General features: G+C 53.5%; 36 protein-coding genes, 1 pseudogene and 1 other annotated feature (1 of these 38 cut by a window edge). Of the genes and pseudogenes, 9 read left to right on the top strand and 28 right to left on the bottom strand.

What is annotated here, in order from left to right; all coding sequences use genetic code 11:
• Nucleotides 1-145 precede the first annotated feature (145 nt).
• Nucleotides 146-1,462, top strand: a pseudogene (locus tag B1748_RS12710) (IS1182 family transposase); the annotation flags it as partial.
• A 363-nt stretch (nucleotides 1,463-1,825) separates the two neighbouring features.
• Here the strand turns inward: B1748_RS12710 and B1748_RS12705 are convergent.
• Nucleotides 1,826-2,569, bottom strand: a complete 744-nt coding sequence (locus B1748_RS12705) for a MerR family transcriptional regulator (protein ID WP_087568279.1) — start codon at nucleotides 2,567-2,569, stop codon at nucleotides 1,826-1,828.
• 189 nt (nucleotides 2,570-2,758) lie between these two features.
• Here B1748_RS12705 and B1748_RS36830 point away from each other — a divergent pair, with 189 nt between their 5' ends.
• Nucleotides 2,759-3,058 carry a hypothetical protein gene (locus B1748_RS36830; protein ID WP_087568278.1) on the top strand — a complete coding sequence of 100 codons (300 nt, stop codon included), beginning with the start codon at nucleotides 2,759-2,761 and terminating at the stop codon, nucleotides 3,056-3,058.
• Nucleotides 3,059-3,557: 499 nt separating this feature from the next.
• On the opposite strand, the gene B1748_RS12695 is transcribed toward B1748_RS36830, so the two are convergent.
• Nucleotides 3,558-4,820 (bottom strand): glycosyltransferase family 4 protein, encoded by a 1,263-nt coding sequence (locus B1748_RS12695; protein ID WP_087568277.1) that lies wholly within the window; start codon nucleotides 4,818-4,820, stop codon nucleotides 3,558-3,560.
• Nucleotides 4,771-6,702, bottom strand: coding sequence for a CotS family spore coat protein (locus tag B1748_RS12690; protein WP_256975640.1), 1,932 nt, complete (start codon nucleotides 6,700-6,702; stop codon nucleotides 4,771-4,773). The genes B1748_RS12695 and B1748_RS12690 overlap by 50 nt, the downstream gene beginning before the upstream one ends.
• A 293-nt stretch (nucleotides 6,703-6,995) precedes the next feature.
• Here B1748_RS12690 and B1748_RS12685 point away from each other — a divergent pair, with 293 nt between their 5' ends.
• A complete protein-coding gene (locus B1748_RS12685; RefSeq protein ID WP_087568276.1) occupies nucleotides 6,996-8,084 on the top strand; it encodes a Gfo/Idh/MocA family protein in 1,089 nt (362 codons plus the stop codon).
• Nucleotides 8,085-8,188: 104 nt separating this feature from the next.
• Here B1748_RS12685 and B1748_RS12680 read toward each other — a convergent pair whose 3' ends face one another.
• The 10 genes from B1748_RS12680 to B1748_RS12635 form a co-directional block, all read right to left on the bottom strand.
• Entirely contained in the window at nucleotides 8,189-9,559 is a 1,371-nt protein-coding gene (locus tag B1748_RS12680; RefSeq protein WP_087568275.1) for an SH3 domain-containing protein, read from the bottom strand.
• A complete protein-coding gene (locus B1748_RS12675) occupies nucleotides 9,546-10,091 on the bottom strand; it encodes an RNA polymerase sigma factor (RefSeq protein ID WP_256975639.1) in 546 nt (181 codons plus the stop codon). Before B1748_RS12675 ends, B1748_RS12680 begins: the two co-directional genes overlap by 14 nt.
• 211 nt (nucleotides 10,092-10,302) lie before the next feature.
• Entirely contained in the window at nucleotides 10,303-11,397 is a 1,095-nt protein-coding gene (locus tag B1748_RS12670; protein WP_087568274.1) for an NAD(P)/FAD-dependent oxidoreductase, read from the bottom strand.
• Nucleotides 11,394-12,392, bottom strand: a complete 999-nt coding sequence (locus B1748_RS12665; protein ID WP_087568273.1) for an ABC transporter substrate-binding protein — start codon at nucleotides 12,390-12,392, stop codon at nucleotides 11,394-11,396. Before B1748_RS12665 ends, B1748_RS12670 begins: the two co-directional genes overlap by 4 nt.
• Nucleotides 12,393-12,501: 109 nt before the next feature.
• Complete coding sequence (locus B1748_RS12660) at nucleotides 12,502-14,181, bottom strand: helix-turn-helix domain-containing protein (RefSeq protein WP_087568272.1); 1,680 nt, start codon at nucleotides 14,179-14,181, stop codon at nucleotides 12,502-12,504.
• Between the two features lie 282 nt (nucleotides 14,182-14,463).
• A complete protein-coding gene (locus B1748_RS12655) occupies nucleotides 14,464-17,706 on the bottom strand; it encodes a DUF6259 domain-containing protein (protein ID WP_087568271.1) in 3,243 nt (1,080 codons plus the stop codon).
• A 41-nt stretch (nucleotides 17,707-17,747) separates the two neighbouring features.
• Nucleotides 17,748-19,448 carry an extracellular solute-binding protein gene (locus B1748_RS12650; protein WP_179215559.1) on the bottom strand — a complete coding sequence of 567 codons (1,701 nt, stop codon included), beginning with the start codon at nucleotides 19,446-19,448 and terminating at the stop codon, nucleotides 17,748-17,750.
• Nucleotides 19,449-19,545: 97 nt separating this feature from the next.
• Complete coding sequence (locus B1748_RS37810; RefSeq protein WP_087568269.1) at nucleotides 19,546-21,204, bottom strand: response regulator transcription factor; 1,659 nt, start codon at nucleotides 21,202-21,204, stop codon at nucleotides 19,546-19,548.
• The gene (locus B1748_RS12640) at nucleotides 21,204-22,955 is read right to left on the bottom strand and encodes a sensor histidine kinase (RefSeq protein WP_087568268.1); all 1,752 of its coding nucleotides are present in this window, start codon (nucleotides 22,953-22,955) and stop codon (nucleotides 21,204-21,206) included. Before B1748_RS12640 ends, B1748_RS37810 begins: the two co-directional genes overlap by 1 nt.
• Before the next feature lie 99 nt (nucleotides 22,956-23,054).
• Nucleotides 23,055-24,014: an alpha/beta fold hydrolase gene (locus tag B1748_RS12635; RefSeq protein WP_087568267.1), complete on the bottom strand. Its 960-nt coding sequence runs from the start codon at nucleotides 24,012-24,014 to the stop codon at nucleotides 23,055-23,057.
• A gap of 143 nt (nucleotides 24,015-24,157) precedes the next feature.
• On the opposite strand from B1748_RS12635, the gene B1748_RS12630 reads away from it, so the two are divergent.
• The 5 genes from B1748_RS12630 (at nucleotide 24,158) to B1748_RS12610 (ending at nucleotide 30,792) form a co-directional block, all read left to right on the top strand.
• A complete protein-coding gene (locus B1748_RS12630; protein WP_087568266.1) occupies nucleotides 24,158-25,030 on the top strand; it encodes an AraC family transcriptional regulator in 873 nt (290 codons plus the stop codon).
• 123 nt (nucleotides 25,031-25,153) lie between these two features.
• A complete protein-coding gene (locus B1748_RS12625; protein ID WP_087568265.1) occupies nucleotides 25,154-26,803 on the top strand; it encodes an extracellular solute-binding protein in 1,650 nt (549 codons plus the stop codon).
• Nucleotides 26,804-26,896: 93 nt separating this feature from the next.
• Nucleotides 26,897-27,808 carry an ABC transporter permease gene (locus B1748_RS12620; protein ID WP_087568294.1) on the top strand — a complete coding sequence of 304 codons (912 nt, stop codon included), beginning with the start codon at nucleotides 26,897-26,899 and terminating at the stop codon, nucleotides 27,806-27,808.
• Nucleotides 27,809-27,822: 14 nt separating this feature from the next.
• Nucleotides 27,823-28,704, top strand: a complete 882-nt coding sequence (locus B1748_RS12615; protein WP_306299323.1) for a carbohydrate ABC transporter permease — start codon at nucleotides 27,823-27,825, stop codon at nucleotides 28,702-28,704.
• A 30-nt stretch (nucleotides 28,705-28,734) separates the two neighbouring features.
• On the top strand, nucleotides 28,735-30,792 hold the full coding sequence (locus B1748_RS12610; protein WP_087568263.1) for a TIM-barrel domain-containing protein: 2,058 nt from the start codon (nucleotides 28,735-28,737) through the stop codon (nucleotides 30,790-30,792).
• A gap of 130 nt (nucleotides 30,793-30,922) precedes the next feature.
• Here the strand turns inward: B1748_RS12610 and B1748_RS12605 are convergent, their stop codons facing one another.
• The 6 genes from B1748_RS12605 to rlmN all read right to left on the bottom strand — a co-directional run bounded on the left by B1748_RS12605 (nucleotide 30,923) and on the right by rlmN (nucleotide 39,442).
• A complete protein-coding gene (locus tag B1748_RS12605; protein ID WP_087568262.1) occupies nucleotides 30,923-32,350 on the bottom strand; it encodes a glycoside hydrolase family 32 protein in 1,428 nt (475 codons plus the stop codon).
• Between the two features lie 116 nt (nucleotides 32,351-32,466).
• Nucleotides 32,467-32,895: a DUF1801 domain-containing protein gene (locus tag B1748_RS12600; RefSeq protein WP_087568261.1), complete on the bottom strand. Its 429-nt coding sequence runs from the start codon at nucleotides 32,893-32,895 to the stop codon at nucleotides 32,467-32,469.
• A gap of 267 nt (nucleotides 32,896-33,162) precedes the next feature.
• Nucleotides 33,163-34,335, bottom strand: coding sequence for an aminotransferase class I/II-fold pyridoxal phosphate-dependent enzyme (locus B1748_RS12595; RefSeq protein ID WP_306299322.1), 1,173 nt, complete (start codon nucleotides 34,333-34,335; stop codon nucleotides 33,163-33,165).
• Between the two features lie 56 nt (nucleotides 34,336-34,391).
• Nucleotides 34,392-34,631, bottom strand: a binding site (T-box leader).
• A gap of 190 nt (nucleotides 34,632-34,821) precedes the next feature.
• Nucleotides 34,822-36,171 carry an ABC transporter permease gene (locus B1748_RS12590; protein ID WP_087568259.1) on the bottom strand — a complete coding sequence of 450 codons (1,350 nt, stop codon included), beginning with the start codon at nucleotides 36,169-36,171 and terminating at the stop codon, nucleotides 34,822-34,824.
• On the bottom strand, nucleotides 36,168-36,914 hold the full coding sequence (locus B1748_RS12585) for an ABC transporter ATP-binding protein (protein WP_087568258.1): 747 nt from the start codon (nucleotides 36,912-36,914) through the stop codon (nucleotides 36,168-36,170). The genes B1748_RS12590 and B1748_RS12585 overlap by 4 nt, the downstream gene beginning before the upstream one ends.
• 1,466 nt (nucleotides 36,915-38,380) lie before the next feature.
• Nucleotides 38,381-39,442 carry a dual-specificity RNA methyltransferase RlmN gene (gene rlmN, locus B1748_RS12580; protein ID WP_087568257.1) on the bottom strand — a complete coding sequence of 354 codons (1,062 nt, stop codon included), beginning with the start codon at nucleotides 39,440-39,442 and terminating at the stop codon, nucleotides 38,381-38,383.
• A 210-nt stretch (nucleotides 39,443-39,652) separates the two neighbouring features.
• On the opposite strand from rlmN, the gene B1748_RS12575 reads away from it, so the two are divergent.
• Nucleotides 39,653-40,516, top strand: a complete 864-nt coding sequence (locus B1748_RS12575; RefSeq protein WP_087568256.1) for a pentapeptide repeat-containing protein — start codon at nucleotides 39,653-39,655, stop codon at nucleotides 40,514-40,516.
• A gap of 5 nt (nucleotides 40,517-40,521) precedes the next feature.
• On the opposite strand, the gene B1748_RS12570 is transcribed toward B1748_RS12575, so the two are convergent.
• The 9 genes from B1748_RS12570 to B1748_RS12530 all read right to left on the bottom strand — a co-directional run.
• Nucleotides 40,522-41,646: a TlpA family protein disulfide reductase gene (locus B1748_RS12570; protein ID WP_087568255.1), complete on the bottom strand. Its 1,125-nt coding sequence runs from the start codon at nucleotides 41,644-41,646 to the stop codon at nucleotides 40,522-40,524.
• A gap of 22 nt (nucleotides 41,647-41,668) precedes the next feature.
• Nucleotides 41,669-42,853 (bottom strand): S-layer homology domain-containing protein, encoded by a 1,185-nt coding sequence (locus B1748_RS12565; RefSeq protein WP_087568254.1) that lies wholly within the window; start codon nucleotides 42,851-42,853, stop codon nucleotides 41,669-41,671.
• 151 nt (nucleotides 42,854-43,004) lie between these two features.
• Entirely contained in the window at nucleotides 43,005-43,355 is a 351-nt protein-coding gene (locus tag B1748_RS12560) for an MmcQ/YjbR family DNA-binding protein (protein WP_087568253.1), read from the bottom strand.
• 96 nt (nucleotides 43,356-43,451) lie between these two features.
• Entirely contained in the window at nucleotides 43,452-44,195 is a 744-nt protein-coding gene (locus B1748_RS12555) for a Bax inhibitor-1/YccA family protein (protein ID WP_087568252.1), read from the bottom strand.
• A 375-nt stretch (nucleotides 44,196-44,570) separates the two neighbouring features.
• Nucleotides 44,571-45,440: a carbohydrate ABC transporter permease gene (locus tag B1748_RS12550; protein ID WP_087568251.1), complete on the bottom strand. Its 870-nt coding sequence runs from the start codon at nucleotides 45,438-45,440 to the stop codon at nucleotides 44,571-44,573.
• A 42-nt stretch (nucleotides 45,441-45,482) separates the two neighbouring features.
• Nucleotides 45,483-46,355 carry a carbohydrate ABC transporter permease gene (locus tag B1748_RS12545; RefSeq protein ID WP_087568250.1) on the bottom strand — a complete coding sequence of 291 codons (873 nt, stop codon included), beginning with the start codon at nucleotides 46,353-46,355 and terminating at the stop codon, nucleotides 45,483-45,485.
• A 38-nt stretch (nucleotides 46,356-46,393) separates the two neighbouring features.
• The gene (locus tag B1748_RS12540) at nucleotides 46,394-47,725 is read right to left on the bottom strand and encodes an extracellular solute-binding protein (RefSeq protein WP_087568249.1); all 1,332 of its coding nucleotides are present in this window, start codon (nucleotides 47,723-47,725) and stop codon (nucleotides 46,394-46,396) included.
• 441 nt (nucleotides 47,726-48,166) lie between these two features.
• A complete protein-coding gene (locus B1748_RS12535) occupies nucleotides 48,167-49,711 on the bottom strand; it encodes a response regulator transcription factor (RefSeq protein WP_087568248.1) in 1,545 nt (514 codons plus the stop codon).
• Nucleotides 49,708-51,316, bottom strand: the 3' portion of a protein-coding gene (locus tag B1748_RS12530) for a sensor histidine kinase (RefSeq protein WP_087568247.1). It continues 266 nt past the right edge of the window; only the last 1,609 of its 1,875 coding nucleotides appear in the window; its start codon lies off the right edge, out of view; the stop codon is at nucleotides 49,708-49,710. The genes B1748_RS12535 and B1748_RS12530 overlap by 4 nt, the downstream gene beginning before the upstream one ends.

Here is a 51,316-nt window from a genome sequence, read left to right as displayed (position 1 = left end):
TCAGACTGTTGAGAAACCCACCAATCTTTAAATCGTTCATCAAATTAACGCGTTAATTTGTTATAATATAGGTGATAAATTGTACTCGAAAGGTGTGGTTATCGTGCGGAACACCAATAAGTCAGACTCTTCAACCGATTATCAAATGGAACTGGTTTGTGTGGAACAATTGGTGCCTCAAGATCATCTTCTTCGAGTCATTCACGACCATGTCGATTTCTCCTTTATTACCGAGTTAACGCGTCCCTATTACACAGCAACAACGGGAAGACCACCTATCGATCCCATCGTCCTGTTCAAAATGATGCTCATTGGTTACCTCTTCAATATTCGTTCTGAGCGCCAATTAGAAAAAGAGATCTTTCCTAATGCGGCGTACCGCTGGTTTTTGGGACTGCGTTTCGTAGACAAGGTACCCGACCATTCAACGATCAGTTTTAACCGAAACAACCGTTTTGCGGGAACGAACCTGTTTCAGGAGATTTTTGAAGAAGTTGTGCGTTTAGCGATGCAACACCACATGGTGGCAGGCCGCGTACTCATTACCGATTCGACGCATGTTCGAGCCGATGCCAACAATAACGCCTATACCGTGCAGGTCATCGAGAAGACGCCTCACGAGTATCTGGAAGAACTTCATCAAGCCGTGAACGAGGATCGAGAACTTCACGAAAAAAAGCCTTTAGCTCCGAAAGAGGAGGTGGAAGTCACCAAACATAAAGTCAGTACAACAGATCCGGATTGTGGTTTTATGAATCGCCGCAATAAGCCAGAAGGGTTCCATTATCTCGACCATCGCACCGTGGATCACAAATTCAATATCATCACAGACGTTCATGTGACATCTGGCAACGTGAACGATTCCACCGTCTATCTCGAGCGACTGCAACGCCAAATCCAAACCTTTGGTTTTGATACAACATTAGAGGCCGTGTTACTGGACTCCGGCTATATGACGCCCTACATTTGCAAAAAAACATTGGAGATGAATATTTTCCCGGTCATCAACTATCGACAGGCAAGCAGCACACCGGGACTATTGGCAAAGAGTGACTTCATCTACGATTCGGAACAAGATGTTTACATTTGTCCAGCCCGACAACAACTGAGCTACTACACCACGAATCGTGCAGGTTACCGGGAATACGTTTCCGCCCCCAATAGTTGTGCTTCATGTCCGATGTTGCCACAGTGCACGCAGGCCGAAAATAAGCAACGTAAGATTCAGCGTCATATTTGGGAAGAGCATAAAGAACAAGTGATGATTAACCGCAAAAGCCCAGAAGGTGAAGCACTGTATAGACTTCGTGCCCAAACGATTGAGCGAAGCTTTGCAGATGCAAAAAATCTTCATGGCTATCGTCGAAGCAGGCTCCGCGGGATAAACAAAATGCGGGAGCAGTCTTTGATGACGGCAATTTCCCAAAATCTGAAGAAAATTGCACGGCATCTGGCTCGAAAGGAGGCGCACGTTGGCGGTCTACAACATGGACACGCGCTATTTTTACCAATTAACACCAAATGTCGTTCCGTAACTCAAACCCCTGCCGCATAAATGAGGTTATTCAACAGTCTGAGCTTTTCCCTTTATTTATAGATTAGGCATACCAATGGTCTCCACTCCCATAAGGTCGTGCAACCACACAATGTTACTATCGGAAGAATGCCCAAGGTGAACTGGCTTCGATGCCCTCGGGAAAGACCGCGGGTTCCATCTCGAAAAGGATAGGTCAAGCATGAGAAAACTTATGCTATCCTTTCATCCGAGAAGAGACAGCCGGGCTCCAAGAGCCTCGGCTACCTCTATTCTTCCGTTCGCCGCATTTTAGCCAAGCCGGCTGTCTGAGTAATATGCCATCGCGTCCCGCATGAACAGGGCGAGACCTTCTCCGAACTGGTCGATATTACGCGTGAATCGTGCGTCATCAACATACATCTGCCCGAGACCTTTGAACGCCTCCAGCGAATACGAGCCCATTTGGTTCAGCAGCGTGAACCATTGGCCGATCGCCTCTTGCGACGCCTCCGATGACGGATCGTCATGGCGGACGGACGCCAGCTTCCTGTACAATTCGTTCATCTCGTCTTGGAAAGCCTGCATTTTGCCATCCTGCTTCAGCTTCTCCATCTTCGCGTTCGATTCGTCGACGGCCTTGTCGCCCCAGCGCTCTCTTGCCTCTTGTTCGTATGGGTTGCTGCCGAAATCGAAGCCTTTGAATTTTTCTTCGTTTGTCATGGTTACCTCTCCCTTCGCGTGTCTGATCGTCTGCTCCACCGTTCGGAGCAATTGCTCCAGCTGGCTTCGCTTCTCGTTCAGCATCTCCCGATGCCGCTCCAGCGCTTCCAGCCGGTCGAACGATTTGCTTGTGACGATTTCCTTGATTTTTTTCAAAGAAAACCCAAGCTCCCGAAAAAATAAAATTTGTTGCAGAAGCTCAAGATTTCGCTCCGAATAGTCGCGATACCCCGCCTCCGTGGTCCCGTCGGGAACTAACAATCCGATCTCATCGTAATGATGCAGCGTGCGCACGCTGATCCCGGTCAGATCCGCAACCTCTTTTACCTTCATGGCGCTTCGGCCTCCTTTCAACCCTTACTCTAAAGTATCACGTAACGTGAGAGTCAATACGTTTTTTAATGCTTTCTTCTATTTCGAGAAAATCGACGAATAACCTGTCTCATTAACCCAATCCAACAGCCTTCGCCTCTTATACAATATACGGAGGGCCAATAATGTACCGGACGGAGGAGTGATAAGTTGTCCAGCTTAAAGAAACAAAGCAAAGAAGTGCTCCAGGAGAACACGGTGATCAGCATGAGTCTCGTTTACGAGGACGGCAGCAAGAAAGTAATGAATCTGGAGGGACAGGAGCTGTCCAGCAAAGCCGCCAAACGGCTGCTCGAATCGATCAAGTGGGACTCGGTCGCAGAAGTCACGTTCGAGGTCGATGAGGATGAGCGCGACGGCGAAGAAGGCGACGATGATGAGGACGACGATGTAGATTACGATTTGGATGATTATTTGGATGACGAAGAGGATGAAGAAGAGGACGATTAAGAGGACGATTAAGAGGAGGATTTAAGAGGAGGATTTAAGAGGAGGATTTAAGAGGAGGATTTAAGAGGAGGACTTATTCTACAACTATATCCTCTAGTCCTCAAAAATTTGCCCGTTCCGTTAGCGGAACGGGCTTTCGGCGTTGCTTCCCAAGAAGCGGAGTACTCAACGATGAACTTGATCGGAATACAGCATGCAGAGCAGCCCCAGCTGGCGCAATAGCCCGAAAAGGTCGGGCTACAAGGCCCAATAAAGGAACTCCGAGCGAAGCAATAGCGCGAAAAGGTCGGGCTATTGTGCCCTGAGCAGCCTAACGAGTGCCGTCCTTGGGCGGAGAGCCCTGCTGTCCGGGAAAAGCAAAAAAGACTGTTCCACTCCCTGCGGAGAGAATGCAGTCCTTTTTTTGACTGGCTTGATTACGAGCCTATAACTAGCCTTCAGCCTCGCCGTGCCCAAGTTGATTGCCTCTTATCGACAAAACATCTACCTCTAGGAGTGACTATAGAGACTCGTCACCCGTAGGATCCGCCCCGTCCATATCGTCGGCCTCTCCCTCTTCGGGAGCTCCTTGCTCGACCGCAGAATCGGATTCCTCGGTAACGAGCTCAACGGGCGCCTGTCTAGGGGTATTCCATACCTCCAAAATGTTGCCCGCAACGTGACTCCAGGTAAAGTTATCCTCCGTCAGCTTGCGGCCGTTAAGCCCCATCTGCCGGGATTCTCCCAAGTTGGACAGCATCGCGTTAATTTTTGTCGCGTATTCCGCCGGGTCCTCCGGATTCTGAACGATCACGCCGTTATTGCCGCGGATGATCTCCGGATTGCCGCCGCGCGCAGTCGTGATGAGCGGCAGACCCGCCGCCATCGCCTCGTAGTGAACCCTCGCAAGCGGCTCCTCCCAGATCGATGTGCAGACGAACATATCCGCCGCGCAGAACCACTTATGCACGTCGCTCGCTTGCACGTATCCCGTCGTCATAACGGGAAGCGGCGACGTCTCCGCCATTGCTCGAAGATAAGCGATATAATCGCTGATGCGGTCATCGCTGTACCAGGCCGCTCCCACGATGACAAGCACGGCATCAGAATGTTTGACCTGGGACATCGCGCGTACGAGTACATGCGGTCCTTTATTGCGCGACAACCGACCGACGAATAGAATAACTTTTTTGTTGCCAAGTCCGTGCTGGGCTCGAATATCCTCCCTGTCCCGAAGCGCCGCCCTCGACTGCTTCCACGGGGCGAATCTGCCCAGATCGACGCCGGAATAGATCGTGCGAATCTTGGACTCCGCTTGCGGATAGTCCTTGCAGATGGCGGCACCGATGTAGTTGCTGATCGTAATGATCGTATCGACCCGCTCCACGACGGCGTCGCCTTCCTCCTTGGCCAGCTTGTGCGGGTTAAACATGTCGTTATGCATGCTGAGCACGATTCGGGCATTCGGCATGATCTTCGAGATAGGCATGACGAGACGAGGCCGGTTAAAAATATGAACGAGATCGTAGGAAGTCCCGCCAGCCGCTAAATACGGGATCATATTGCTCATATAGGTTTCCAAAGCCCCGTTTGATTCGAAGCGCAAATAACGTACGCCGTCCACCCGCTCGTCGCTTGCCAGCTCGGGATCGTCCCTGCCAATGATCGTAATGTTGTGTTGCGCCTTCAGCAGTCCGACTGCACCGCCGATATACGTCTGAATGGCTCCGCCTCTAATATTCGGTACCGGCAGCTTCTCCGTGCAAATCATCAAAATGTTCAAGCCCAGTCCTCCTTGCCGACTTACTGTCACGGTACGCCGTGAGATACAGCTTCACGCCGACCTTCTTCTTTCCTTTGTTCCAAGCTGGCCTCGTACGGCCTCCGCCCGCCGCCTTCTTTAATCCTTCCTTGAGAGCCGCTCCCGGCTTCGAAGTCGAAGTAGAACGCTTAAGCGGCTTGCTCCCAGCGGCGGTACTCCTGGACTTCTGCCCGCTGCCCGCGCTCGGCTTGCCGGACTTCGGCTTTACTGCGGCAGGCTCCGTTCTGTATTTGTAGCGTTTCATGCGTTCTCGCTCTGGAGCCACGGCTTTTACCGGCTGGCGCAACGGCGATACGGCCTTTTCCGGCTTGCGTACTGCCAGCCCCTCTTGCGAAGCCAGTTGCTCGGACCGCTGAAGCTTGCGGAGCTCTTTCTTGGACAGCTTCTTTAACTCTTTTTTGGAGGACTTCTTTTCCTCTTTCTTGGATAGCTTCTTTAACTCTTTTTTGGACAGCTTCTTTAACTGTTTTTTGGAAAGCTTCTTTTCTTCTTTTTTGGCAAGTTTCTTTTCCTCTTTTTTGGACAGCTTGCGCGGTGTTTCTCCGCCCGGAATGATCTTCGCCTTCCCGTCCGGATTGAGGACAATACGAATGGCATCGCCCTTATCCTTGTCTTTGCGCTTGCGTTTGGAGCCAGGTATCTCCACGATCGGCGCCGCGCCTTCCTTGGCATAATCCTTGTAGCGGTACGGCCCGCTCGGCGCAGCCGTCACGTCCGGATAATCTCCGGCCGCATACTTCGTTTTGTCTTTCTCCAGCTCGCGCAGCACATCCCACTTGTTCGTCTCTGTAGCAACGACGCGGTCGAGAATGGCGTTCAACTCCGTGTTCATGAACTCGACGGGCGTAAACACAACCTCTTTGACGTGCTTATAGAATTCATTCGGGAACGCCATGTCGATCCAGAGCAGCTCGAATGTTTCTTGATCCAGCGGGTTCGCGGAGTGATACGCGTCGATGACTCCCCTGATCCACTCCAGATCCCAAGCGCCCATATCGTCCATGGTGCTGGTGATGATTTTGCGGAGATCCCGGATAGGGAGGTCGAAGGCGACCCCGTCAAGATCGATGACCCAGATGCCGCCGGGACCCATCTGTCCGTTGGACCAGCCGTAATCCTGGTGGGCCAGCCCCCAGTGAGCCTCGCCTTTCGCGACCATTCTTTTGTAAGCCGATTCCTGGAACCGCTTGAGGATGTCGCGCGCCTGCCCCTCGAACGTATCGAGCACGGACAATAGATGTCCGCTCGCTTCCGTATTGGGATAAGCATTGGCAATATGGCGGAACCAGCCAATTTTCGTCATGATCTTCTGGTACTGGCTCTCCCACTTGAAAATACGGGACGATTTGCCCGCCTCGGCAGGCGGCTCGTAACCCTTTGACCATTGATGAAACTCCCCGAGACCGTGGCACAATGTCCGCGCTCCCTCCAGATCGATCTTCATGACGGGCGTCAACGTATCGATCCAGTCCGTTACGATCCACAGCTTCCCTCCGGCTTCAACGGAATTGCGACCATCCTTGGTGAGAATAATCCCTGGCACTCTGGCGCCCTTGCTGACTACGTACTCCTGCGCGCCGACGCTGAACAGACTTCGCTGCGGCGTCCGATGCAGCACCTTCAGACTCCTTGGTCCGCGGTTTGTCTCGATCCGCCAGATGGCGCCGCCTTTGTCCGGCTTGGACGTTATCAGCGTCATTCCGCTGACGCTCATATCGTAAGATTTCATGACCTCATACGCGAGCTTCTCCACTTCGGGCGGCACGTATTGTTCCAAGTTAAAGGAACGCATCGATTCGTCCGAAGACAGATCATCCCAGGGCACAATTTGATATTGTTCCAACTGGCTACCTCCACTCTAGTCAAGCTAAATAAGCGATGTCCTCTTATCTATATGCGCTACTGCGGTCTATCGATTGGACATGAGTGGAGATGAAAGCGCCCTATTGCCTAAGTCTGGCCTATCGTTTGTATACGCAGGAGCAGAGCTCTATCAAATTTCGAGAGTGAACAGCGATGCCGATGTCGCAAACTTGCAGTAGGAGAGTGACGCAATCATCGACTACTTCGCCGCTCACCGTAATGATACGATGAGGGTAATGTCACGATTATCGAATAGGGAGATGAATGCAACACATGAGCAGAATCATTCGCATCGGCATCATCGGAAGCGGCGGCATCGCCGGAGGACATCTGCGGGCTTATCAGAATATGGAGAACGTCGAAATCGTAGGAGCTGCGGATATCGTGCCGGGGAGGGCTCGGCAATTCCTTGACGCCGCAGGCCTGACGGAAGCACAGGCATTTCAGGATCATCGCCGGCTGCTGGAGCTGGAGCTGGACGGCGTCAGCATCTGCACGCCGAACGTCTCCCACTACCAGACGACGCTCGACGCGCTCCGGGCAGGCAAGCATGTGCTGCTGGAGAAGCCGATGTCCGTCACGCTGGACGAGGCGATCGAGATGACGCAAGCATCGCAGGATACCGGCAACATGCTGACGATCGGCTTTCAGCCGCGTTACGACCCCAACATGAAGCTGATTCGTCAAGTCATTCAGGAGGGCAAGCTGGGCAAGGTGTATTACGTGGAGGTTGGCGGCGGACGCCGAAGAGGGATGCCCGGAGGCACCTTTATCCGAAAGGAGCTTGCCGGGGCGGGCGCAATGGCGGATATCGGCTGTTACTCGCTCGACTTCGCGCTGCAGGCGCTTGGTTCTCCCAAGCCGCTGACGGTGTCGGCGGTGACTTCGAACTATTTTGGCACCAATCCCGCGTACCATCCCGAAGCAAGCCGCTTCGACGTCGAGGATTTCGGCGCGGCCTTCATTCGCCTGGAGGGAGGCATGACGCTCCAGTTCAAAATCTCCTGGGCCATGCATATGGACACGCTCGGCGCATCCATGTTCCTCGGCACGGATGCGGGGCTTAAAGTAACGCCTGCCGGTCAAGGACCATGGTCGGGCGTATGGGACGGACAGGTCGGCAGCATGACGTTGTACCACGATCTGCTTGGCCAGCATACGCAGACTTCGCTTCCGCGCATCGAACATAACTTGAACGTGTTCGAGGAGAAGGTGAAGGACTTCGTCCGCGCCCTGCGCGACGGAAGCGCCGCTCCGATCCCGGCATCGGAGATTCTGTACAACCAAGCCATTATCGACGGCATCCTGCGCTCCTCGGCGGCAGGCAAGGAAGTCGATATCGAGCTGCCGAACTTGGGCTGACAGGGAGGAACGGCCATTCTCCTATTATATTGCAGAGAGAATGGCCGTCATCTTTCCCAGCGTATTAGATTATTTACAGCGAGGCACCGATTTGAATTTGCCTTCTACTGCATCGGCAGCCAAGCGACCTTCCAGATGCCTGCTTTGTTGCGCAGTAGTTGGAACCCCCGCACATCCTCCACGGTCCCGCCGAACGTTGGCCTTATCGTAATCGTCGCTTGACCTGACTCGACCTCCTCTCCCAACCGATAACCCATCATGAGCCTATCCCACAACCGCCACGTCCGCTGCGCAAGGCCTGGATCATGCGAAATGTCGTTCATATAGGTTTCAAAGTCGGGAACCCCATGCCCCTCATCTTGAATCAACAAGGCGTAAACGGATTTCTCGTCCCTGTTCAACTGAGCCTGCACGTAATAACGAAAAATTTGGATCGGGGACAATCCCCTCAGCAGATTTTCATCGCGACTTGCCGCGTACCGCTCGTAACCCTTTATTTCCTCGGAGGTCATTAGCCAATTCTCCGTCATCGCCGACAACAGCAGCCTTCGCTTCTCGTTCTCCGCAATGAAAGGATTGGGCACAAAATCCCTCCCATCGACAAAGCCCGTAATGCCATCCTCGGATCTTATCCGATAACGCCCGTTTGCCATCTTCTCTTCGACAAACACGCTGTTAAACCATGGCACCTCGATCTCTCTGCCGCTTATATCCTTGATCACAGCTCCTTGCCTCAGAACGCCTTCCATTGCCATTGCCGGATCCCAATCCATTAATTCGCTCTTCCGCAGCCATAACTCCCCCCCGTAAGGCTGATCATAAGTTACGATATCGACGCCCACCCAGTCTTGGAACTCCTTTACGACTTTGACGACTTTGCCGGGGGCGACTTCAGGACCCGACGGCTCCATCTCCTCCGGATTCACGCTCATCGTCACCGCGCTCCCGGCAAACATCAAATAAGGTTCGACGGCATCGACCGGAGCCTCATCCTTCTCCTTCGTCAAATACCACGCATTCATCCATCCCGCATTGCCATCCTGGTTCACCTTGGCGTATCCGCCCGAAATATCCAGCACCTTTAGCGGAACGCCTGTCTTTACCGTGAAAACGGCCGCTTCCTTTGTATGAGGATTCGGCGCCGTATACAAACCCGTTTCCCCCTTCGCGTAAAAATCGCCGACCATGGGTTTCGGACCTTCCGTCGGCTGGGGAATGGCTTGCGGCGTTACCGTCGGCATGGTCATAGAAGGCTTCGTTCCGAACCAACCGACAGGCTGCAAGAAGAGAACGAGCGCCAGGACGGAAGCAACAGCCAGCCCGGACGCGGCATACATCCACATACCGCTCCGGCTTCTCCATCCGCCGTCCCGCGCCATACGCCCAATCTCCTTCATGCGTTCCTCCGTAAACGTGCGTTCGCGGAACGGCCCCGCCTTCATCCGTCCATACCAATCCGGCCTATGCTCGCTCATGGACGCCGCCTCCTTCCCACATCTCCGCGGCTTTGCGCCGCGCTCTCGACAACCTTGATTTCACCGTTCCGACCGGCAATCCCGTCAGCTCGGCCATCTCCTTGAGGCTCATCTCGTATTTGGCATCCAGTACGAGGAGCTCGCGGTATTTGGCCGGAAGGGCCATGACGGTCTCCCATATTTCGTCTGCCAGCTGGTTGCCCATCGCGACAGCCTCGGCGGAGGGCTCTCTCCCCGGCCGTTCGGGTTGCCCCACCGGAATGACGCGCCTTAGAAACGCGGATCGCCGATAATTAAACGCGCAGTTCCGCGTAATCGCGAACAGCCACGTCTGCATGGACGATTCGCCCCGGTATCGATTCGGGCTTCGGAACACCTTCAGAAACGTCTCCTGCGCAATATCGTCCGCCCAATCCTTCCTTTTGGTCAGGAAATACGCATAATTCCATACTTCCTGGCCGTGTTGCCGCATCAGCTCGTTCAGATCCTCAGGCGAAAATCGTTCGACGAACCTCCAGTAATCCTGCTCCATACCGACCACCTCTACCCAATTAGACACAGGATATCGTCGTTAGGTTCCACCAAAAACGTCAAAAAGTCGTTTTTTCACCAAAAGCTTATCTCCGCAAGATGAAACGGCTATCGCCGCCCTCCTGCGAAAACTCATACATGAGTGCTATTTGCAAAAAAACAGGCCCTCCGCCTTGGCGAGGACCTGCTTTAAAAGCTGGACATAACATCCGCTATTTCCGTTTTGATTCGTTAATCAGCGCTTTATTCTTTTCGTTAAAAACGCCGTTGTGAGAAGAGACATACGCCATAGTAGAAGCCTTGGGTTCGATGTGCAGCTTGGCGCCGTTAACAGCTAGAGCCGCATCCGTAAACGCTCCCGCGATCAGGTGAAGCTTGTTGGCATACGTCGCAGAGTCGCCAGCCGCGAAGATACCGGGGATGCTCGTAGCCATACGCTCGCCGGCGACGAACTGGCTCCATTCCATCTTAAGCCCCCACTCGGTCATCGGTCCTAGATTGGCGGGATGACCATGGTTAATGATCACGGCATCCACTTCCAATTTGACCTTCTCTTCCGTAGGCTCGCCTGCCGCATCCGCCTTCGCAAGCGTCACTTCCCGAATGCTGTCTCCATCGCCATGGAGCTGGGAGATGACGTAGGGATTCATGACCGTGATGTCGGATTCCATAATGTGGCGGACGTTTTTCTCATGGCCCCCCAGCTTTTCGCGCCGATGGACCATCGTGATGCTGGCCGCAATGGATTCCAGCTCCATCGCCCAATCCACCGCCGTGTCGCTGCCTCCGGATAACAGCACCCGCTTGCCCCGAAAGCTCTCCAAGTTCATGACCGTATAATAAAGGTTCGTTATTTCGAACCGTTCGGCACCTTCTACCTCGAGCTTAGCCGGGCTAGGCACGCCATACCCTACCGCTAGAATGACCGTGCGCGTCCAATGCCGCTCGCCGCTCGTCGTCGTAAGCATCATTGTTCCGTCGTCCAAATGCTCCAAATACGCGATCTGCTGTCCTAACACGATATCAGGCTGGAACGTATTCGCTTGTTGAATCAGCTTCTCGATGAGCTCAGAGCAGCGTACGGGCGTGACGCCTCCGACGTCCCAGATCATTTTTTCCGGATAAATAAGCATTCTGCCTCCAAGCTCGTTCTGCGCTTCGATAAGCTTTGTTTTCATATCCCGCATACCGCTGTAGAAAGCCGCGTACAAGCCCGCAGGGCCACCGCCTATTATCGTTGTATCAAAGAGCTCGATGCGATCCCCTGTTATTGGGTCTACCGTCTGGCCGCTCTTAGCCGAACTCATGATTTCGCGCCTTCCGTCAGCAGTTTAACGGCTTCGTCCAGCGTCACTTGTACCGAAATAGGGTCGTAATTGAACCATATCTTTGCAGGAAGCTCATAGACCTTGCCATCCTTCACGGCGGACAGGTTTGACCAAATAGCGAGCTTCTGGGCCTCTTTATACGCCCGGTCGCCTTCTTCATCCGTAACCAGGACGAAGATGCGATCAGCCGAATAATCCGGAATATTTTCCAGAGAGATGTCCTCCGTGCTCGTAAAGTTCGGATTTTTGGCCACTTCCGCCTCAATGGCGGCCGGCATTCCGAGCTTCAGCCCCTCATAGAAGGCATGCCCTACGTCGCGTCCGCCATACACCCGGATGGAGCTGCCGAAGAATCGGATAACGGATACCGTCTCTCCCTCCGCGACATGCCCCTTCACAGCTTCTCTTGCAGCGATTGCCTTCTCTTCGTAGCCGCTAATATAGACTTCCGCCTCTTCTTTCTTGTCCAGCAGTTCGGCTACTGCGCGAAGCTTTGCCCATACATCGTCGGCGCTCCATGGAATGATGACCGTTGGCGCGATTTTGGAATAATCGACATAATCCACTTCATCGAAGTCGGTAGCAAGGATCAGATCCGGTTCCAGCGCTACGATGGCTTCCTTGTTGGGAGGGAATTGTCCAATATCCGCCGATCCCGACGTAAATTCGCTCAAATTCGGGCTTTGATCGGGCAGCAGTCGAGTAGACGTGCCCGCAGGCTTAATGCCAAGAGCGGCAAGTTCGCCTACATAATAGGTAGCCGCAATCCGCTCGGGCTGAGCTGGTATGGAGACATCTCCGTTTACGGTCGACACGACGCGCACTTCGGGTTTTGTTTCCGCCGAGGCAGTCGGACTTGGGCTTGCCGCCGATCCCGTCGCGGCCTTGTCTCCATTGGCCGGCGCATTGCCATTTCCTCCGCAGCCTCCTATAATCAACATCGCTGCTACAATGATGGACAAATACAACTTCATTTTCTTCTTCCCCCTGTTAGTCACTATGGATAATGATAATCATTATTATAGGGACGCGAGCAGCAGGCTGCTAGAGCGTATTATTAGAGGTTACTGGTCATATTGTTAACTACAATGAGCTTACACCTAAAATATCCGGAATTTTTTTCAACTGCGCTTCTATATAAATGGGATCGTAGTGTAGCCAGTCCCGATAATCCAGATAGATGAGACGATGGGATGACGCCACCTCGAATGATCGCCAATGTTCGTTGGTTTGCAGGAGATGGCTGTGTTGATCGCTGTCCGGCGACAGAATAACGACATTGACGTCGCCCGCGCATTCCGCCATTTGGCGCATCGAAATCTCCATGCTATGCAAGTTCGGCTCCCCGGTTAATTTGTTCTTTATTTGGGCGGGTGGCTCGAACCCCAGCATCTCGTAGAAAATACATCCCACATCACGTACCCCGTACAAATAACAACGGTTGTTCTCGAGCTTGAACACGCTGACCATCGTCCCGGGCGCGTACTTCCCGCTGATTTGCCGTCGCACCTCACCCGCAATGCCGTCAAGCCTCTTAATCAAAGCTTCCGCCGCTTGCTCCCGCAGAAGCAAAGAGCCGATCGCGCGCAGATGCCCCCGCCAATCCGTTCCCAGCCAAGGGATATAGATGACAGGCGCAACGCCTCTCCATCTGGCCCCCTTGTCCTCCGTATCGTACGTCAAAATAAGCTGTGGACGACTGTCGGAGAGCAGCTGTCGCTGTCCTTCGATGGAGAGCAGCGCCGGAAACCCATTGGTTTCTTTGCGAACGTCGGGCGATGGCGCATCCATTCCCTGTCCAAATCGGGCCGCGACCGGCATGACGCCCAGCGCCAGCAGATGATGCGTGTACGGATACTGCAGCGAGGCGATCCTCTCCGGTACGAAGGACGTACGGAACAGCGAAGGACCGACTCCCATTAATCCCTTAAAACGTTTACTCATGTACCAGGAGTCGCGAAATCCCGATGCAAGAGCCACTTCCGTCAGATCGCCTCTATTCTCCCTGCCCAGTAGAAGCAGCTCCGCTGCCCGATGCGCACGCAGACGCTCCAAATAGACGGAGGGCTGAACACCAATCATTTTTTTGAAAAGGATGGAGAAATAGGCGTCGGCCACGCCTGCCATGCGAGCGAGCTGCTCTCTCGTCAAAGGCTCCCCGTAGTGATCCTCCATATAATGCGCAACGCTCATAACGGATTGCTCCGTCGTCGGCTGCACAATGGAGGCGTTGCGGCGCATGCCCTCGCCATGCCACCACACCATCATTTGCTGCACGAGCATGTGGGCGACAAGGATCTGCTGCGGATTGTCCGCCTGCATATGCATGGCGTAATAGAGCCGTTCGGCCAGAGGCGCAAGCTCGTCGGCTTGAGCGGCAAAAACAATCTCGCCTTCCGGCAGCCAGGAGGCCCCCTCAGACGACATGTGACTTACGGCGCTTAAACTCGTCAGCACGTTTGCATTCTCATGGATTTCAAGCTCCAGAAACTCCATCCAATAAAGCTTCCACTCGCCTTTCGAAAGCTCCGGCTGCAAGACGATCCCCTCCGAAGCCGATCCCGCAGCGCCAACAAGCGCACTGCCTGGCACCAACCTCGTAAAGGCATCCCCTTCGGCGCTCGCGTGGACATGTCCCGAGCCGGCGATGCCCAACAGCATCCAGGGAAAACGCGACTGCAATTTCCGCTGAATGGGCTCGCGGCTGACAGTAAGATGTGTGATGGATCGAAATGCGTAGATCAGGTTCACGCTCGTGTCCATGTCCTCAGCTCCTTCTTCCTTGCCGCTTAGTGAATTTCCAAGTCCATTATACGCCCCCGAAAGCCGAAAATCCTAGCGTAAAAGGTGAAGGTCGAGGCTCCCCCTGCCTTGCCGGCGCCTTGCTCCACGCAAATAACGGCGAGCCGCAATCGCGGCCCGCCGTCCCCAGTTCGGTAATTCGGCCCGCTGGGCGAGCCGAAATGCTTAATCCTGTACTACGCGACTGTCTGGGGCAAGGCTTCAACGGTGGGCATCGGCCACTTCCTCATTCGTATTGACGAATTAGTCGGCAATTAGCTTCGGCTCGCCCCAGAATGCCCAGTCATAACCGTAGTCGCCCAAGGAGTCCGTAATCAAGGTCAGAACGACACTCTCACCTGCATAATCGGCCAAAGAAATATGGAACGGCTCCCAAGCCGCGCCCGGCATTATGTCTTCCGACCATACGATGTTCCCGTTTACCGCAATACGGAATCCGACGCCTCCGGAGTCGTCCGCTCCATCCTTGATCCCGGCAAACCCGGTGAGCGCCGAATCTGTACCGACGGGCAATCGTAGGGCGTATTCCACATGCGTCTGACCTCGCTGAGGCGGATGCGCGTCCAGTCCCTGCTTCGTAACATTGTTGACGGAGCCGGTTCCTGCAAACCCTCCGAAGGGAGCCTGCGCCAATCCTTCGATGCCATTGTCGAACCACAGACTTGTGTCGAATGGAGCGCTATCCAGCGAAAACGGAAGCACCGCCGGCGTCAAGGTGTCATAAATCAGATAGACCGTATCCGATGCCGGCGCCGTTATCGCGAATTTGCCGCTGCCCAGGTCGGAGAGCCCCGCTTGGCCTGACACCGATTTTATTTCCGCCACTGCCTGAGGGCTCACGATCTCCAGCTCTACCATTCGCGCTTGTTCGCCAGCCGGCTCCAGCACAACTCGGGGCTCCACCCATACGGCGGAATCATTATCAACGGTTGCTCCCGGATGCGTCTCCAGCCTGACGGTTACGGTCGTGCCGGCGAATGCAGACAGATCAAGCTCCATAGGGGCTGCAGTTGCGCTTCTGCTGAATTGCTCTTCGCTCAGAACGACGCGCGTCTCGGGTTCAGCCGTCTTTTCCCAAGCGAGAGCCTTAAACGTCACTCCGTCGCTGTGCAACACATTTTGCTCGGATCCGAGTTGTACGCCGACCCGGAAGCTTGCCGCCACATCGGCCGGAATGTCCACATCGAACTCCAGCCAGGTGTGGCCTTCTTGCCACTGTCCCATATAAGGCGGATGAGCCAGCATGCGATCTCCCCAATGCTGCACCGTGCCGCCTCCCGCAAATGCATAGGAAAAGCCGTTCGTGGAGGAGAAGGACGCATCGGTCTGATGGATGGTGTCATCGCCCATCGTTTCGCCTGCGCGGATCGGTCCGGAATAGTTCAGGAAGTTGATTTCGCTCCCCTGAAGCAGGTCCTCCATACGAATCACGGCATGGTTTGTCCGGAGCGCCAATCGCTTGAGGCTTACATTCTCCGGCCAGTCATAAATATGAAAAGCGTTCAAATCGCGAGGTTCGCTGTTGTACAGATACGTTTGACCGGGGTTTAGCCCGTACAGTCTCGTATCGTCATACAAACGCCAGCCCGGAATGGTTCCCGACAGTTCATAGGCTGCAGAACCGTATAAATAACGTACAATATTGGTCCCTTGCCACGGGAAACCCGATGAACGAACATGCAGTTTCTCGCCAAAAGAATCTCTCACATATTGCGCAGTCTTACCGTCCTCTGTACGGAAGGCAAACAGCGTACTGCCCGTCCAGCCTGTAAAGCTCGCTTCAGGCCTTGCATCCTGATACCAATTGGCCTCCGCGAACAACTGCTCCATGAGCGGAGTCGGATTCGCCACCTGCCCGTAGTTGGGTCTTGATAACATCGGAATAGCCCCCAGCCTGTTCTGAACCACTTTATGCCAGGCCATATAATACTCCTCCGTCATCGGATTGGCATGATCGGGATGTCCGTAAATCGTCGTATACGGCGCAAAGATGGCTGAGCTTGCAGGGACGACCTGATCGATCTTGCTGTTGTCCCAAGTGCCCGTACCGGAAAAGATGCCATACGCATGCCGTTGGGCAAAGGACTCGTAGCGCGTTGTAATTTCATTCAGGCTTTCTCCGCCCAATGCGATATGCGCCGGGAGCGCCTGCCGCAGCTCGCGATGCAGCGCGAGATTGCCTTGCATCATATTTTTGCCATCAATAAGACCGTTCGCGTCATTGTACATAAGCAGGGATTGGTCCAAATGAATGGCGTCGGGACCGACTTCATCCACCAGATCCGCCATCTTGTCCACAAACATCTCGCGCCAGGCTTCCGCCGCCGGATTGATGACGGCAAACGCAATCTGCTCCGAACCCGCCGAATACTCCCATTTCTTCGGCGTCAGCGTATAGGGGTCCTTGACCTGATAGGCTTGCAAGGCCGCATATGCCGGGTTGTCGAGCGACACGCCGAATATATTTACATACAGCATAACCTTGAAACCAAGCGCCTGCGCCGCTTGCACCTTATCTGCTATATCTCCCTTGGGCTCGTAATTCGGGAAGTTGACGTCATAGGGGTCCTCGCGCCATCCGGGCACCACCAACAAAGTCTGATCCGCTTTTACCTTCTGGGCCAACTGATCCAGCAGATCCGGATCTTCCAGATCGGTCAGCACAGTAAAGCGAATATCGTCGGCCCATTCCGGCTCCAGCGCGGAAAGCTCGGACAAACGGAAGGTTTGATCCGCCCACTCGCGGTACATCAGCGCTCCGTTGGTCCAATCCCCGGCATAAGCTTTCAGCCGCCAGTCGGTGGACACTGCCGTTTTGGTCTGCTGGAACGGCGCCGGTGTATGCGTTTCCAATCCGATATAGAAATAGCCATTCTCATGTTTGACATGCAAGGTTTTGAAAAACATGGCATCGTCATTGGCATGCACAAGCATGCCTCCGCCCTCGCCTTGAATCAACAGCATTTGCGCTTCCCAGACATCCGGATAGGCAAATTGGCGGAACCCGTAAGCGGCATCGGGAGATTCCGCCGTCAAGCGAATGCCCCCAAGAACGGGAAGGATGAGATCATTGGTATCCGGCACGATTAATCCCCATTGGATGCCCGAAATTCCCTCCGCCGCGGACTCTGCATACTGGCTAATCGTCAGCGTTCCGTCATATTTGCGGGCCACCGTCGTCTCCAATTCGGCTTTCGCAGAGCCGTCGCCCCATTCGTGCTCAACAGTGGCATGCCCTTTTTTGCCCGTCACGACGGAGTCAGCGACGTTATTCCACAATCCATCGAGGGAAAGATGACGAATGCCGGTCAGCTCGCCGTTTTCACCATAAGCCAATTGGGCGTTTCCGTAAGTAAAATCAATGTTGCCCGTTGCGGAATTAAATCCGACACGCTGGCCTTCAGCCGCAGCCCTGCCCGGAGCCCATTGACACAGAAGCAATACAGCCAGGCCGGCCAGCCACATTTTTTTGCTTGCCGCTCTCATAACACGACCCCTTTCGCCTCTTGATCGGCCCTTCCTTCCTCTTATTGCTGAGCCGATAACCAATCATTAATTTCATGCAAGATCGTTTCCCCGCCAAGCTTATGCCAGTCTGAAACAAACACATCGAATTCATCGATGGATGCGGCGCCCATAATGATTTTTGCAAAAGTTTCCCTTTCCATCTTGTCAAGCGTTGCCCACTTGTCGATCATCGTTGGCGTCTGTCCGCCAAAAGCCGTCATGAGCAGACGATCGCCCGTATAATGATCCATCGTCGTCACAAATCCGAAATATTGATGCGCCACCGCCCAGCTATCGATGCTGCCGGTCTTCAAGTAGTTTACGGTAGGCCCGTATTTGTCGCTCTCCGTCAGCGTATCCCCAAGCAAGCTTTCATCCTCGTTTTCTATAGCGCGCCGCAGCAGCTCCAACGATTCCAGCACGCCTTCATTGGACACGCCGGATTGCACAAGGGACAAACGGGATGTATTGATTCGCTCGCCGTTCTCTTCCACCGTAATAAACTCGCCTTCGTCTCTCCGCGAACCGTGAACAACCTCCTCGTGCAAGTTGAGCATCTTGACGACTGCTTCGGGATGCGCAAAACCTTTGCGCACAACGATATAACCGCTTGCGGAAAAGCTTGCGCTGGCTCTGGTCGGCGTTCCGTCCACGGATGGAACCGGGTACGGCTTCCACTCCATGTCCGGATTTTTTTTTACGGCGTCGATAAACACATAGGGATTCCAGTTCGCGCCAAAAGCCATGCCAATTCGGTTAGCGGCGATGTCCTCCGCCACTTTATTGCTGTCTTTGACGCCGAAGTCGCGATCAAGCTGACCGTCCCTGTACATCTCGCGCAGCTTGGCCAGCGCATCCTTCATTTCCGGCTGAACCGAACCGTATACAATTTCTCCGGTTGCAGCTTTAAGCCATATTTGGGGATAAGCATGGTAAGCATTAAAAAAACCGGTCGTCGATACAATCGGACCGTACAAATAATTGCCGACCCCAAGTCCGTATGTATCCTGCTTCTGGTTTCCATCGGGGTCCCGTTCTGTAAATGCTTTGGCGATTTCGAGTACATCATCCAGCGTCTCCGGCTCGGGCAAACCCAGCTTATCCAGCCAATCCGTCCGCACCCACAGCAGATTCGACTCATAGATCGGAGCATTTACAACCGGAATGGCAAGCAGCTTGCCATTAAACGTCGCCGAAGCGAGCGCCGCTCCTCCATCGCCCATCTGCAGCTTCTTCGTATGATCGGAGGCGTATTTCTCGTAAGCGTCCGTCAGATCCTCCAATTGTCCGCCGTCTGCAAGCTGCTTGAGTTGACTCGATGATACCGAGAATACATCCGGCAAATCTCCGGAGGCAATCGCTACGTTCAGCCTGCGGTTGTATTCCCCTAATAACGCAGTCCAGTCATGCACAACCTGGATGCCAAGCAAGCTTTCATATTCCCGATACCAAATGTTGTTGTCGATGCTGTCGCCTTCCGGGTAAGTCCAGGTCTGATCAACCGAACGCGCAACACGAACCTTGACCGGCGGATCGTATTTCTCGAAGGGGTTGGCACTGACAGCGGCCTCCTCGTCCACAGCGGATTGCTCCTCCTTCGTCGCGTTCCCTCTGTTCCCTATTGTGTTGCCTGTGTCAGTATTCGTCGCTTTGTCGCAGGCTGTCAGCAGCAGCGACACCGCGATGCAGGCTGCCAGCACGGAGAAACATTTTATATTCATTTCCATCACCTCTGACATGTGGATATACAGATGCGCGGCCCGTGCTGCCCGAATTTATTATAAAATTGTTTTGCCCGGCCGCTCTACTTGCCATTTTTCATTTTTCATTATCCTTTTTGGATACGCTTTGCCGTTCCCGATATTCCTGAGGCGTCAGTCCCGTAGCCTTCTTGAAAAAGCGGTAAAAGGAATGTTCCGTCATAAATCCAATCGATTTCGAAATATCCTGCACGATGACGTCCCCTTGCTCCAGCAGCTTCCGGGCTTTGGCCAATCTGACTGACGCGATAAAGTCGGTCAACGCTTCATTTGTGATTCGCCGGTAAAGCTTGGTCAAGTAATAGGGGTTGTAGCCCACAACTTCGCCGATTCGCGTCAATGACAAATCGCCTGCCAAATTATGCTCCACGTAAAGCCGAATATGTTTGACGAGGTCGTCTTCACTGTAGATATGGTCGTTGTGCTTCTGCTCGAACAGGCATTCGGCCAATTGCGACAAATAACTTAACGCTTCGTGCCAGGAACTGTGGGCATCATATTTAACCAATTTGGCCAAATCGATCATACGCCCGATTACTTTATGCAGCTCCCAACGATTCATGTAGGATAGAAACAGCGTTGCCGTGGAGTAGTAGATTTCCAGCTTCAACGTATCGTCCTGATTGGCAGCGGCAGGCAATGCCGCCAATTTATCGAATTCGATCATAAAATGCTCTTTCTGACCATTTTCCAAATAAGCCGCCATTGCCGGCAGCTTGCCAAGCTGACTGCGTACCTGATGGAATTGCACCTCTACCTTGTCCATCCTTGCGCGGCGGTCATCGAGCAATATTAATTCTTTGCCCATGCCAAGCCCTCGGCCAAGCAATTGCGTCAAAGCGCTGAACTGCTCCGCAACCTGATCCCATGGAAGAAATGACGCGCTTGCCGCCAGCGATACGCTAAGCTTAAGCGTCTGCCGACAGGAAATCTGTACGGTCTCCATCGTTCTGTGCATATGACGCAGTGCCGATTCAATGGAAATGTCGTTCTCTCCCGAAGGTTGCAATAACCATAGCAGTTTGTTTCTCTCGAATCTTACGGTCAGGCATCTGGCCGACGCCGTCCATAACTCCTCCGCTATGTTCTGGATCGCATACAACATCAGCTCCCGGTCGGATACGCCAAGCTTGTCGCGCCAGTCATCCACGCGCCCCATAACCAGCAGCACGTCTTGCCGGGCGTCAAGCGGGCACTCCCATTGCGCAAACTTGTCCGGCATGCCGCGAAGCGATTGCCTGTCTCCTTGCAAAACCTCAAGCAAATAATCATTGATCAAAAGCGGTCTTGCCATACGCATCTGGTTTTCCGCTCTCTGAATAAACGCTTTGGATTCCCCAGCCGCATACAATTGTGCGGAAGCCTTCTCTACAGCGCGAAGGATGGCGTCCGGCCCCTCCATCTTGAGCAGATACTCGACTCCGCCATTGCGCATGACCTGCTGAATATATTGAAATTCATCGTAACCGCTCAGAAAAATGATTTTACACCAGGGCCATTGCCTGACTATTTCTTTCTGAAGCTCCAATCCATCCAAACCAGGCATACGAATGTCGGACAACACGATATCAAACTTCATTCTCTCCAGCATTTCAAGCGCTTCTTGTCCCGAATAAACGCCAAAAGCCTCGATTTCAAGCTCGTCCGACTGCCTGAACAGATCCAGCAGACTTTCTACAATGAGCCGTTCATTATCGACAATAAGCAATCTGATCATCACTCTTCACCTTCTTCTCTTCGAATCGTCAATCGCGCTTGAAACCCTCCAAGCTCGCTCCTCGAAACCTGCAAACCGCAATCCTCGCCGAATTTCAATTGCAGTCTGCGATGCACGTTCAATAGGCCTGTGGTCTCCATCGCTCGATCGGCGGCGGCAATTGCTTTGCGCATTTCTTCCAGCCGGCTGTCACCCAGCTCTTCTCCATTATCATCCACTTCGATCATGAGCCGATTTCCTTCGACTTCCCGGAAACGAAGAGTCAGAAGGCCGTCGGCTTGTTTGTTCTCCAGGCCGTACTGGTAGGCATTTTCGATTAAAGGCTGGACAATCAATCGCGGCACCATGACCGACTCCCAGGCAATGGGCACATCCTCCAGCTCGACGAGCACCGTGTCGGAGAATCTTATTTTTTGAATTTCCACATAAGCCCGGGCATGTTTCATTTCCGAAGCAAGCGTGACGTTCTCCGCGCCGCTCCTCGTAATAAACTGAAAGTAACTGCCGAGATGATGAAACATTTTATCCGCCAAATCATGTTCCCTCATCTGCACCAGACCCTGCAAAATAAAAAAGCTGTTATAAAAAAAATGCGGATTGATTTGCGATTGCAACTGCTTAAGCTCGGACTGCTGGGAACGAATCCGCTGCTCGTACACCTCGTGAATCAGCGATTGAATCTGGCCCAGCATCGCGTTGAACTGATTGTATACGTAATGAAATTCATCCCGGTTGACGTGATAGACTCTCACGCCGAGATCGCCTTTCTCGACTTTGCGGAATGATCCGATCAACCTTTTGATCGGTTTGTGTATCAGTTGATGAATCCAATAGGAGAACACAATGACAAGCAGCAAGGCGATCACCGATACAATCCCGATCCAGTTGCGATGTTCGCTGAGCGGCTGCATGACCGTCTTCGCCGGGGTAAACACAGCAAGCGTCGCCCCCAGCGCCGGTGAATACTCATGCGCCGTGAAATAGGCTACACCGCCGGAAACCATTTGAAGTTGCCCTCTTTGCGGCCATTCGTTGCCTTCATACGATCCCAGGCCGTCCGCCAGCAGCTCCAGCAGCTCGCTATCGGTATTTGTCGAAACCTGCCATCGTCCGCTGGCATCAATCCAGGCCACTCCTCCCTGCCCGCCCTCCGACATGCTGGACAACGTCCGAACGATCTCGGCACGCGACAATTCGATCTCCATCGCCAACACCGGGGCGCGATCCGCGTAGACGGAATCGGGATATGCGCCGCTCATCAGCAGCCGGCCCTGTATCCCGAATAACGCTGATCGCATTCGCTCCGAATCGGTAATCGCCTCCAGCTCACCTTCGGTAATCTGATAATCAAAGTTGTTGGCATTAATGCTTCTGTTCAACGCCGGTATATAGAGCGTGACATTTTCTACGAACGGACTTGAGCTTTTTAGCAAATAGAGCTTGTTTTTGATGGACAAAATGGCCTGCGTCCGCTCAAAGTCGTCCAGCCGCTCAGGCGTGTTGGCAAGCGACAGCAAATCGTCATCATTAAGATATTCCCACTTTAGACGAGTAAGCCGGGCGAGCTCCGTCTCCAGGGAAACCGTATAAAAGTGTACACGGGACGCCATGGAATCGGAAATTTGCGTCTGTACGATGTCTTGCCCGGAACGATTCATCATCAGGCTGGAAATGTAAATCGGCACAATAACCAGCAAAAAGGACAAAACCAGCTTTGGATAAATCGTAAGCGATTTCAAAAAATCAGGCATGCGGCACCTTCCCTCATACAACTTGACCCTGCATAGGCTAAAGCATACACCGCCTTGCTCCGAGAGGACAACAAAAAGAGAGGCCCTAAGCCTCCCCTATTACATTTCCAACAAAAACTGTATCGTTTTGTCTTCGAAAGCCGGCAATCTCTCGTGAACAAAGTCAGGATAAATCTCCATTCGTTTCTCGGAGCCAATGGCATTGTAAGCGGCAAATTGCGTCGACGGCGGACAGACGGTGTCCAGCAATCCGACTCCCATCATCACTTTGCCTCGAATACGCGGCGCAAGATGTCTCACATCGATATATCCAAGCTTCTCGAAAATTTCGGTTTCGCGCAAATGCTGGGGATCGTGATGGCGGAAAAACGTTCTCAGCTCTTCGTATGCATCCCGCGCCAGATCCATCTCCCACACTCTTCTGTAATCGCAGAGAAAAGGAACGCTGGGTGCGGCACGATTAACGCGGGGTTCCAGAGCCGCGCATGCCAGGGCAAGTCCTCCCCCTTGCGAACCGCCGATCGCAGCCACGCGTTCGGCGTCGACCTCGGGCATATTCATGACAATGCCGGCCAGCTGCGCCGTATCCAGAAAAATTTGGCGAAACAGCAGCCGATCGGGATGATCGTCCAGACCTCGTATAATATGACCTTTATGCGTCGTGCCTTTGATGCCGCCCGTATCCTCGGAATTTCCCCCTTGACCCCGGCAGTCCATTGCCACCACGGTAAAGCCCACTGACGCATAAATCAGCTTATCCGCCCAATCCGCCGAATGATGCGCATAACCATGGAATTGCAAGACTGCAGGATGCGGCTTCCGGGCATGAAGCGATCGTACCAGCTTCGCATGGATGCGTGCTCCTCCCGTCCCGTTAAAGTATAGATGGAAACACTCGGCATACGGAACCTGAAATTCGCTCCGGACAAGCTCGACTTGCGGATCTGTTTCTTGCATCGCTGTAAGCGCCCGTTCCCAATATTCGTCAAAATCGTCCGGACGCGGATTGCTCCCGGTGTATTGTTTCAATTGATCGAGCGGCATGTCGACCAGCGGCATGGGTATGCACCTCCAAAACAAATGATTGCGGATCGAAGCCCGACATATAGTACAATATTTGCATCAAATTTGATTTACATTGAATCTAAAACATTTCCGCTATCGTGACAATAGCAAAATATTGAACGGGAGGTAGTATTATTTTGCTTAAAACCAATTATGATTTTCGGTATAACGATCAGAACAACCCGTTGATGGCCATTCGATCGATCGGCTGGGAAAGCACGGCCAGCGAAACTTATCGCTGGGACGGCATGGCAAGGGACGACAAATTTGTGCTGTTCCAATATACCTTGGCTGGCGAAGGGCATCTGATCTATCATGGCCGTCATTACACGGTGCCGAAACATCACGGCTTCTTCCTGCACATCCCCGATTCGCATTGTTATTATTACAACTCTGCTTCCAAAACGCCATGGGAATATATATTTCTGGTCGCAAGCGGCACGCATGTTTTTCCGCTCTGGCATGATCTGATGGCAAAAGCGGGCCCCGTCGTCAGCTTCAAACCCCAGGCTCGTCCCATCTCCATGCTGTGGGATATGATGCAAACTGCCGGCGACAACGGATTAAGGGACAAATACGAAATCTCGCTTTCTTTATACGATTGGATTCTGTCCTGCTTGCGGCTAATGGACGGCATGCCCGACGCCGGCAAACCGCTCCCCGAATCCATTCAACGCGCCTTGCAGCTCATGGAGACTCAGTACCACCGCTTGCTTACCCTCGATGAAATTGCGGCAGCCGCCGGCGTTAACAAACATCATTGTTGCCGATTGTTCGCCAAACATATCGGCGCAACGCCGATTCATCAGTTGACGAAAATCCGTATCGCCGAAGCTTGCCGACTGCTGCGACAGACAGATGAAACCGTGGTCGCCATCGCGACATCCACCGGATTTGACAACAGCAGTTATTTCGGAAAAGTATTCCGCAAATTGGTCGGCGCGTCTCCTCAGCAGTTCAGGGAGCAAGACGGAAACCTCATCTCCGACAATCAATTATTCGTAAATTAGAACTTAAAAATATCCAAATTGGATAATCGAATGTTCAAATCGGACTCTAGCAGCGCGTTTCGCCAGTTGTTATTCTTGGCATGTCAAGGGATATCAAGAATAACTTAAGGGGGAAACAACGCTATGAAAAAACAGGCAGCAATCGTTTTGGGTTCGATTCTTCTGTTGATGTCGGCTTGCAGCTCACAGCCAAATTCAACCGCTCCGGAAACCGCCAGCCCGGGACCGTCAGAGTCCGACAGTGTCGCACCGGAGAAGAAGATTGATTTAAAGGTAGGACGTTATTCATTGCCTACATGGGGTTATCCGGAAGGAGACGACTTCGCCAATAATATCTGGTACCGACATTATGCCGACAAATTCGGTCTCAATGTTACGCATGAATGGACGTCCTTGCAAAGCGAGTATAACGAGAAGCTGAACATCGTCATCGCCTCCGGCTCCATTCCCGACATGCTGATGGAAATTTCAACCAATCAGCTGGAGACGTTGGTAGAAGCCGATATGGCGGCCGATTTGACCGATGTATTTAACGAACACGCCTCTGATTTGACCAAAGAAATTTTGTACGGAGATGGCGGCTTGGGCATGAATTCCGCTACCTTCGATGGCAAGCTTATGGCATTGCCTTATATGACCTCGGTGATTTACGAGCCCAGCTTGTTATGGGTACGGCAGGATTGGCTCGACAATCTGAATTTGCCGGTGCCTCAAACGATCGACGATGTAATGGCCGTGGCCATAGCCTTCAAAGAACAAGATCCGGACAAAAACGGCAAAAATGACACTGGCGGATTGGCATTCAGCAACTGGCTGTTCGACGGCATTACGTCCCTGACCGGATTCTTCAACGGTTATCACGCTTATCCCCAAACATGGCTAAAAGGCGATGACGGAAAAATCACGTACGGCAGCATTCAGCCGGAAATGAAAAATGCAATCGCAAAATTAAGCGAAATGTATAAAGCCGGACTGCTGGACCCTGAGTTCGGCATGAAGGACACGCCGAAAGTAGTGGAGGAAGTGACCGGCGGCAAATACGGCATCACCTACGGACGCAACTGGAATGTGTACATGTACGGCGCGGGCCTCGAAGGCCAGCCGGATATGATCTGGACGCCGCTTGTCGCCCCGAGCGCCGACGGCAAAGATGTGTTTGCCAATGTAGGCACCACTGTAGTCAGTTATTATGTCGTCAACAAAAACTACGAACATCCGGAAATCCTGATTCAATTGTTGAACGAATACAACGAAATGGCTTACGGTCCAAAACGCAATGATCCCGAAGTGAAAAAATTCTTTGCTTTCGAAGACGGGCAAACGATTGTAGAACAAGGTCACTTGTCGCTTGTTCGTACCCTGACGACCGATGAGGCTACCTTGAAGTCGTTGGAATACGTCATTGAGGCCATTGAAAAACGCGATCCTAGCAAACTGGACGAAGCGCTGACCGAAACGGGGAAATACGAGCCAAGCGTCGCTTATCTGGACGGCAAGGGCACCGGCTACATGGAGTACCATCAAGTCAAGGGCTTCCAGACGACGATCGAACATTACGGTACGGATCGGCTGATCCCGCAAGCCTATAGCGGAACTACGGACACCATGAGAGACAAGATGGGCATTCTGGGCGATTATGAGCGCGAAATGTTCACGAAACTAATTATGGGCGCGGAACCGATCGATGCATTCGACACTTTTGTTGCCGAGTGGAAAAAACAGGGCGGAGAGCAGATCCTGAATGAGATAAATGCCGTAGCAAAATCGAATTAACAGCAAAGCCAAGTCGGCCTTCTTCGTTGCAAGGAGGCCGGCTTTCGATGAAAGAGGTGACATCTTGTGAAAACATCGTCAGATACAGCGCGAATGCCTGTGCTCGCTCGTTTGAGGATGCGGTTTAAGCGCGAACTGCCGTATCATCTTTTTTTAATTCCGGGCATTATTTTGGCTATTTTATTTTGTTATATTCCCATGATCGGAATCGTAATGGCCTTTCAGAAATTCACCGTGTTTAAAGGGTGGTTTGACGCACCCTGGGTGGGATTGGCCAATTTCAAATATGTCATATCCATGCCCCGCTTCGGGCAAGTCATGTTTAATACGGTATACATTTCCGTACTGAAAATCATCTTCTCCTTGCTCGTGCCCATCATCGTGGCGTTGTTGCTGAACGAAATGCGAAGCCGCAAGATGAAGCGTGTCCTCCAGACGGCCATGTATTTGCCCCACTTTCTTTCCTGGATTATTTTGGGCGGCATTATTCTGGATATTCTCAGCCTCGAGGGCGTCGTTAACAGTATCATTAGCGCTTTCGGAGGACAGCCGATCGGCTTCCTGTCCAGCAACACTCTTTTTCCCGGCGTGCTGATTACGACGGAAGTGTGGAAAAGCTTCGGGTTTAATACGATTATTTATATGGCTGCCTTGACCTCTATCAACCCGGATTTGTACGAAGCGGCCGAGATCGATGGCGCCAGCCGGTGGAGGCAAATCTGGCATGTAACGTTGCCCGGCATTCGTCCCACCATCATTTTATTGGCCACCCTCAGCCTCGGCAACGTGCTGAACGCAGGGTTTGAACAAGTGTTTATTTTGCTGAATCCACTGGTCATGGACTCCGGCGATATATTGGATACGCTGGTCTACCGACTTGCCTTCAATCAGGCCCAATACAGCGTAGCTACGGCGGTAGGTCTATTTAAATCGATCGTATCCGGCGTGCTTATTGCGGTGTCCTATTATCTCGCCTATAAGCTTGCCGATTATCGCATTTTCTGAGCAGGAGGATCATGATGAACTATCGTATGGATGGCAAAAAAATATTCACCATTTTCAATTATCTATTTCTTATTGTATTGGGATTGATCTGTGTCGCGCCGCTGCTTAACACCTTGGCGATCTCTCTCAGTTCGGCGTCGGCGGTCGCTATGGGCGATGTGCTGTTTTTCCCGTCCAACTTCTCGCTCGACGCCTACGCCTTCATCGCTACCCGTTCGGAATTTTTAACCGCTTTAAATGTTTCCGTGATGCGTGTCATCGTGGGCAGCATTTTGCAAATGCTTGTCACTTTTATTTCGGCTTATCCGCTTTCCAGGGAAAACCGGGATTTCAGCATGCGTACCGTCTACGTCTGGTTTTTTATGTTTACGATCCTTTTCAGCGGGGGCATCGTTCCTTTGTACATGCAGGTGAAAACCTTGGGCATGCTGGACAGCATGATGGCGCTTGTCCTGCCAACAAGCCTGGCCGTCTTTAATATCGTTCTGATGATCAACTTTTTCAGAATTCTTCCGAGGGAGCTGGATGAGTCGTTTCGTATCGACGGGGCCGGACACTGGACCCTTTTATGGCGACTATACTTCCCCTTGTCCCTGCCTGCTTTCGCAACGATTTTGCTGCTTGCCATGGTAGGACACTGGAATAGCTGGTTCGATGGCATGTTATTTATGAATCAGACCGAGAACTACCCGATCGCCACCTACTTGCGATCGATTATCGTCAGCTTTGATTTCAGCAATGTACGGTCCGAAGACGCTGCGCTGCTGGCCAGCATTTCACCGCGTACGACCAAAAGCGCGCAAATCATATTGGCTACATTGCCGATTTTGTGCGTATATCCGTTTTTGCAGCGTTATTTCGTCACCGGTCTCGTTCTGGGCAGCGTCAAGGGATAGTCTAACATTCATGATGAAGGAGCAAGAAAAATGATAAAAATAGCCAGCGGGATTTATAAAATGACCTTCGGTACGCCCGAAGCCATTACGCCTGTTTCGGTACTGCAGCCCGGGACCCGCTTCGAGGCCATAAATGTTTTAAAGGATCATCCGCTTCCATTCCTGCAGGAAGACATTGTATTCGAGCCGCGCAAAGGTTCGGTTCTATTGGACATTCCTCTGGAGCCGAATGAAGAGGTTTACGGTCTCGGCTTGCAGCTCAAGTCGTTCAGGCAAAGCGGCAGCAAAAAGAAGCTGCGCACCAACTCCGATCCGGCAGCGGATTTGGGAGATTCCCACGCACCCGTCCCTTTCTATGTCAGCACTGCCGGCTACGGCGTTCTGATCGACACCGCCCGTTACGCTACCTTCTTCTGCGGAGGCTGCAAGCGAGTCGGCAGTCGGCAGGATGAGGAAGGCTTTAAGTCGGCCGGCACGGAGAAGGGGCACTGGGAAGTCAAAAAGGGGAGCGGCAATATGCTTGTCGACATCCCGGCGGCCGAAGGGGTCGACATCTATATTTTCTGCGGCGACGATATGAAGGACGCGGTCTCCCGTTACAATCTATTCAGCGGCGGCGGCGCATTGCCGCCCATGTGGGGACTTGGCGTTTTGTACCGGGCCGATTGGCATGCCAATCAAGAGGATGTGCTGAGGCTCGCCCGTCAAATCAGGGAGGATGACATGCCTTGCGACATCTTTGGTCTGGAGCCGGGCTGGCAAACAAACGCCTATTCCTGCACCTACGTTTGGGACAAAAGCCGATTCCCGGATGAACGGGCGCTAATCCGCGAATTAAATGAAATGGGTTTCCGGCTTAACTTGTGGGAGCATGCTTATGTGCATCCCGAAAGTCCGATTCATAACGAATTGAAGCCCTATTCGGGAGACAGCTATGTGTGGGACGGCCTGGTGCCGGATTTCACGCAACCGCAGGCCAGAGAAGCATTTGTCGGCATTCATCAATCGACCATCGATGCCGGGTTATCCGGCTTTAAGCTCGACGAATGCGACAATGGCGATTACATCGGCAACTGGGGATTTCCCGATTTTGCCCGGTTCCCGGGAGGAGCGGACGGCGAGCAGATGCACAGCCTGATGGGGCAGCTTTATCAGCAGACGATGCTGGACCCGTTCGTAGCCGCCGATCGCCGCACCTACGGGCAAGTGCGTGCCTCGCACGCGCTCGCGGCTCCTTATCCCTATGTCCTCTACAGCGATCTTTACGAGCATAAGGATTTTGTGCGGGGCATGGCGACGGCCGCATTCTCCGGACTGTTGTGGTCTCCGGAAGTCCGGCAAACCGCAACCAGAGAAGAACTTCTGCGCCGGATTGGCGCCGTCATCTTTTCGCCATTGGCCGTCCTTAACTGCTATATGATCCCTTCTCCTCCGTGGAAGCAATACGATCACGATAAAAACCATGCAGGCGAGTGGCTGGAGGACTGGCCGCAGTTGACGGAGCAATGCCGCCAGTTGCTGCAGCTCAGAATGCGTTTGATTCCCTACCTTTATGCGGCATTCGGCAAATACAATGTGCAGGGTGTCCCGCCCATTCGTCCCCTGGTGCTCGATTATCCCCATGATCGCGAGGTGTTCGATTGCTTCGATCAGTTTATGGTCGGAGACGATTTATTGGTTGCGCCTGTTGTCTACGGCAGCGGCGATATCCGCAACCTTTATTTGCCGGAAGGCCGCTGGTACGAATGGTCTGCAGGCCAATGGATCGATGGCGGCCAATGGATTACGCGCCAGGTGCCGGTAGATCAGGTGCCGATGTTTATTCGAAAAGGAGCGCTGATTCCTTGGGCGGCGCCTGTCTCAAACGTGGAGGATGGCGGCTTGCTGGAGCTGCATCCCGTATTATACGGTGCGGACGAGGGGAGCTGTTCCCTGCTATGCGACGATTCCACAAGCTATGCCTATCAGAGCGAAGGGTTAACCTTCGGTACAATCAACGTATCCGTAGACCGTACTGTCAGCGCAGATGCCGTCATCTCCAGACGATATACGATCGGGGACGTGACATTCGTCAAGGACGAGGCGTAAACGAATGGCGAATCGGAATACCGGATCGGATCGCCGGATCTGATTTCCGGATCACCTCATCCACGAAGCGGGCACCCTCACAAGTCTTGTAGACTTGCAGGGTGCCCGCTTCTAACATCTTTATGATTGATTACTCCATAACCGGCTCCAGCTGCCGGATGTCGAACCTGGCGCTGCCTTCGCTTACGAATATGCCCCATCCGCCGCTTTTAAAGTCGTACAGTCTCGTGCTCATGGCAACCTCTCCATTTACATAGACCACACATACTTCGCCCTCCAGATAAATCTGCAAGGTACACGGCTTCTCCGGCGCCAACTGCACGGGACGTTCCATGCCAACCGCATAGGGAACATCGCCCTTGCGCGGCCACTGATCCACAACAATTCGGCTTCTTGCCGGCTCAAGACGAATCATGTAGCCTTGCTCCAATGTTTCATCCGTCCGAAGAATAAATCCGCAGCTTTTCGTGTTGCTGTCAAACTCAATCTTGGCTTCCAGCTTGATCGCTCCTACCGGCAGCAGGCCGCCATAAGCGCAAGCAAAATGATCGGGAGCGTCAACCGTTGCAGAACCTTCGGCAAAAGCCCACTGCCCGAGAACCTTGCGCAAAGCAATGTCGCTCTCCAAGGAAAACATCCCGTCCACCGTGTCCGGAGCTTTCACCGTCAAAGCGCCGTCCGGCTGCTGCCGTATTTCGTGCACGACCAGATTGCCGCCCCATTGCCAGGTGCCGCCATCATGCTCCCCTTCCCGGGTCGGGTTCCACCCGAATGCGTATCGCCGCTCGCCGTCGCTCCACGTCTTGGCCGCATAAAACGCCCGCGTGTCCAACGCGTCGTTGTCCGGCGCCAGCCACGGCCCCTCCAGCGACCGGCTCATCCGGTAATGGGTTACCGTACGATCGGAGAAGGTCGAATAGATCAGATACCACCAATCTCCCATACGGAACAAATCGGGGCATTCGTGAGTGGTATACAGATACGGCGCCCAAAACGGATCGCGCACCTCCCAAGCCGTCAGATCCTTGGAGGCGCACAATGCGACACAGCCGCGGCGATTGGCCGGGCCTTCCTTGAGCCGGGCTGCAAGCAGCATCCAATATTCCCCCGCCTCCTCGTTCCAGAAAACAAAGGGATCTCGCCAATCGTGCACTTCGTAGCGATCCTCAGGCGCAAAAAAAGCATCCTCCGGCTTCTTCTCCCAGTGCAGCATATCATGGCTGACCGCATGCATGACCGCTTGCTGTTTCTTGCCTTGCGCCGGATAATGGAAGTTGTTGCCCGTATAGAAAATATGGTAAAGGTCGTCTACCTTCAGAATGCAGCCCGTATAAATATACAAATCCTGTTCCGACTCGCCGCCTCGCGGCAACACTTCGCCATACTCCTTATAATGAACAAAATCTTTGGTTCCGAGCAGGAACCACGGCGTGCCTTCGCCATACTCCTCCCTGTTGCGCCAGTCTTTTAAATACAGCAATCTGAATTCCCCATCCTCATAAAAGGGAATAACATCAGCGAGCCAGCCGTCCTCCGGCTTGTAGAATAGATTGTTCATTGTTCATCTTCACTCCCCCATATTGGCTTAAAGCCTATTATAAATAGGGGGGAACGGGCTATCTACTCGCCAATCTTCACTTTTGACTATCCGGTTTGGACCTGCTTTACTTCCGATCAACCCTCGGAGGGATAGGTTGCCTGCAAATAATCAACGGTAGCGACGATCAGCCGCTTTAGCACATCGAGATCGATATCGGCCAGCTTGTTGACGTAGACGCAAGCCGCCCCGGTCGTATGTTTGCCGAGCGCCTTCAGCAGCTCCTCGCGTTCCGGCTCGCATGCCGTCAAGTAGAGGCTGATCTTCGCCTTTCGCGGGGAGAAGCCGGCAAGCGGCGCATCCCCTTCGTGGCCGCTCGCGTATTTATAATGATAAGAGCCGAAGCCGATAATGCTGGGTCCCCACATCTTGGCTTCGTAACCCGTCGTCTCCGAAAACAATTCCAGCAGCCGGTAGGCATCCTCCCGCTTCTTGGGACTTTCGACCGCTTCAATGAATTCAATTACGCTATGTTCGGTTTCCTTCATCTTCGGCTCGTAAGCCATCTGCTTCATCTCCTCATCGCCGCTCTCAATGGAGTCGGCGTTTTACTATCTCATCTGCCAACGCGAGAATAAAGGGACCAGCCCGTTATGCTCTCTAGCCTTGCAACACGTCGTCTCATGCATTCAAAATAGCAAAAATAACGGCGAACCGCAATCGCGGCCCGCCGTTCCCAGTTCGGCAATTCTGCTCGGGGGGCGAGCCGAATTGCCTAACCCTGTACTACGCGACGGCCTGACGGGGGTTTCACTTGTCTGGTGCACGCTGCGCTACAGCGTTCTAAGGAATTGCCCCATCCGCTCCAGCGCCTCGTTAATTTTCGAAAGAGAAGTCGCGTACGAGCAGCGGAGGAAACCTTCGCCGCCTTGTCCGAAGACGTCGCCCGGCACCGCAACCACCTTAGCCTCGCTCAATAGTCTCTGCGCAAATTGCTCCGAGGTTAGCCCCGTATGCGCGATAGAGGGGAACGCGTAGAACGCGCCAAGCGGCTCGTGACATGGCAGGCCGATTTCCTGCAAGCCTTTAACGATTACTTTGCGCCGCTGGCTGTACGATTCGACCATAAAGTCCTTCTCTTCCCGCCCGTTCCGCAGCGATTCGATCGCCGCGATCTGGCCCAGGATCGGCGCGCACATAACCGTATACTGATGGATCTTGAGCATGGCCCCGATCAATTCCCGATGTCCGCACGCGTAGCCTACTCTCCATCCCGTCATTGCAAAGGACTTGGAGAACCCGCCGACAAGAATGGTCCGATCCTTCATACCGGGAAGCGAGGCGAACGAAACGTGTTTGCGATCGTAGGTCAGGTCCGCGTAGATTTCGTCGGCAATGACCACGAGATTATGTTCCTGCACAAGCTTCGCGATCGGCAGCCAATCCTCGTAGGACATAACGGCTCCCGTCGGATTGTTGGGATAACACAACATAAGAACCTTGGAGCGCGGGGTCAGCGCCTTCGCCAGCAACTCGGCCTTCAGCTTGAATCCATCCGCTGCGAGCGTCTCCACGGCCACCGGCACGCCGCCGCCAAGATGCGTAATCGGAGAATAGGAGATATAACATGGCGTCGGAATAAGAATCTCATCGCCGGGCGTCACGATGGCGCGCAGCGCCAGATCGATCGCCTCGCTGCTGCCGACCGTAACCAGCACCTCGTTTCCCGGCTCATATTGCACCTTGAATTCGGCGTGCTGGTATTCGGCGATGCCTTCCCGCAGCTCCGGAAGGCCCGAGTTCGGCGTATACGACGTTCTGCCCTTCTCCAGCGCGGTAATGCACGCATCTCTGACCAGCTTCGGGGTGGCGAAATCGGGTTCCCCCACTCCCAGCGAGATGATGTCTTTTCTGCCGTCAATCAAGTCGAAAAACTTCCGTATGCCCGAAGGTTTCATATCGCGCACCGCCTTGGATACGAAGTCCCCCATGTTAAGCTCTGCCATTGCCATTCTCCTCTCTTGTCATGTATCCCATAGACAACAAAAAAGACCCGTCCCCATAAAGGGACGAGTCTGCACCCGTGTTACCACCCTAGTTTCGCTTCCAAATGAAGCGACACTCCGCTCACGTATCCATCAATACGCGTTCCTTGTAACGCCGGAATTGCGGCAGAGCTTACTCTAGGTTCAGCCTGCTTCTCGGAGATGGCTTTCCGTTAGCGCCCGAACGTTGGTTTGCACCAGCCCCAACTCTCTGCGGATCGTTCGCTTAACGTACTCTTTCTCGTCATCGAATTTCAATTGCATATGAAATTAGTAGCAATCATAAATCACAACGCGATGCTCTGTCAATGACAATCGACTGACATCAGGTAAGATGGTCGCCTCCGCCCGCCATGAGTGGGCCGCCGATGTAAAAGCCGAGACGCTGCTGCGCTCGCCCTTTGTTCATCTGCCATGAAGGGAATGGAACAGTCAGAGCCGCGTCCCTTACACTTCGCGCCGCAGCGCGCTCAGAACGTCGATGCGAGTCGCCCTTCTCGCCGGCCGCTGGCCGGATATCAGCGCTACGCCAAGCGCGATCACGCAGGTTAGCGCTGCCAGATATGGAGGAATGACCGAAAATTTGAAGTCTGCCGGGAGAGTCTCCTCCATAAGCACTTCGATCATGATGGGCAAGCCTGCGTTCACGGCAAAGGAAATAGCGTACGACACCACGGTGCCGATAATCGCCCCGAACAAGCCGATCAAGCTGCTCTCCAGCAGGAACACTCGTCGAATCACGGACGGATGCGCGCCGATCGCCTTCATAATGCCGATATCCTGCGCCCGCTCCGTCACCGCCATCGTCATCGTATTAAAGATGCCGATGGATGCAATCAGGACGGCAATCGTTCCGACGAAGATGAGACCGATCTTCATAATGGTAAAGAGCATGTTTACCTGCTTTAGCTCATCCGCAATGGAATGGTTGAAGTAACCTTGCTCCCGGATCTTCTCCGCGATGCCCTTTACCTTCGAAGCATTTTCCGCAACGACGGTTACATCCTGGTATTGACGCTCGCCGGTCGGCTTGGGAAGCTGCTCGATCAGCTTTTGCACCTGCTCCTTCGTCGGCGCCACCTCAAAGTACGGCAGTTCGCCGAGCTGCGTGCCGGTAATGGCTTCGATCTGCGTCAGCATCTCTTCGCCCATGTAGATATTGCGGTCGCGATTCCATTCCTTGGTCGGCTGCTCCGCGACGCCGACAATGACGGTCTCCAGCGGCTTCTTCGCCAGCTCTCCGTCCTCGTAATAGCTTACCTGCAGCGTCATTGTTTCGCCAACCCACTCCGAGGCAGCCGGCAGCTCGCTAGACGGCCGTCCCTCCTCGTCCATGACTTCGCGAATATGATAGCCGATGACGATTTCATTATTCCCTTCGGGAAGCCGTCCTGCGCTGAGGCCGAAGCCCGCTTGCTTCTCCGCTTCGAAATCCATGCCGATTCTCTGATTGACGTTAACCGGATTGCCATCGATGGAAGGATCCATATACTGCTGGATATAATTGCGGTAAGTGACCGCCTTGACGTTAGGGAGCGACTGGAAGTAGTCGATGTCTCCGTTTTGAATGCCTTGCGTATCGAACTTGTCGGGATTTTTGCCGTAGATCGTAATTTCCGTTACCAGCCGGTCCCCGGTAATCTCCTCGACCATGCTCTGCTGCAGACCGAAGCCGACAGAGGCGAGTACGGTCAGGAATGCGCAGCCCATGGCCGTCGCCAGCACGGTCATGAACAAACGGGTTTTGTTGCGTTTCATGTTCTGTCGTACAAATCGTAGTTGATCGCCAAACTTCATGAGTGATGTCCTCCCTTCGCCAGGTCAAACGTTTCCTTGATGCTTTCCACCGAAACGAGCGGCGCCTGGCGAGCCAGCCTGCCGTCCTGAAGACGGATTGTGCGATGAGCGACGGAGGCAACCTGATCGTCATGCGTAATGATGACGAACGTGATGCCAAGCTCATGATTGAGCTGCTTGATCATCGTCAGCAGCGACTTTTCGTTTTCGCTGTCGAGACTGCCGGACGGCTCGTCCGCCAGCACGATCGGCGGCTCCAAAACAAGCGATCTCGCGACCGAAACCCGCTGCTGCTGCCCGCCGGACAGCTCGCTCGGATAGTGGCTGGCGAATGCCGCGATATCGACGTTCTCCAGCATTTTCTCGACCCGCTTCCGTCGTTCTGACTGCCCCACTCCCTTGAGCACGAGCGGCAGCTCGACATTCTCGTAGGCGGTCATGCTCGATATAAGCTGAAAGTTTTGAAAAATAAAGCCGTAATGCGCCAATCTGAAATCCGCCCAAGCTCCCTCGTCCAGCTTCGTGACCATTCGTCCCGCTACCGTAATTTCTCCAGCCGTAGGCCGGATATAGCCGGACATGAGATTCAGCAGCGTCGATTTGCCCGATCCGCTCCGGCCGACGATAGCTACGATCTCTCCTTTCTCCACGCTGAGATCGATATCATGCAGAACCGGTACGATCCGCTCCTTGCCTTTCTTGCCTATCTTGAATTGATGACTGATGCCCATCATCGTGATCATAAGTTCCCATCCTTTCGCATTCGTTAATCCGATAGTTCAATCATAACCCTCATTTTGTAAGGCAACCGTAAGCGAAGCTAAAGAAAACCTTAAGATAGCTTTAGAAACCTCTAATCCCTCCTCACATGCCCAAAAAAACGATGCAATTTTTGCAATTTATGCATTCCTCAAGCCCTATTTTGTACAAATATGTATAAATACCTATTTGAATCTACAAAAAAAGGACCCACTGCAACGTGCAGGGGGCCATCGATTTTTGGTCTGTTGTCTCGAGTAGCAAACTACTTTACCTGATCGGCTCCTGGTGCACGTCAACATCGAAGCTGTGCAAGCACCTTCTCATAAGAAAGTCTTTCAAGTGTCCCATTTGCAGCCCCATCGTTGCAAGCGGAACAGAGCGCATGTAGATTCCTGCTCATTCCGAGGCTCACCAACTCTTCTTCCCACTCACTGCTATCTGCTACTTCTCTTAATGTATCAGAATCTGTTACCTTACCTACATTGTCATAGAAGTATTGTTTGAACATCGCCTTTGCACCTTGCCTTTTGGTGATCTAGTCATGCTATTTCCCTCGCTTTGGCTTACGCCAACTTAAATGCAGACGCGCGGCGAGCTTTAGATCGATGGCGCCGACTTAAATCTTGGAATGCAGCCTGTCGGCGAGCTTTAGATCGATGGCGCCGACTTAAATCTTGAAAGGCAGCCAGGCGACGAGCTTTAGATCGATGGCGCCGACTTAAAGCTTGAAATGTAGACGGGCGGCGAGCTTTAGATCGATGGCGCCGACTTAAATCTTGAAATGCAGCCAGTCGGCGAGCTTTAGATCGATTTCGCCGAAATTTTATACTCATTCGATCGCCTGGCCCTTCAGACGCATCATTGTACTCGAGATTTCATACTCATTCGATCGCCTGGCCCCTCCGACGGACCATTGTACTCGAAATTTCATACTCATTCGATCGCCTGGCCCCTCCGACGGACCATTGTACTCGAAATTTCATACTCATTCGATCGCCTGGTCCCTCCGACGGACCATTGTACTCGAAATTTCATACTCATTCGATCACTTGGACCTCCAGATGCGCCATTGTACTCGAAATTTCATACTCATTCGATCGCCTGGCCCTTCAGACGCATCATTGTACTCGAAATTTCATACTCAATCGAACGCACAGCCCCTCAGACGCGCCATTGTACTCGAAATTTCATACTCAATCGATCAATTGGACCTCCAGACGCATCATTGTACTCGAAATTTCATACTCGTGCATGTCGGTCGACATATCCGCCTTCCGCCTGCTCATTAACCGCCCGTTCAATCCCCGAATTATATAAATTCTATATAAAGAACAACGGCAGAAATTCATAACTTCCTAATTAATGAAAACCCCTCGGCGGGGAGCCGTAAGCCTTCGCTTACTGTCTCGTCCGCCGAGGGGTATCGTCTACCTATGGGCTGCGATTTTCAATTCGCCGCCTTCATCTGCTTGCTTCGCAGCTGTCCGCAAGCCGCGTCGATATCCGCGCCATGCTCCAGCCGCACGCTTACGCTAATGCCTTGTTTCTTCATGACGTCGTAGAACGCGCGGATGGAATCCTGCTCGCTCCGTTGATATTGGCTATGCTCGTCGACGGGGTTGTACGGAATCAGATTCACGTTAACGAGTCCCTTGCGCGGCTTCATCAGCTCAGCCAGCTCCAGCGCCTGCTCCGTTCCGTCATTGACGTCCTTCAGCAGGATGTATTCCATCGTCATTCTCCGGCGGGTTTTTTCCAGGTAATAATCAATGGCATCCATCAGCTTCTCGATCGGAATCGCCTTGTTGATCTTCATGATGCGCGTACGCAGCTCGTTGTTCGGCGCATGGAGCGATACCGCCAGATTGACGCCTAGATCGCCGTCCGCGAATTCCCGAATCTTGCCCGCGAGACCGCTCGTCGACACCGTAATATGGCGCGCGCCGATGGCAAGCCCTTTGTGATCCTTAACGATGCGGATGAAGTCAGACATATGCTTATAGTTGTCGAACGGCTCGCCTATGCCCATGACGACGATATGGCTGACCCGCTCCCCTTTGCCGGCCGCATCCAGATGCAGCTGCACGTTCGCGATCTGCTCCACGATCTCGGCGGCGGTCAAGTCGCGGCTCTTTGCCAGCAGCCCGCTCGCGCAGAAGCTGCATCCGATATTGCAGCCGACTTGCGTAGTCACGCAGACGGACAGACCAAATTTATGGCGCATCAGCACCGTCTCGATCAGATTGCCGTCCGACAGGCGGAACAAGAATTTTACGGTACCGTCGACGGACTCCTGCTTTACGTGCTCTTCCATCGTGCCGATGACGAAGTGTTCCTTGAGCAGGGACACGCAGGTCGGATGTACTTCCTCCATGCGGTCAAAGTTCGTTATGCGTTTGCGGTACAGCGATTCCCACACCGCCGTGGCCCGGAACTTCTTATGTCCGCGCTCCGCCAGCCAATCCGTTAATTGTTCTATAGTCAGTCCATAAATGGATGGTTTGCTCATTGTGCTTCCTCTCTTCATGCCCTTGTGTCGGCCACAAATTCCTTTGGCGCTGGACATACAGCCTTATTGTCCCAAAATTCCAAGCGGAATACAAGAGCAAGGACCCGCAAAGAAAAATGGTATAAAATAACTAAAATGATTATTTCCATTGAGCATCGGCCAATCGAAGGCTAAAGTGAAAGAAAACCAGAACGAAAGCAGGCAAACGAAATGGATACAAACATTGGCGCCAAGGCAACTCCTCCAGACAGAGAGCTCAGGGCCCGCTGCGAGAACTGCTTCGGTCTCTGCTGCACGGCGCTGCCATTCGAAGCCTCCTCCGACTTCGCCGCCACCAAGGCGGCCGGTACGCCATGCCGGCATCTGCAAGTGGATTATCGATGCGGCGTTCACGACAGGCTCAGGGACATCGGCTACCGCGGCTGCACCGTATTCGATTGCTTCGGCGCGGGACAACGCGTATCTCAGGAAACCTTCGGGGGAACAAGCTGGCGAGACGAACCCAAGCTGGCCGGGAACATGTTCGACGCTTTCCATGCGATCCGTTTACTGCACGAATTGCTTTGGTATTTGGGCGATTTGTTAGCAAGGCAGGAGACTGCGGGCATTCACGAGAAGCTTCGGCAATATGCCGCGGCAACGGATGCCCTGGCATCGCTGCCCGCCGAAAAACTGCGCCAACAGGATATCGCGGCACATCGAATGGACGTTAATCTTGTGCTCATCCAAGGGAGCGAGCTTGTGAGGAATGGACTCGTTCGCGGAGGCAAAACTGCCTTGCCAAAATATAAAGGAAAACCGATCGGTCCCAGAATCGACCTCATGGGAGCAAACTTAAGGGGCATGGACTTGCGAGGCTGCAATCTTAGGGGAGCCTATCTCATTGCGGCCGACCTGTCGGGAGGGGATCTGCGGTCAGCCGACATGATCGGAGTTGATCTCCGGGATACGAATCTATGCGGAGCAAATCTGAGCGACAGCTTGTTCCTCACGCCATTTCAGATCCATGCCGCCAAGGGAGACAGGGACACGTTACTGCCTCCGGCATTGGAACGACCATCCCACTGGGGATAAGGCCATTATTGTTCTACAGGGTACTTGTCGCGTACGCGCTCTATGCGCTTCTTCATATCGTCGTAGCTGATCGCGCCAAGGAAACGTTCGCGAATGATGCCGTCTCCATCTACGATGAAGGTAGCCGGATAGGCCGCTACGCGGTAATCGTCCGCGGCCCTGCCTCGCCGATCCAATACGATCGGGAAGTCCAGCGACCGCTTTTCTACGTATTGCCGCACCTGTTCCTCGCCTTGCTCCTGGCTCGTCACGTTGACGGACAGAATCGCTACATCCCCGCCCTGCTCCCTATAAACTTCATGCAACTTCTGGACATGCGGCATCTCCGTCATACAAACCCGGCACCATGTCGTCCAGAAGTTGACGAGCACCGTCCGCCCCTTGTAATCCGCCAGCGCGACTTCTTCTCCAAATAAGTTATTCAATTCAAAAGCCGGTGCGATATTTCCCGCCCGCGCTCCAACGCCCGAATTACCGTTGCGGTTCTCGATCCGCTCCATCAGCCGCTCCGTCTGATCGAACGCCATATAGCTGACTAGCACCAGCAGCAGCGCCAGCCCGGCGCCAGGAACAGCCATTCGCCGCAAACCGCTTTCCGCACGGGCGCTTCCCTCTCCGGGGTCCTCTTCTGCCGCTTTCCTTGGCCTAATCCGCCATATTCCGGCCAGCAGGAATACGCTTGTTGCAGACACGAACATGCCCAGCCAGTGCGCATACCCCGCAGAAGCCCTGTCCAGAATGATGATCGCCATCAAATAGACCGTACTCCAGCCTGCTGCGAATGCACCGGTAATTCTCCAGGCATCGGCTGCTCCATACATTTTGCCATAACGATATTGGAGATAGGTTAATCCGCACACGCAAGCAAGCCAGAAGCCGATCGTTCCACCGTCATAATAGAGCAAAGAAAGAGGCTGCCGAATAACGGCAACCGCATCAGTGAGAATGAGGCTTCCCTTCCAAACCGCAATCCATATCCCTATCGCGTTCCAGGCAGGAGACGTATCCCGCTCGCTTCGCCCTCTAAGCCGCAATCGGACCGCAAACAATCCCATAAGACCTGCGGCCAATACGACCAGAAGCTCCGCATTGAGCACCAGCGAGCCAAGCTGCAGATTCGTCACTGCCATTCACGTCCTTCCCGTTCCTTGTCTACTTCCTTACGTACACGCCATCGCCGTGCGAGCCTACGGCAGCTGCCTTGTAGACGCCTTTGTCATCCACGAGGACAAATAGTTCGTAAAATTCGAAATCATCCTCGAATCCAAGCGGAAGCTCCATAAGCACATAATAAGGCGTTACCTTTTTGCCGTCCACCGTAACCGTCCCGTATTGCCATACGCTAAGCGTCTCGGCTTCGAGGTAGTCGTTTCCTTCCGTCGCTTCAATCGTGCCGGCAAATACACCGTCTGCAGTCAACTCGGCACGGGTAGATCCGTAGTACCCGAACTCTCCCCACTCGCCGTCAAGCTCAAAGGAGCTCCACTCGTAGGGCAGCGCAATAGAGGTTTTGCCGCCAGAAGCACGCTTAAAGAAAGCATCGAATGCCGCTTCTTCTCTTGCCCCTTTGTACAGCTCCAGAACTTTGGCAACTTCGGTCGTGTATACAAACTGTCTCCGGGAAGCCTCGGCATATCCCTCATCGTCGCCGGAGTAACTGTCGGCAATCGGCTCGTAAACAAAATCTTGCATCATCGGGTTGTATAAGTAAATGTTCGCGTCGCTCATGAGCCAATCGCGATGCTCTTGGCTGATGGACGGAATCAAATGGAAGAAGTATAATTCTTCCTCTTCATCGATCGACAACGCGAGCGTGGATACCATCAGCTCGAATACATCGCTCCGATACAGATTTGCCGTTGCCGGCTTATCCGCGTCCAGCCAAATGCCCAGCTCCCAACCTTCTTCGACCGCGTTTGCATAATCGATTTCGTAGCCGGCCGTGCGAGCCAGCAGGGTAACGGCTTGCTGGTGGGTGATTTTGTTGCCCACGCCGAACTTGCCTTGCCCGATTCCCGTCGTGACGCCATTTGCGTACGCCTTCTCGATATCCGCATACGCCCAGTGCGTCTTCGGCACGTCGGAGAAGGTCGGCACGGCCGGCGGAGCGAACGGCTTGTCGCCTTCGCGCTCGCTCAGACGGTTCACGATCGCGATCATCTGGGCGCGGTTGATCTCTCGATCTTCTTGCAGCCCTTCATTTGTTCCGTTAATCAAACCTAGTTCGAACAATACTTCCCCGTGAGTCATCGACTTCGCTTCGCCTTCGGCGGCGTAAGCAGCCGTCCCCATGCTCATCAGCAATAGAACAGCCGTGAGCAGCAACCATCTCTTCAACAACTTGTCCACCTCTACCGTCTCGTTTTATTTTCGACATCCCTATTTTCATTCGACAAATTCCTCATTTTCCCTTCAAGCTTTTCAAGGGATCTTTCTAAGCCAGCGACAAAGATCACCGACATCTGCTTGCTGTAATCCTTATCTAAGCTTAGCCAAGCTCCGCCCGTTGCGCTTTCGTCAACCCTTTGACGACCAGTTCGTAAGAGTGGCGGATCATCTCTTTGATGTCGTTATCCGGGACCGAGCCGTCTATCGTAACGGTATTCCAATGTTTTTTGTTCAAATGGTAACCCGGCTTCACCGCTTCATGTTCCATTCGCAGGAGCTCTGCCATATGAGGCTCGCATTTCAGCGAGATATTATCCACGCTTCCATTCGTTCCGATCAAAGCAAACATTTTGCCGCCGACCTTCATGACCAGCGGATCCGGCCCGAACGGATAGTCCTCCATCGCGCCGTTTAACCCTTTGCAATACGCCGTCAGTTCCGCTCTCTTCATTCCCGCACACCTCTGCTTTCTATAAGATTAACGTAAAAAAAGCGGGACCGCCGTCCCGCTTCTTTGCTCCATATGTACGGCTGGCTGCCGCCGTAATTAGTCTCTGCTCGCCAGCTTCGAAAGCAGACGGAGAATCTCAATGTACAGCCAGACGAGAGTCACGAGCAAGCCGAACGCGCCATACCATTCCATATACTTCGGAGCGCCTTGCTCTGCGCCGGATTCGATGAAGTCGAAGTCCAGCACCAGGTTGAGCGCCGCTATAATAACGATAACGATGGAGATGCCGATGCCGATCCAGTTGCTCTCGTGCAGGTAAGGAATCGTGACGCCGAACAAACCCAGAACGAAGCTCAGCAGGTACAGCAGCATAACGCCCATCGTAGCCGCGAATACGCCAAGCTTGAAGTTCTTCGTCGCTTGGATGATGCGGAAGCGGTACGCGACCAGCAATGCAATAAATACGCACATCGTCAGCGCCGAGGCTTGCAGCGTAATGCCGTTGTACAGGCTCTCGAATTGCGCGGAGATCGCGCCAAGAAACAATCCTTCGCAAGCCGCGTAGATCGGTACCAGATACGGGGCCGCCGTTGGCTTGAAGCTGATAATAAGCGCCAGGATGAAGCCCGCAATCGCGCCGCCGATGGCCAGCGCCATAATGTTCGTTTGTCCGTTCGCGTACATGCTCCAGGAAGCGAATGCGCCGCCCAGCAGGATGGCGAGCGTAATGAACATCTTGTTTACAGTGCCTTCGATCGTCATGCGTTCTCCGCTGACGAGCGAGCCTGTCTTTTCGAACGTTGAATCTCTTAACGTGGGATTGCCGCTGCGTCCTAACACGCCATGATCACCTCTTCGGATAGATTAGTCCTATCGTATCATATTCTTACAGTTCTGACATCATGTCCTTATGAGACTATTTCTGCAGGAAAACCATATCCTTGGGGTCCGGGTAGACCTCATATTGGTGCAACAGCGCTTCTCTTGTCCGTTAGCTTTCGCATATGCCCCATTTGCCCCGAATAGAGTCGTCTGTGTCCGTTACACCGCGCGTTAGCAGTTGCCATCGAGTAAGGTCGGGCGCTGCTTGCCAGCATAACGCCTTCGACACGCCGCAACCTGCCATTATAGCGCCTTCGCCTCGGCGCACCCCCAGCACAACGAGGCGCCTGCGAGCCCGTACCCCCGCACAAAAAAAAGCCCGGACAAAGGCGATTAACCTTTGACCGAGCCTGCGACCATACCCTTCATGATCTGCTCTTGGAAGATCAGATAGATGACGATGGTCGGGATGACAGCGATAAACATCGCGCCCATGGTCAAGCTGTAGTCCGTGCCGAAGCCGTCCGAGAAAAGCGAGAGGCTGAGCGGCAAAGTCTTCAGCGCTTGCGAGTTGATAAACACCAGCGCGAAGGAGAAGTCGTTCCAGAAGCGCAGAAACGCCAGGATGGTAACCGTCGATATAACCGGCAAGCATAGCGGGAAGATGATGCGTCCGAATACGCCCCACCAGCCGTTGCCGTCGATCATGGCCGCTTCCTCTACTTCTCTCGGGATCGAGGCCAGGTAAGCCATGCCGAGGAAGATCGCGATCGGCAGCTCGAATGCCGTGTACGGCAGAATAAGCGACCAGTACGTATCCAGCAAGCCGATCTTGTTCATAAAGATAAAGAGCGGCACGAGCGTACTGTGAATCGGGATCAGCATGCCCAGCAAGAAGATTCCCTTTATAATGTTGTTCATCTTGAAAGTGAAACGCTCCAGCGCGTATGCCGCCAGCGTGCCCAGCACGATGGTCAGCACGACCGCCGCCAAAGTTACGATGGTCGAGTTGATTAACGCTTGACCCATCTTTCCCAGATCCCAGGCTCTCGTTATGTTGTCAATCTGGAAGTTCTGCGGCCAGGCATAAGGACGGTTAAAAAATTCCTGATTCGACTTGAACGCGCTGATCATCAACCAATACAGGGGGTACAAAGTCACGGCTGCATATACGAGCAGCAATGCTTTAACCACGCCGGAGACCGGCTTCCGCCAGAGCGAACCGTTCGAATCCGAGGACCGGACGTCAGTCGTTCCTTGCATCGTCTATCACTCCTTCATCCGGGTGCTGATTAGCCATGCCCATTACCCGCGTCTCTTCGTAATGATGTAGTTAAGCCCAATGAGCAAGGCGCTGATCAAAATAATCATCGTGGATACGGCAGAACCGTAACCGTAGCGATAGATGGTGAAGCTGTTGTTGTACATGTACGTTGCAAGAAGTTCCGTCGATTGCGCCGGACCGCCGCCCGTCATGACGATGACGTGGTCGAACGCCTTCAGGCTTCCGGAGATGCACAGCACGATCGTAACGACGACCGTTCCCCAGATGATCGGCAGCGTAACGTAGAACAGCTTTCTCCAGCCAATGGCGCCGTCGATCTTCGCCGCGTCGCCGATCTCCGAGGAGATGTTCTGCAGAGCGGCGATGAAGATGATCAGATAAGGGCCGATATTCGCCCAGTTAATCGGAATGGACACCGCAAACATATTGATCTTCGGATCGTCGAGCCAGGCACGGGTCCAGGAGTCCAGTCCCAGCACCTCCAACACTTGGTTCAGAAGGCCGATCTGCGGATGATAGATATACCCCCAGATGAGGCCGACCACGACTGTGGACAGCACCATCGGCAGGAAGACGGCAGACCGGAGAATCCGGTTGAACCAGGAGTTTTTCAGGAGCAGCAGGGCAAGCAGGAGGGCGATGGGCACTTGGCCGATGATCGCCGACGCGACGAGAATAAGGTTATTCTTCAGCGCCCTCCAGAATATGGGATCCTGCAGCATCATTTCGTAGTTATTCAGCCCGATGAACTTGGCGGCGCCAAGCCCCTTCCAATCAAAGAAGCCGTAGTAGGCGGACCAGAAAATCGGGATGATGGCGAAGACCAGGAATATCAGCAGAGCAGGAAGCAGCGCCAATACGACGAAGCTTTTACTGCGCAGGGATGCAGGCATGACAGCAGCCTCCTTGGATAGCTAGAGTGTGATTGATACTATTGCTGAGTGGAGCGAACTTGCGCGTCTTGCAGCTTTTTAGCAATGTCCTCCGGTTTGTCGCCCATCATCAGCCCTTGCAGACCATTGTTGATGGCTTCTCCCGCTTCCGCGGAGAGGTAAGCGTCATAGACCGGCGTGATGCCGGATTCTTTGGCCAGGTTGAACGCTTTGAAGTACAGCGGGCTGACTTTGGACTCGTCCAGCTCCATCTTGTACATAACCATGGAGTTGCTCTCCGCGATTGCCTTTTGCCCGTCCGGACCGCTGACCGCGTAGATCAGATCCAGCGCCGCGTCTTTGGCCGCGCCTGTCGTTTTCTTGCTGAGCGCAAAGCCTCCGCCTGCGCCGCCGGAGATCGTGCCTGCCGCGCCTGCTCCACCCTCGATGGCTGGCAGCGTCGTCACTTCGATCGGAGCGATCTGCTCATCCGTTGCGGATGCCGCCAGATTTGTCAGCGTCCATGCGCCGGATACCATCATAGCTGCTTTGCCTTGTACAAAATATTGCTCGGCCTGCGTATTGTCGATACTGTTTGCGCCTTCTTGGAACGCTTTGTTGTCTACAAGCTCCTTAAACTTGCTTAGAGCCTCTACGAACTGCGGATCCGTAAACGAAGCGCCATCGCCCTTAACCGCTTTCAGGAACCACTCTGTTCCCGTAACGCGGTCGGCCAGGGAGCCGATGATCGTCGATTGCGCCACCCACGGCGCTTTGTTGCCCAATGCGATCGGCGTGATGCCTTTATCGTTGAATGTCTTAACGGCAGCCATCAGCTCCGTCCAAGTCGTTGGCACCGTTACGCCGTTGGCGTCGAACAGGTCTTTGTTATAGTACAGGAACGAAGTCGCGGACATCGCGAGCGGAGCGGAGTAGATTTGGCCTTCTTCGAAGGAGAAGCGGTCGAACGCGCCTTCCATGAAGTTGTTTTTCCAATCCGGGTTTTCGTCCGCCAGCTCCGTAATCGGCTGCAATAATCCGGCATCGTAAAATTCTTGCGATTGGCTGCCCGCGTAAACGAAAAACACGTCCGGCATTTCGTTAGCTGCGGCAACCGTGCTCAGACGTTGACGGTATCCGTCGACCGGAATGGCCTGCGCGTCCACTTCTACGTTCGGGTTGTTTGTTTTATAATTTTCGATTAGCTCTCTAACCGCTTTGGCGCGCAAGTCGTCGCCAGAGAAGTTGTGCCATACCGTAATTTTCGCCTTCTCGCCGCCGGCGTTGCCGCTGCCTCCGTTGCTGGATGGCTCATTGGCGCCTCCGCAAGCAGCTGTCATTAAAGCTAACATCGTGGTAACGCTGACAATTAAGGAAAGTCGTTTTTTCATATCGTTTAATCCCCCTCCATGTAATGTAATCTAAGTATAGTGGGCAAACCTTCATCGGCGTAGGGGGGAATCTTCAGTCCCAATAGGGTGAAAATTCACCTTATCCCAAATATATGGCATCGCTTCCAATGCTGAATAATCAACCTTTAGACTATCTAACGCTCTGAGTCCACCTTATCCTTTGTCCCCTTTCGACCTATTCCCTCGCATGAAAGATCCTTATTATGGATGAGCTAAAACCTTACACACAAGTAAACGCAATCATCTTATTTTTTCTTATACTGAAGTATTATTACGCAAAAAAACATCTAACATCCAGACGAAAATCGTTTCGCCTGATCGATTAGATGCATGGGTACAAGACATTTTTTATATTTCGCGTCAATCAGCTCAGCTGCTCCCTATCCTATTTAACGACCCGCAACCGATCGCTCGTTTCGTTCACCCTTGACGAAACTGCGAAGGCGTTACGCCGGTATGCCTTTTGAACAGGTGATTAAAGTGCTTCATATCCTCATAGCCTACCCGCTTTGCGATTTCGCTAACCTTCGCGGGCGTCTCCCGGAGCAGCTTTGCGGCCCATTCCATACGGGCTTCCGTCAAGTATTCGATATACGTTTTGCCGGTCTCCTGCTTAAAGAGCTTGCTGAAATAATTGGGATTCATATGAATGTTCGCCGCGACCTGGGCAAGCGTCAAGCTCTGGTCCAGATGCTCCCGGATGTACGACAGCGTCCGCTCGATCGCATCGCTTCGCCCGCCGTTTAGCCGCTTGTATTCCGCGAGAACCTCTGTCAGCACCCGAATCATCGACTTTTCGGGGCATTCCGCAAGCCTTTTCTCATTCGTGTCTTCCATGCCGGCGATAGTCGGCGTCGGCCGGCCGACGGATTCCGCCGCGCGCTCCAGCCAGCGCACGCCTGCGACGAGCAACGAATGCAAATACGAGGTCATCGTGCCCGGAGTGGCTTCGGGGTCTCGCAAAATGGCCGCAAGCATCTCCCGAATCCAGATCCGCAAAGCTTCCTCGCTGCCGCCGCGCAGCACCGCGATAAGCGCCGCTTCTTCCTCCTGGGAACAGACGGCGCGCATCCCTTTCCGATCCTTGATTTCCTCGTAGTCCAGCACGCCGCTTCCGCCGGCCAGCCAGCGATACGCCACTGTCTGCTCTGCGGTTCTGAGCGACTCGCGCAGCTCCACGAGACCCGCGGCACGTTTGCCGATGACCGTAAAGACGGGCGCTTCGGCTGTCCGCCCAACAGCGTCAATCGCCGCGCGCACCGTTCTCCCCGCTGCCGGCTGCCCTGATCGGAAGAAGATCAGCCAGCCGTTGTTCCAGTCCAAAATGGCACAGTTTAGCGAGTCCTTAAGCTTGTCTCCGATCAAGCGCAGCGGTTGCTTAAGCTGTTCTTTCATATGCAGCGATTCGCCCGGGCTTATCATCCAGAGCTCCAGCGTCTCCCAATCCGATCCCAGCCGCAGCTCCGGATAATGGGACAATACTTCATCGATCTCCGCTTCCTCCGGCATATGCCCTCCCCGGAGCAGCCCGTCCAGCAGCTTCCAGCGAAACGCCGTCTGATGGGCTTGCCCTTCCTGCACGGCAGCCCTGCTGCTGACGATCTTGCCCCGGGCTTTCATAACCGCGGACATAATATCTCCCGGACGGCTTGTCTTCAGCAAATAATCACCGATCCCGTTCCGGATCGCTTGCTGGGCATAGGAAAAATCGTCGTGGCCGGACAGGACGACAATCTCGATCCACGGATAATCGCGCTTAATGGCATGAGACATCTCCAGTCCCGTCATGCCCGTCATTCGTATATCGGTCAGCACGATATCCGGCTTCTCCAGCGGAATGCGCATCAGCGCTTCCTCGGCGGATGCGGCAGGCGTCAGCAATGTAATACCGTTCTCCTCCCATTGGATCACGGTGCTTAGTCCCGTCCGTATGATAACCTCGTCGTCCACGATAAGCAGCTTCACTTACGTTCCCCCTTTCCCTCGGAATCCCCTGTTAACGATGCTGCCGATTCACCGGCCTCCTGTTGCCTCTCTCGCTCCTGCTCTCGCGCAACATGCGATGGCTTGATCGAGAACGTCACCTTCGTGCCCACGCCTTCTTGGCTCTCCAAAATCAAGCCTGACTCGGGCCCATAATGCAGCAGCAGCCGGTTATGGACGTTGCGAAGGCCGTAGCTGCTGCCCGTCGAGGCAGGGGCGTTCTCCATCGACCCATCCGGAGAATGCAGGGCGGCCCGATGATCGATTCTCTCCCTCAGTTCCTCGAGCTTCCCGGGGCTCATGCCAACACCGTTATCCGTGACGGAAAACGTAATGATATCGCCGTCCTCCCACGCCTTGACCCCAATGCGGCCCTTGCCCTCTCTCGTGAGAATACCGTGCAGCATCGCGTTCTCGATCAACGGCTGAAGCAGCAGCTTGAGCATTCGGCGGTCCAGCAGTTGCGACGGAATGTCGGCTTCGTATTCGAACTTGTCGGGATAGCGGATGCTCTGAATATTCACATAATGATCGATGTGCAGAATTTCCTGGCTGATCGCGCAATATTCCTGCCCTTTGTTTAGACTAAAGCGCAAGAAGTCGCTAAGCGAGCCTACCATGTCGGCGATCTTGGATTCGCCTTTCATCAGGGCCATCCAATGCACGGACGATAAGGTATTATACAGGAAATGCGGGTTGATCTGCGCCTGCAGCGCGGACATGTCCGCTTCCTTCTTGAGCGCTTCGTTCCGCTTTACCTCATCGGTCAGATTTACGATTTTCGAACTCATCCGATTGTACGTAATAATGAGCTGTCCGACCTCGTCGATCGTCTCGACCGGCAGCGTCGGCAGCGGCTCGTCCGGGCTGGCATGCTTTAAAAACCGCGTGAGCTGCGACAGCGGGTTCGTCACCTTTTGAATAAGGAATAAGACGAAAGCAATGACGAAGACCATCGCGACGCTGACGGCTATGGCGGTAAGCGTCAGGAAGTACCGATTCTCGGCCTTGTACGACTGCACCGGCGTAATTCCGACAAGCTTCCACTCCACGGCTTCCATAGAATGATGCAACACTGACTTGCGGTCGGCATTCTCGCCATAGTAGAAAGAGCCCGACAGATCATGGAACGGGCTGATCCCGGGATAATAGTCTTCCAATCCAAGCTCCGTGGAATACCCGTCCGGACCTGCCAGAATACGATTGTTGCTGTCGAGCAGCAGCACGATGCCGCCGCCCTCCAGACCGGCCCGCTTGAGATGAGTGGAAATAACGGATTGCAGCAGGCTGATCTTGAGCATGCCGAGGTCGAAATATCTTTGCGTGCTGCGAATGGGACGAGACATCGTAATAACCTCATTGCTGCTATCGGAGGTTACCTGAAGATGAACCGCCGACCACCACTTGGGATGCGTCGCGTAATAGTTCGGAATACTTTCCTTAATATCCTTGAATTCGGAGCCCACCACCGACTTAAACGATACGGGCGGTTTGTCCGCGTCAGGTTCGATAATGACGTTCGCGATATACGGCTTCGAAATGGACAACGTAGTCAACAAACCGATGATGGAGGTCTGCTTAAAGAGA

Origin of the sequence: Paenibacillus sp. MY03 (assembly GCF_002165585.1) — a bacterium.
GTDB lineage: Bacteria > Bacillota > Bacilli > Paenibacillales > Paenibacillaceae > Pristimantibacillus > Pristimantibacillus agaridevorans.
This window is presented reverse-complemented; position numbering and strand designations above follow the sequence as displayed.

What these genes read in the sequence shown, in the direction of transcription:
- B1748_RS12705 (WP_087568279.1), bottom strand. Translation starts at nt 2,569, where the DNA reads ATGAAGGTAAAAGAGGTTGCGGATCTGACCGGGATCAGCGTGCGCACG.
- B1748_RS12685 (WP_087568276.1), top strand. Translation starts at nt 6,996, where the DNA reads ATGAGCAGAATCATTCGCATCGGCATCATCGGAAGCGGCGGCATCGCC.
- B1748_RS12680 (WP_087568275.1), bottom strand. Translation starts at nt 9,559, where the DNA reads ATGAGCGAGCATAGGCCGGATTGGTATGGACGGATGAAGGCGGGGCCG.
- B1748_RS12675 (WP_256975639.1), bottom strand. Translation starts at nt 10,091, where the DNA reads ATGGAGCAGGATTACTGGAGGTTCGTCGAACGATTTTCGCCTGAGGAT.
- B1748_RS12670 (WP_087568274.1), bottom strand. Translation starts at nt 11,397, where the DNA reads ATGAGTTCGGCTAAGAGCGGCCAGACGGTAGACCCAATAACAGGGGAT.
- B1748_RS12665 (WP_087568273.1), bottom strand. Translation starts at nt 12,392, where the DNA reads ATGAAGTTGTATTTGTCCATCATTGTAGCAGCGATGTTGATTATAGGA.
- B1748_RS12660 (WP_087568272.1), bottom strand. Translation starts at nt 14,181, where the DNA reads ATGGACACGAGCGTGAACCTGATCTACGCATTTCGATCCATCACACAT.
- B1748_RS12655 (WP_087568271.1), bottom strand. Translation starts at nt 17,706, where the DNA reads ATGAGAGCGGCAAGCAAAAAAATGTGGCTGGCCGGCCTGGCTGTATTG.
- B1748_RS12650 (WP_179215559.1), bottom strand. Translation starts at nt 19,448, where the DNA reads ATGAATATAAAATGTTTCTCCGTGCTGGCAGCCTGCATCGCGGTGTCG.
- B1748_RS37810 (WP_087568269.1), bottom strand. Translation starts at nt 21,204, where the DNA reads ATGATCAGATTGCTTATTGTCGATAATGAACGGCTCATTGTAGAAAGT.
- B1748_RS12640 (WP_087568268.1), bottom strand. Translation starts at nt 22,955, where the DNA reads ATGCCTGATTTTTTGAAATCGCTTACGATTTATCCAAAGCTGGTTTTG.
- B1748_RS12635 (WP_087568267.1), bottom strand. Translation starts at nt 24,014, where the DNA reads ATGCCGCTGGTCGACATGCCGCTCGATCAATTGAAACAATACACCGGG.
- B1748_RS12625 (WP_087568265.1), top strand. Translation starts at nt 25,154, where the DNA reads ATGAAAAAACAGGCAGCAATCGTTTTGGGTTCGATTCTTCTGTTGATG.
- B1748_RS12620 (WP_087568294.1), top strand. Translation starts at nt 26,897, where the DNA reads ATGCCTGTGCTCGCTCGTTTGAGGATGCGGTTTAAGCGCGAACTGCCG.
- B1748_RS12615 (WP_306299323.1), top strand. Translation starts at nt 27,823, where the DNA reads ATGAACTATCGTATGGATGGCAAAAAAATATTCACCATTTTCAATTAT.
- B1748_RS12610 (WP_087568263.1), top strand. Translation starts at nt 28,735, where the DNA reads ATGATAAAAATAGCCAGCGGGATTTATAAAATGACCTTCGGTACGCCC.
- B1748_RS12605 (WP_087568262.1), bottom strand. Translation starts at nt 32,350, where the DNA reads ATGAACAATCTATTCTACAAGCCGGAGGACGGCTGGCTCGCTGATGTT.
- B1748_RS12600 (WP_087568261.1), bottom strand. Translation starts at nt 32,895, where the DNA reads ATGGCTTACGAGCCGAAGATGAAGGAAACCGAACATAGCGTAATTGAA.
- B1748_RS12595 (WP_306299322.1), bottom strand. Translation starts at nt 34,335, where the DNA reads ATGGCAGAGCTTAACATGGGGGACTTCGTATCCAAGGCGGTGCGCGAT.
- B1748_RS12590 (WP_087568259.1), bottom strand. Translation starts at nt 36,171, where the DNA reads ATGAAGTTTGGCGATCAACTACGATTTGTACGACAGAACATGAAACGC.
- B1748_RS12585 (WP_087568258.1), bottom strand. Translation starts at nt 36,914, where the DNA reads ATGATCACGATGATGGGCATCAGTCATCAATTCAAGATAGGCAAGAAA.
- rlmN (WP_087568257.1), bottom strand. Translation starts at nt 39,442, where the DNA reads ATGAGCAAACCATCCATTTATGGACTGACTATAGAACAATTAACGGAT.
- B1748_RS12575 (WP_087568256.1), top strand. Translation starts at nt 39,653, where the DNA reads ATGGATACAAACATTGGCGCCAAGGCAACTCCTCCAGACAGAGAGCTC.
- B1748_RS12570 (WP_087568255.1), bottom strand. Translation starts at nt 41,646, where the DNA reads ATGGCAGTGACGAATCTGCAGCTTGGCTCGCTGGTGCTCAATGCGGAG.
- B1748_RS12560 (WP_087568253.1), bottom strand. Translation starts at nt 43,355, where the DNA reads ATGAAGAGAGCGGAACTGACGGCGTATTGCAAAGGGTTAAACGGCGCG.
- B1748_RS12550 (WP_087568251.1), bottom strand. Translation starts at nt 45,440, where the DNA reads ATGCAAGGAACGACTGACGTCCGGTCCTCGGATTCGAACGGTTCGCTC.
- B1748_RS12545 (WP_087568250.1), bottom strand. Translation starts at nt 46,355, where the DNA reads ATGCCTGCATCCCTGCGCAGTAAAAGCTTCGTCGTATTGGCGCTGCTT.
- B1748_RS12540 (WP_087568249.1), bottom strand. Translation starts at nt 47,725, where the DNA reads ATGAAAAAACGACTTTCCTTAATTGTCAGCGTTACCACGATGTTAGCT.